Annotated in this window: 55 protein-coding genes, 1 riboswitch and 2 other annotated features (1 of these 58 running past the window's edge); of the genes, 45 read left to right on the top strand and 10 right to left on the bottom strand. The window is 28.9% G+C overall.

Annotated features, from left to right (window positions below):
- From L3B98_RS20900 to L3B98_RS20845, 12 genes are all read left to right on the top strand, one after another.
- Positions 1-896 carry the 3' portion of an aminopeptidase P family protein gene (locus tag L3B98_RS20900; RefSeq protein WP_238918107.1) on the top strand. It extends 880 nt beyond the left edge of the window, so only the last 896 of its 1,776 coding nucleotides appear in the window; the start codon falls outside the window, past its left edge; it ends in the stop codon at positions 894-896.
- Between the two features lie 245 nt (positions 897-1,141).
- Positions 1,142-1,383: a binding site (T-box leader), on the top strand.
- Positions 1,384-1,496: 113 nt separating this feature from the next.
- Complete coding sequence (metG, locus tag L3B98_RS20895; RefSeq protein WP_015390237.1) at positions 1,497-3,434, top strand: methionine--tRNA ligase; 1,938 nt, start codon at positions 1,497-1,499, stop codon at positions 3,432-3,434.
- Positions 3,435-3,888: 454 nt separating this feature from the next.
- Positions 3,889-4,674: a TatD family hydrolase gene (locus L3B98_RS20890; RefSeq protein ID WP_238918106.1), complete on the top strand. Its 786-nt coding sequence runs from the start codon at positions 3,889-3,891 to the stop codon at positions 4,672-4,674.
- Positions 4,675-4,934: 260 nt separating this feature from the next.
- Positions 4,935-5,987: a ubiquitin-like domain-containing protein gene (locus L3B98_RS20885; RefSeq protein ID WP_015390239.1), complete on the top strand. Its 1,053-nt coding sequence runs from the start codon at positions 4,935-4,937 to the stop codon at positions 5,985-5,987.
- Positions 5,988-6,126: 139 nt separating this feature from the next.
- On the top strand, positions 6,127-6,684 hold the full coding sequence (gene rnmV, locus L3B98_RS20880; RefSeq protein ID WP_015390240.1) for a ribonuclease M5: 558 nt from the start codon (positions 6,127-6,129) through the stop codon (positions 6,682-6,684).
- Positions 6,685-7,530, top strand: coding sequence for a 16S rRNA (adenine(1518)-N(6)/adenine(1519)-N(6))-dimethyltransferase RsmA (gene rsmA / locus L3B98_RS20875; protein ID WP_015390241.1), 846 nt, complete (start codon positions 6,685-6,687; stop codon positions 7,528-7,530).
- Positions 7,531-7,642: 112 nt separating this feature from the next.
- Positions 7,643-9,442 carry a hypothetical protein gene (locus L3B98_RS20870; RefSeq protein WP_238918105.1) on the top strand — a complete coding sequence of 600 codons (1,800 nt, stop codon included), beginning with the start codon at positions 7,643-7,645 and terminating at the stop codon, positions 9,440-9,442.
- A 12-nt stretch (positions 9,443-9,454) separates the two neighbouring features.
- Positions 9,455-10,021 (top strand): hypothetical protein, encoded by a 567-nt coding sequence (locus tag L3B98_RS20865; protein WP_238918104.1) that lies wholly within the window; start codon positions 9,455-9,457, stop codon positions 10,019-10,021.
- Positions 10,022-10,213: 192 nt separating this feature from the next.
- Positions 10,214-10,987, top strand: coding sequence for a prolipoprotein diacylglyceryl transferase (locus L3B98_RS20860; protein ID WP_238918103.1), 774 nt, complete (start codon positions 10,214-10,216; stop codon positions 10,985-10,987).
- Positions 10,974-11,807, top strand: a complete 834-nt coding sequence (locus L3B98_RS20855; RefSeq protein WP_238918102.1) for a hypothetical protein — start codon at positions 10,974-10,976, stop codon at positions 11,805-11,807. The genes L3B98_RS20860 and L3B98_RS20855 overlap by 14 nt, the downstream gene beginning before the upstream one ends.
- A 12-nt stretch (positions 11,808-11,819) precedes the next feature.
- Positions 11,820-12,662, top strand: coding sequence for an Mrp/NBP35 family ATP-binding protein (locus L3B98_RS20850; protein ID WP_173696517.1), 843 nt, complete (start codon positions 11,820-11,822; stop codon positions 12,660-12,662).
- Between the two features lie 111 nt (positions 12,663-12,773).
- Complete coding sequence (locus L3B98_RS20845; protein WP_077359720.1) at positions 12,774-12,965, top strand: ferredoxin; 192 nt, start codon at positions 12,774-12,776, stop codon at positions 12,963-12,965.
- Positions 12,966-13,052: 87 nt separating this feature from the next.
- On the opposite strand, the gene thiT is transcribed toward L3B98_RS20845, so the two are convergent.
- Positions 13,053-13,730: an energy-coupled thiamine transporter ThiT gene (gene thiT / locus L3B98_RS20840; protein ID WP_015390248.1), complete on the bottom strand. Its 678-nt coding sequence runs from the start codon at positions 13,728-13,730 to the stop codon at positions 13,053-13,055.
- A 55-nt stretch (positions 13,731-13,785) separates the two neighbouring features.
- Positions 13,786-13,886: riboswitch (TPP riboswitch) on the bottom strand.
- Between the two features lie 22 nt (positions 13,887-13,908).
- On the bottom strand, positions 13,909-14,115 hold the full coding sequence (locus L3B98_RS20835) for a hypothetical protein (protein ID WP_015390249.1): 207 nt from the start codon (positions 14,113-14,115) through the stop codon (positions 13,909-13,911).
- Between the two features lie 369 nt (positions 14,116-14,484).
- Here L3B98_RS20835 and L3B98_RS20830 point away from each other — a divergent pair, with 369 nt between their 5' ends.
- The 7 genes from L3B98_RS20830 to L3B98_RS20800 all read left to right on the top strand — a co-directional run bounded on the left by L3B98_RS20830 (position 14,485) and on the right by L3B98_RS20800 (position 24,295).
- Positions 14,485-16,599 (top strand): anaerobic ribonucleoside triphosphate reductase, encoded by a 2,115-nt coding sequence (locus L3B98_RS20830; RefSeq protein WP_238918101.1) that lies wholly within the window; start codon positions 14,485-14,487, stop codon positions 16,597-16,599.
- A gap of 486 nt (positions 16,600-17,085) precedes the next feature.
- Positions 17,086-18,252 (top strand): homocitrate synthase, encoded by a 1,167-nt coding sequence (gene nifV / locus L3B98_RS20825; protein WP_238918100.1) that lies wholly within the window; start codon positions 17,086-17,088, stop codon positions 18,250-18,252.
- Between the two features lie 18 nt (positions 18,253-18,270).
- Entirely contained in the window at positions 18,271-20,193 is a 1,923-nt protein-coding gene (locus tag L3B98_RS20820; protein WP_238918099.1) for an aconitate hydratase, read from the top strand.
- 128 nt (positions 20,194-20,321) lie between these two features.
- Positions 20,322-20,587, top strand: a binding site (T-box leader).
- 158 nt (positions 20,588-20,745) lie between these two features.
- Positions 20,746-21,951: a tyrosine--tRNA ligase gene (tyrS, locus tag L3B98_RS20815; RefSeq protein WP_238918098.1), complete on the top strand. Its 1,206-nt coding sequence runs from the start codon at positions 20,746-20,748 to the stop codon at positions 21,949-21,951.
- 100 nt (positions 21,952-22,051) lie between these two features.
- Complete coding sequence (gene nrdG, locus L3B98_RS20810; protein WP_077359732.1) at positions 22,052-22,561, top strand: anaerobic ribonucleoside-triphosphate reductase activating protein; 510 nt, start codon at positions 22,052-22,054, stop codon at positions 22,559-22,561.
- An 86-nt stretch (positions 22,562-22,647) separates the two neighbouring features.
- The gene (locus tag L3B98_RS20805) at positions 22,648-23,523 is read left to right on the top strand and encodes an aldose 1-epimerase family protein (protein ID WP_238918097.1); all 876 of its coding nucleotides are present in this window, start codon (positions 22,648-22,650) and stop codon (positions 23,521-23,523) included.
- Positions 23,524-23,683: 160 nt separating this feature from the next.
- The gene (locus L3B98_RS20800; protein WP_238918096.1) at positions 23,684-24,295 is read left to right on the top strand and encodes a DNA-3-methyladenine glycosylase; all 612 of its coding nucleotides are present in this window, start codon (positions 23,684-23,686) and stop codon (positions 24,293-24,295) included.
- Between the two features lie 102 nt (positions 24,296-24,397).
- Here the strand turns inward: L3B98_RS20800 and L3B98_RS20795 are convergent, their stop codons facing one another.
- The 3 genes from L3B98_RS20795 to L3B98_RS20785 form a co-directional block, all read right to left on the bottom strand.
- A complete protein-coding gene (locus tag L3B98_RS20795) occupies positions 24,398-24,805 on the bottom strand; it encodes a GtrA family protein (RefSeq protein WP_238918095.1) in 408 nt (135 codons plus the stop codon).
- An 11-nt stretch (positions 24,806-24,816) separates the two neighbouring features.
- Positions 24,817-25,782, bottom strand: a complete 966-nt coding sequence (locus tag L3B98_RS20790; protein WP_238918094.1) for a glycosyltransferase family 2 protein — start codon at positions 25,780-25,782, stop codon at positions 24,817-24,819.
- 76 nt (positions 25,783-25,858) lie between these two features.
- Positions 25,859-26,944, bottom strand: a complete 1,086-nt coding sequence (locus L3B98_RS20785) for an HD-GYP domain-containing protein (protein WP_015390259.1) — start codon at positions 26,942-26,944, stop codon at positions 25,859-25,861.
- Positions 26,945-27,307: 363 nt separating this feature from the next.
- Between L3B98_RS20785 and serC the strand changes: the two genes are divergently transcribed.
- On the top strand, positions 27,308-28,390 hold the full coding sequence (serC, locus tag L3B98_RS20780; protein ID WP_238918093.1) for a 3-phosphoserine/phosphohydroxythreonine transaminase: 1,083 nt from the start codon (positions 27,308-27,310) through the stop codon (positions 28,388-28,390).
- A gap of 183 nt (positions 28,391-28,573) precedes the next feature.
- Here serC and L3B98_RS20775 read toward each other — a convergent pair whose 3' ends face one another.
- Complete coding sequence (locus L3B98_RS20775) at positions 28,574-29,038, bottom strand: helix-turn-helix transcriptional regulator (RefSeq protein WP_238918092.1); 465 nt, start codon at positions 29,036-29,038, stop codon at positions 28,574-28,576.
- Positions 29,039-29,277: 239 nt separating this feature from the next.
- Here L3B98_RS20775 and L3B98_RS20770 point away from each other — a divergent pair, with 239 nt between their 5' ends.
- The 3 genes from L3B98_RS20770 (at position 29,278) to L3B98_RS20760 (ending at position 30,898) form a co-directional block, all read left to right on the top strand.
- Complete coding sequence (locus L3B98_RS20770) at positions 29,278-29,490, top strand: helix-turn-helix domain-containing protein (protein ID WP_015390262.1); 213 nt, start codon at positions 29,278-29,280, stop codon at positions 29,488-29,490.
- Positions 29,491-29,895: 405 nt separating this feature from the next.
- Entirely contained in the window at positions 29,896-30,279 is a 384-nt protein-coding gene (locus L3B98_RS20765) for a response regulator (RefSeq protein ID WP_238918091.1), read from the top strand.
- A 124-nt stretch (positions 30,280-30,403) separates the two neighbouring features.
- Positions 30,404-30,898, top strand: a complete 495-nt coding sequence (locus L3B98_RS20760; RefSeq protein ID WP_238918090.1) for a hypothetical protein — start codon at positions 30,404-30,406, stop codon at positions 30,896-30,898.
- 94 nt (positions 30,899-30,992) lie between these two features.
- Here L3B98_RS20760 and L3B98_RS20755 read toward each other — a convergent pair whose 3' ends face one another.
- Positions 30,993-31,718, bottom strand: coding sequence for a class I SAM-dependent methyltransferase (locus L3B98_RS20755; protein WP_238918089.1), 726 nt, complete (start codon positions 31,716-31,718; stop codon positions 30,993-30,995).
- A 282-nt stretch (positions 31,719-32,000) separates the two neighbouring features.
- Between L3B98_RS20755 and L3B98_RS20750 the strand changes: the two genes are divergently transcribed.
- The 4 genes from L3B98_RS20750 to L3B98_RS20735 all read left to right on the top strand — a co-directional run bounded on the left by L3B98_RS20750 (position 32,001) and on the right by L3B98_RS20735 (position 35,253).
- A complete protein-coding gene (locus L3B98_RS20750) occupies positions 32,001-32,660 on the top strand; it encodes an accessory gene regulator B family protein (RefSeq protein ID WP_238918088.1) in 660 nt (219 codons plus the stop codon).
- Between the two features lie 5 nt (positions 32,661-32,665).
- A complete protein-coding gene (locus tag L3B98_RS20745) occupies positions 32,666-32,800 on the top strand; it encodes a cyclic lactone autoinducer peptide (RefSeq protein WP_015390268.1) in 135 nt (44 codons plus the stop codon).
- A 114-nt stretch (positions 32,801-32,914) separates the two neighbouring features.
- Positions 32,915-34,774 carry a PAS domain-containing sensor histidine kinase gene (locus tag L3B98_RS20740; protein ID WP_015390269.1) on the top strand — a complete coding sequence of 620 codons (1,860 nt, stop codon included), beginning with the start codon at positions 32,915-32,917 and terminating at the stop codon, positions 34,772-34,774.
- 275 nt (positions 34,775-35,049) lie between these two features.
- The gene (locus L3B98_RS20735; RefSeq protein ID WP_238918087.1) at positions 35,050-35,253 is read left to right on the top strand and encodes a hypothetical protein; all 204 of its coding nucleotides are present in this window, start codon (positions 35,050-35,052) and stop codon (positions 35,251-35,253) included.
- 78 nt (positions 35,254-35,331) lie between these two features.
- Here L3B98_RS20735 and asnS read toward each other — a convergent pair whose 3' ends face one another.
- From asnS to murC, 3 genes are all read right to left on the bottom strand, one after another.
- The gene (gene asnS / locus L3B98_RS20730) at positions 35,332-36,726 is read right to left on the bottom strand and encodes an asparagine--tRNA ligase (protein ID WP_077359744.1); all 1,395 of its coding nucleotides are present in this window, start codon (positions 36,724-36,726) and stop codon (positions 35,332-35,334) included.
- A 168-nt stretch (positions 36,727-36,894) separates the two neighbouring features.
- Positions 36,895-37,593, bottom strand: coding sequence for a metallophosphoesterase family protein (locus L3B98_RS20725; protein ID WP_238918086.1), 699 nt, complete (start codon positions 37,591-37,593; stop codon positions 36,895-36,897).
- A gap of 45 nt (positions 37,594-37,638) precedes the next feature.
- On the bottom strand, positions 37,639-39,018 hold the full coding sequence (gene murC / locus L3B98_RS20720) for a UDP-N-acetylmuramate--L-alanine ligase (RefSeq protein WP_238918085.1): 1,380 nt from the start codon (positions 39,016-39,018) through the stop codon (positions 37,639-37,641).
- A gap of 290 nt (positions 39,019-39,308) precedes the next feature.
- On the opposite strand from murC, the gene purR reads away from it, so the two are divergent.
- From purR to L3B98_RS20630, 18 genes are all read left to right on the top strand, one after another.
- On the top strand, positions 39,309-40,124 hold the full coding sequence (gene purR, locus L3B98_RS20715) for a pur operon repressor (RefSeq protein ID WP_015390273.1): 816 nt from the start codon (positions 39,309-39,311) through the stop codon (positions 40,122-40,124).
- Between the two features lie 275 nt (positions 40,125-40,399).
- Complete coding sequence (gene spoVG, locus L3B98_RS20710) at positions 40,400-40,675, top strand: septation regulator SpoVG (protein ID WP_015390274.1); 276 nt, start codon at positions 40,400-40,402, stop codon at positions 40,673-40,675.
- Between the two features lie 238 nt (positions 40,676-40,913).
- On the top strand, positions 40,914-42,284 hold the full coding sequence (gene glmU / locus L3B98_RS20705) for a bifunctional UDP-N-acetylglucosamine diphosphorylase/glucosamine-1-phosphate N-acetyltransferase GlmU (RefSeq protein WP_015390275.1): 1,371 nt from the start codon (positions 40,914-40,916) through the stop codon (positions 42,282-42,284).
- Between the two features lie 49 nt (positions 42,285-42,333).
- On the top strand, positions 42,334-43,299 hold the full coding sequence (locus tag L3B98_RS20700; RefSeq protein WP_015390276.1) for a ribose-phosphate diphosphokinase: 966 nt from the start codon (positions 42,334-42,336) through the stop codon (positions 43,297-43,299).
- 145 nt (positions 43,300-43,444) lie between these two features.
- Positions 43,445-44,131, top strand: a complete 687-nt coding sequence (locus L3B98_RS20695) for a response regulator transcription factor (protein WP_238918084.1) — start codon at positions 43,445-43,447, stop codon at positions 44,129-44,131.
- Positions 44,132-45,559: a HAMP domain-containing sensor histidine kinase gene (locus L3B98_RS20690; RefSeq protein WP_238918083.1), complete on the top strand. Its 1,428-nt coding sequence runs from the start codon at positions 44,132-44,134 to the stop codon at positions 45,557-45,559. It abuts the gene before it with no gap.
- Positions 45,560-45,571: 12 nt separating this feature from the next.
- Positions 45,572-46,147 (top strand): aminoacyl-tRNA hydrolase, encoded by a 576-nt coding sequence (pth, locus tag L3B98_RS20685; protein WP_015390279.1) that lies wholly within the window; start codon positions 45,572-45,574, stop codon positions 46,145-46,147.
- 14 nt (positions 46,148-46,161) lie between these two features.
- Positions 46,162-49,662 (top strand): transcription-repair coupling factor, encoded by a 3,501-nt coding sequence (mfd, locus tag L3B98_RS20680; RefSeq protein ID WP_077359752.1) that lies wholly within the window; start codon positions 46,162-46,164, stop codon positions 49,660-49,662.
- A gap of 195 nt (positions 49,663-49,857) precedes the next feature.
- Positions 49,858-50,883 (top strand): peptidylprolyl isomerase, encoded by a 1,026-nt coding sequence (locus L3B98_RS20675; protein ID WP_015390281.1) that lies wholly within the window; start codon positions 49,858-49,860, stop codon positions 50,881-50,883.
- Positions 50,884-51,136: 253 nt separating this feature from the next.
- Entirely contained in the window at positions 51,137-51,688 is a 552-nt protein-coding gene (spoVT, locus tag L3B98_RS20670) for a stage V sporulation protein T (RefSeq protein ID WP_015390282.1), read from the top strand.
- Between the two features lie 97 nt (positions 51,689-51,785).
- Positions 51,786-53,321 carry a polysaccharide biosynthesis protein gene (locus L3B98_RS20665; RefSeq protein WP_238918082.1) on the top strand — a complete coding sequence of 512 codons (1,536 nt, stop codon included), beginning with the start codon at positions 51,786-51,788 and terminating at the stop codon, positions 53,319-53,321.
- 15 nt (positions 53,322-53,336) lie between these two features.
- Positions 53,337-54,788: a nucleoside triphosphate pyrophosphohydrolase gene (gene mazG / locus L3B98_RS20660; RefSeq protein ID WP_015390284.1), complete on the top strand. Its 1,452-nt coding sequence runs from the start codon at positions 53,337-53,339 to the stop codon at positions 54,786-54,788.
- A 220-nt stretch (positions 54,789-55,008) separates the two neighbouring features.
- The gene (locus L3B98_RS20655; RefSeq protein ID WP_015390285.1) at positions 55,009-55,284 is read left to right on the top strand and encodes an HU family DNA-binding protein; all 276 of its coding nucleotides are present in this window, start codon (positions 55,009-55,011) and stop codon (positions 55,282-55,284) included.
- 70 nt (positions 55,285-55,354) lie between these two features.
- Complete coding sequence (locus tag L3B98_RS20650) at positions 55,355-55,615, top strand: RNA-binding S4 domain-containing protein (protein ID WP_015390286.1); 261 nt, start codon at positions 55,355-55,357, stop codon at positions 55,613-55,615.
- A 131-nt stretch (positions 55,616-55,746) separates the two neighbouring features.
- Positions 55,747-56,040 (top strand): sporulation protein YabP, encoded by a 294-nt coding sequence (yabP, locus tag L3B98_RS20645; RefSeq protein ID WP_077359756.1) that lies wholly within the window; start codon positions 55,747-55,749, stop codon positions 56,038-56,040.
- A gap of 8 nt (positions 56,041-56,048) precedes the next feature.
- Positions 56,049-56,441, top strand: coding sequence for a spore cortex biosynthesis protein YabQ (gene yabQ, locus L3B98_RS20640; RefSeq protein WP_077359758.1), 393 nt, complete (start codon positions 56,049-56,051; stop codon positions 56,439-56,441).
- A 76-nt stretch (positions 56,442-56,517) separates the two neighbouring features.
- A complete protein-coding gene (locus L3B98_RS20635) occupies positions 56,518-56,811 on the top strand; it encodes a septum formation initiator family protein (RefSeq protein WP_015390289.1) in 294 nt (97 codons plus the stop codon).
- A gap of 140 nt (positions 56,812-56,951) precedes the next feature.
- A complete protein-coding gene (locus L3B98_RS20630; RefSeq protein WP_015390290.1) occupies positions 56,952-57,362 on the top strand; it encodes a S1 domain-containing RNA-binding protein in 411 nt (136 codons plus the stop codon).
- Positions 57,363-57,671: the final 309 nt, after the last annotated feature.

The raw sequence follows: 57,671 nt of genomic DNA, 5'->3' as shown, positions 1-57,671 counted from the left end.
CTACAAAATTAAAAGCAATAAAGAATGAAACAGAAATAAATAGCCTTAAAAATTGCCAGCTTAAGGATGGAGTTGCAATGGTAAGGTTTATAAAATGGATTAAGGATAACGTAGGAAAAGAAGTTATTACAGAACTTTCATTAGCTGACAAGTTGTGTGAAATAAGAAGTAAAGGTGAATTATTTATAGAAGAAAGCTTTGCTACAATTGCAGGGTACAAGGAACATGCAGCAATGATGCATTATTCAGCAACAGAAGAAAGTGCATATGAGTTAAAAAAAGAAGGGATATTGCTAGTTGATAGTGGGGGACAATACTTCGATGGAACTACAGATATTACTCGTAGCATTATTTTGGGAAAATTGACTGAAGAAGAAAAAAGAGATTTTACATTAGTATTAAAGGCGCATATTGGCCTTATGAAGGCTGTATTCTTAAAGGGAACAACAGGTTCTAATGTAGATATATTAAGTAGAAGGGTTTTATGGGAAGAAGGGCTAGATTATAAATGTGGAACAGGACATGGAGTAGGTTTCTGCTTAAGTGTTCATGAAGGACCACAAACAATAAGGCCAATTCCAAATACAGTAGAGTTAGAACCAGGAATGATATTAACTAATGAACCAGGAATATATAGAGAAGGAAAACATGGAATCAGAACAGAGAATATAATGCTAGTTGTTCCAGATAAAAAGGATGAAGAATTTGGAGAATTTTATAAATTTGAAACAATGTCATATTGTCCAATAGATTTAGAAGGAATTGATGTGAATTTACTAACAGATTATGAAAAAGAATGGTTGAATGATTACCATAAAGAAACTTATGAAAAATTAAGCCCATTTTTAAATGATGATGAAAAGCAATTCCTTAAAGAAGAAACTAAAGCAATATAATACATTTAAAGTTATTATTCTTAATATAGAAATTAAAAATAATTTCACTAATCAATTATAAATATATTATTGCACTTAATTCTAACAAATAGTATAATGTAAATAATTTGAGAATTAACAGGAAGTATTGTAATTTAGTTTAACTGCGTAAAATTATATTAAAAAATTCTGAAAGAATTTTACTTCAACTGTAAACTGTTAATTGTCCACAGGATACCCTGAAGGGCATAAATTTTTAATTGTATAAGATTGCGATGATGAGAAGAGTAGTAAAAGAATCATTCTATAAGAGAGCTAATACATGCTGAAAGTTAGCGTTTGTGAATTTTATGAAGATGGTCTTAGAGCATGTTTTTTGAGCCAAGATATTGGTTAGGGAAATACGGGCGCAACCGTTATATTGCAGGGTGATGATGGTCACCTAATAAGTTATTCATTGTGAAGTGAGTAAGAAATAGAGTGGTAACACGTATAATGCGTCTCTATATAGGTTTTAATATCCTATATAGAGGCTTTTTTATTATAAATGTAAAATCGCAGTGAAGTATTTTTTTAGATATATAAATACTCATTGGCTTAAAATAAGGAGGAACACAAATAATGTGTACAGATTGTAAAAAAACATATTATATTACTACACCAATTTATTATCCATCAACAAAGCTACATATAGGAAATACTTATACTACTGTAGCTGCGGATGCACTTGCAAGATTCAAAAGATTAACAGGCTATGATGTAATGTTTTTAACAGGAACAGATGAACATGGTCAAAAGATTCAAAGAATAGCTGAAGAAAAGGGAATTACACCAAAAGAGCATGTAGATGAAGTTGTTGCTGGTATTAAGGATCTTTGGAGCATGATGAATATAAGTTATGATAAGTTCATTAGAACTACTGATGATTATCATATTAAAGCTGTTCAAGATATATTTAAGAAATTATATGATCAAGGAGATATCTATAAGAGTTCTTATGAAGGGTGGTATTGTACACCTTGTGAATCATTTTGGACTGATACTCAATTGGTAGATGGAAACTGTCCTGATTGTGGAAGACCAGTTGAAAAATCAAAGGAAGAAGCTTATTTCTTTAAAATGAGTAAATATGCAGATAGATTAATAAAATATATTGAAGATCATCCGGATTTCATTCAACCAGAATCAAGAAAGAATGAAATGTTAAATAACTTCTTAAGACCAGGTCTTCAAGATCTTTGCGTATCAAGAACAAGCTTTAACTGGGGAGTTCCTGTAACTTTTGATGAAAGTCATGTTGTGTATGTTTGGATAGATGCATTATCAAACTATATAACTGCTCTTGGATATGGTCAAGATAACAAAGAATTATACGATAAATTCTGGCCAGCAGATGTGCATTTAATAGGAAAAGATATTTTAAGATTCCATACTATTTATTGGCCAATTATGTTAATGGCATTAGATTTACCACTTCCAAAGCAAGTATTTGGGCATGGATGGCTTCTTGTTGATGGTGGAAAGATGTCAAAATCTAAAGGAAATGTAGTTGATCCGGTTGTTCTTGTAAATGAATTTGGAGTAGATCCTGTAAGATATTATTTATTAAAGGAAATTCCATTTGGAGCAGATGGATTATTTAATAATGAGATATTTATAAAGAAGATAAATTCTGACCTTTGTAATGACTTAGGTAATCTTTTATCAAGAACAGTTGCAATGGTTGAAAAATATTTTGCTGGAGAAATGCCTGCACAAGTTGAAAAAGAAGCTATTGATGATGAATTAATAAGTTTAGCTTTAGCAGCGCCAGGAAAAATTGAAGCAGCAGTTAATGAATTAAATATACCACAAGCTTTAGAATATGTATTTGAATTAATAGGAAGAGCAAATAAGTATATAGATGAAACAACTCCATGGATATTAGCTAAGGATGAGGCTAAAAAAGCTAGACTTGGAACAGTTCTTTATAATTTAGCTGAAAGTCTTAGATTTGCATCAGTAATGATTTCAGCCTTCTTACCAGATACAGCTAAAAAGATCAATGAACAAATAAATACTTCAGAAATAGCATGGGAATCACTAAAAGCATTTGATGGAACAAAGGCTGGAACAAAAGTTGTTAAAACTGAAAACTTATTCCCAAGAATAGATGTTGATAAAAAGCTTGCAGAATTAGAAGCTTTAAGAGCGGCATCTCAACCAGCTAAGAGAGAAATAACTCCAATTAAAGAAGAAATCACGATTGAAGATTTTGAAAAAATTGATTTAAGAGTTGTTAAAGTATTAGCTTGTGAACAAATAAAAGGAGCTAAGAAATTATTAAAATTAAAAGTGGATTTAGGTGGAGAAGAAAGACAAGTGGTTTCAGGAATAGCAGTCCACTATAAACCAGAAGAATTAGTTGGAAAAAATGTTGTGCTAGTAGCTAATTTAAAACCTGTAAAACTTAGAGGTGAATTATCACAGGGAATGATTTTATGTGCTGCAACGGATGATGATAGCGTGTTAAAGGCTGTAGATCCAGGAGATCTAGAATCAGGAAGCATAGTAAGATAAGCAGGTAAGTGAAAGTACAAAAGTGATGATCCAAATCTTGTATTTGGCTATAAGTGAAAGGTTCTTGGTTGCAGCATAGCTGCTTCTTTATAAGTGCAGAACTTTCTCTGTGAGCATCTATGATTTAGATTCTTGAACTTAGTTAATTCATTTGTGAGTTGATCGCATATAAAAATAATTTTATATGATCACTTACTTTGTGTGGATTGATAATATGTTAGGAATGGAAGTTTCATATTTAATAAATGTAAAACAATAAAAGAACGTCTCACTTAGGGGAGTGAGACGTTCTATAACCATATATTAATGGTTAAAGGGGTAAATAATAATGCTTTAACTACTTTACAATTCATATTTTAAGATATGAATATGGCAATTAGGTGTCAAAAAAATTAATATTATATTAACTTAATTATTGAATTGAGGTATACAATATAAAGAAAGGATTTTATTTATGGAAGGAAAATATAAAATAATAGATAGTCATGCTCATTATGATGATGAAGCTTTTAATGAAGATAGGGAAGTAGTATTTGATGAGATTAGGAAAAATGGTGTTATTGGAGTTCTAAATTGTGCTGCATCATATGATAGCTTGAAAAGTACAGATAAATTGACTAGAGAGTATGATTTCATAATTGGTGCATTAGGAATACATCCAGAAAATGCAAATGATATGAAAGAAAATACGTTAGAAGAAATTAAAGAATACATTAGTAAAAATGATAAAATTGTAGCTATTGGGGAAATAGGATTAGATTATTATTGGGAAGAAAATCCATCAAAAGAAATTCAAAAAGAAGTATTTAGAAGACAAATGAATTTAGCAAGAGAATTAGATTTACCAGTTATTATTCATGATAGAGAGGCTCATCAAGATACATTAGAAATAATGAAAGAATTTCCTGAAGTTACAGGGGTAGTACATTGCTTTTCGGGAAGTGTAGAATTTGCAAAGGAATGCATAAAACTTGGATATTATATAGGTTTTACTGGAGTAGTTACTTTTAAGAACGCTAAAAAAGTAGTTAGTGTAGTAAAGGAGATACCAATAGATAAAATTCTTGTTGAAACGGATTGTCCGTATATGGCGCCTGAACCAAATAGAGGTAAAAGGAATAAATCGGACTATATCGAATATATAATAACTAGAATTGCAGAAATCAAAGAAATTGACCCATATGAAGCGAATTTAAAGTTTAACGAGAATTTTTATAGGTTGATTAAAAAGGAAAAATAAGGTAAAATATAACTTGTATACTTATTAATTTATACTAACAAAGTTTTAGTAAAGATAACATAATAAATCATAATTTAATATTGTTAAATTTTTAACTTTATAATGGAGTAATATAAAATCCGCTATCATTTGTATTTATAATTTTTATGCACAGAGTGCATTATTACTACGCTTCATTATAATGCAAGAGGGTGTTAATTTGACAACTTTGGAATATTAATATATAATCAAAAGACACTCTTGCCAAAGGAGGGAATTTAATGATAGAAAAATTTAAACAATTTGTTAAACAAAGTTTTTCTAACGGTCCGAAGGCAAAAAAAATAGTTGGAGCAATTGCAATTATAGTTGTAGTTGTTACAATAGTGACGATATTGAGCATGAGAAAAACGCTCGTATTAAGTGTAGACGGTAAAGAAGAGACTTTTGTCACTTACAAGGGGACTGTTAAAGATGTGTTGCAAGAAAGAGGCATACAATTAGCTGAAAAAGACAAAGTGCAACCATCCTTGGAATCCAAAGTATCTGCGAAAGAAACTATTAAATTAAAGAGAGCTATTCCAGTAGAAATTAAAGCAAATGGAATACAATTAAAGGTACAAACAGCAGAAGATACAGTTAAAGATATGCTAGAAGCAGAACAAGATACATTAAAAGATCAAGGTATAAGCTTTGATGAAGATGTAGATGAAGTATCACCTTCATTAGATTCTAAGGTAGAAGAAAACTCAAATGTACAACTTGTTAAAGTTGATACCAAAGATCTTGTAGAGAAACAACCAATTAACTTCGATACAATAGTTGAAAATGATGAAAACTTGGACACTAGTGTTCAAAAGGTAAAGAGTGATGGAGTTAATGGTCAAAAGGAAATTACCTATCAAGTAGTATATAAAGATGGAGTAGAAGTTTCTCGGAATGTAAAAAGCGCAAAGACTATTGTAGAGCCACAGAATAAAGTGGTGATAAAAGGAACTGGTCAAGTTTATGCAAGCAGAGGTGGAGAACAAATAAAATATAAGAAAAAAATGAATTGTACAGCAACTGCCTATAGTGGTCATTCGACTACTGCTACAGGAAGAAGACCTGTTAGGAATGAAGGCGGATTAAGTACGATTGCAGTTGATCCATCTGTAGTACCATTAGGAAGCAAAGTTTTTGTAGATGGTTATGGATATGCTATTGCAGCTGATACAGGAGGTGCTATAAGAGGCAACAAAATTGATTTATTTCTTGATTCATCAAGTGAATGTGATAGTTGGGGAAGAAGATCAGTGAATTTATTGTTGGTTGCTTATCCGGGAGAATGGTAAATTATTTTAAGAGATAACATTTGTTATCTCTATTTTTTTCTTTAAATTATAGATATTTTACATTATTATTAAAAGAGATGCGAATGAGATAATAATTTAGAAACTAAATATTTCAGCATAAATGAAAGGAAGTAGAGTTTTGATAAAAGAAGTAATAGTTGTTGAGGGTAGAGACGATGTCGATGCCGTAAAGAAAGCCATAGATGCGGAAATAATAGCCGTTGGGGGCTTTGGAATAAATGCAAAGGTAATAGCACGAATACAGGAAGCTCAAAAGAGAAAAGGTGTAATTGTATTAACTGATCCAGATTTTGCAGGTGAAAAGATAAGAAGAATAATATCTAAAAGAGTTAAGGGAATAAAGCATGCTTATATTTCAAAGGAAGACGGATTAAAGAATGGAGATATCGGAGTAGAAAATGCAAATCCTGAAGTTATTTTAAGAGCACTTGAAATGGCTAAAATAACTCAAGAAGAAAAACATGAATTTTTTACTATGCAGGATATGTTTTATTTCAAGCTTACAGGAGATAATACATCAAAGATTAGAAGAAATATGCTTGGTAAAATATTAGGTATAGGTTATGGGAATGCAGCACAAATGGTTTCTAGGTTAAATAATTACGGAATAACTAAAGAAGAATTTACTAATGCTATAGAAGAAATAGAAAAACAATTGGAAGTAGGTAATAAATAAATGGATTTGAAAGATATAAAAACACAAGAGTTAGTTAAGAAATATAATTTTAAGTTTTCAAAAAGCCTTGGTCAAAATTTTTTAGTTGATGATTCAGTGCTTAATGACATTGTAAGTGGTGCAGAAGTAAATGATGAAGATTTTATAATAGAAATTGGACCAGGAGTTGGAACACTGACTGCACAACTTTTAATGAAAGCTAAAAAAGTGACTTCTATTGAATTGGATAATGACCTAATTCCTATATTGCAACAGGAATTAGGAGATCATAAGAATTTTGATTTAGTACATAAAGATGCACTTAAAGTAGATTTTAACGAACTTATAGGTGATGAGAAGAGTGTAAAATTGGTGGCAAATCTTCCGTATTATGTTACAACTCCTATAATTGTTAAACTTCTTAAGGAAGGATATAATTTCAAATCCTTAACTATTATGATTCAAAAAGAGGTTGCTGAGAGGATTAATGCCGAACCAAATACTAAGGAGTATGGATCATTATCTGTTTTAGTGCAATATTATTGTGATACTAAAATACTTAGAAAGGTACCTCCAACATGTTTTATTCCAAGGCCAAAGGTAGAATCTATAGTAATAAGGTTAGACAAGTTAGATGAACCAAGAGTAAAAGCTAAAAGTATTGCTTTGATGTTTGAACTTGTAAGAGCTGGTTTTAATATGAGACGAAAAACCTTATGGAATGCAGCAAAATCACTTAAAGTTAATGTAGACGCATTAGAAAAGGCATTTGAAAAATCAGGAATAGACCCTAAGCGAAGAGCAGAGACATTAACATTAGAAGAATTTGCATTATTATCAGATTGTATTTTTGAATTTAGGAACTAAATTATAAATATTTTAGCAGTGTATGAAACTATGAAAAAATACAAGTTAAATCATAATTGTATTTTCTCCACATATAATATATGGAATAAATATATGTGGAGGGAAAGTAGGGTTGGCACATAATAAGTTGTATAGAAATTTTATAATATTACAAGAAGATGAAAGAGGATATTCTCACTCAAGTGATAAAACTTTATCTGGATATGCTAAGATTGAAGCAAAAGGGGATAAATGTAAAATATCATTTTATGCTCAGAATCTTAGGCCAGAAGATGATTATTCTATGGTACTTATCTGTTCCAAAAGAGATTTGAAACAATTAATTGATATTGGGCCTTTAGCAATAAACAATGTTGGAAAGGCTGATACTAGTAGAGAATATTATGTTAATAACATAGCTGGACTTGGAATATCATATGAAAAAATATCAGGAGCAGCAGTTTGTAAGACAAAAGACAATGAAAGTGAATTCATAATGCATGGATTTATGAATGGGGAAGATTCTTCAGAGAATTGGAGAAAATATAAAATTGTTAAAGTTGATTCTAGAAATGATATTAATAAATTAAATTTAGAAGCTAAGAAAAAAGAGTTCTTTAGTTCAAGCACAGCTAATAACTCAGAAAAATCCAATGATATGGAAATTAAAATATCTAATGTAAATAGCTCCAAAACTGAATTAGGAGAAAACAAAAAAGCTGAAAATAATTTTAAGATTAAAGAGAACATAGAATTAGGAAATTTAAGCACTAATAGTTTTAAAATGGAGGATAAGCAAAATAGAATCCCAGAAAAATCTCCTAATGCAGCGGAAAACATAGAGTCTTTTGATGATGATAGATGTAAAGGCAAAGAAGAGAAAGGATCTCATAAATGTCATAAGTGTGATAAACATGATGATGTTGAAAATGAGAAGGAAGATTTAGAAGACGTTATAAGCAAATTAGCTAAAAACTTGGATGAAGATAATGGAATAATAGATATAAACATAGATTATCATATGCATGAGGACGTTATAGTATATGGTTTTATAAAGGATAAGAAACACGGATGTAAGTGGAAAAAATTCAAATTAGAAAAGAAATGTAAAGACAACAATAAAGATTTTAGTAACTATTATTGTAGTGCAAAAAGAGTTGAGGAGAATTTTCAATTAGATAGATTAAATCAAGGTTATAATGATGACAGGTCAGACTTAATAGATTTTGACAAGTATGAGAAAAGCATTCAACCAACAAATACAAATTATTCGAACCAAGGAGCAATGACTCAACCAATTGCAGAAATGGCAAAGTTTAATAAAACGCCTACGGAATCAGGTCAATGTGGAGTAGCTACAAACCAATCAATGGGAGGAACAGGTCAGAAAACTATAGAGAATTCAATGACAAACAATATGGAGAAAACAAATGTAGGGATGCAAAACATTGATTTAACTGAGAGTGGGCCAGCAAAATTAACTAAGCATGAACAAGAAAAACCAGTTGAAGGATTTAATTTAGTTGGAACTATAGGAAAGTTCTTTGAAAAACTTGCAGAAGACTTTAGACCTCATGATGCAAATTTAAGTGATATAAATTATTGTAAATGGTATAAAGTAAATGTTAATAGTATTGATGATTTAGCGGATGAATCAAACTATAATAAATACACTTTAGCATTATACCCAATGTTAAATTATTACCCTTACATTAGTAAAATGGGTCATTTCCTATTAGGGTATAAATGTAATAACATTGGAGAATTGAAGTATATAATATATGCTATTCCGGGAAGTAAAGCGAAAAATGATCAGCCATATGGTGGTAGGACTGGCTTTGTAACATGGACTAATGATAATAAAAATGATTTGGGGTATTGGTTAATGTTTTATGACTTTAAAAATTCGTCAATTGTCATCCCAACAAGATAGAGCTAAATCATTATGAATAAAAGGCAATTAATAGTTATATCGATATTATTATCATTAATGTTGATATTAGTCATGATACAAGGGGTATTTAAGGAAAACTTTGAGCAGATAGCTCTTATAAGTCAAGGTATAAGTGAATTTAAAGAATATACTTTTGATGAGAATAAGTACAATATATTTCTACCAAGTGAGTGGATTGTAGAAGAAAAAGAAAGTAAGGGTAAATATGTTAGCTCCACCTTAAATTTTAAAGGTAAGGATAATAAGATAAAAGGTTTATTGCAAGTAATAAATACTAGAGAAGATGTAAATGTATTTGCAGAAAATGATTTAAATAATCAGTATTTAGAGTACTATAATTCAGAATTAGTACCTTTTAAGAATTCTAATAGTTCAGGAGTATTAGTTAAATATGAGACAAGCATAAAGGGCGGATATGAGTATAAGAATGAATGTTATTATTTAAATGTTGGAGAAGGGAAGATAATAAAAGTATCATTTAATCTTATAGGAAAGGATTATGAAGAAAATATGAATACTATAGTTAATGCTATTATTTCTAGCATTAAAGCAGTTTGAAGAATAAAAATTAATTTTTTGATTTAAGCTTTAAAGTATTTCAATTTAAGTGTGAATTGTAAGCTTTAATATAGTCATTTTATGTATGATAAATAAGATTTGCCAATAAACATGATAAGTATTATAATCTAAGTATCAAGGAGAGGCGAAAATAGCTTCTCCTTGATACTTATTTATGTTTGGAGGGAAGTAATGAGGATAATATTATTTGAGATATTTGGAATACAAATAAAGAGCTACGGATTAATGATTGCAATTGGGATTATAGTTGCAGCAGCTTTATTTATAAATAAGGGAAAAAAGAAGGGATTTAATGAAGATCATTTATTAAATCTAATAATTTTTGCAGTTATAGGTGGAATAATTGGAGGTAAGGGATTATTTATAATAACAGAAATTGCTGATATTATAAAAGACCCTAAAGTATTATTGGATTTTGGATATGGTTTTGTAATTTATGGAGCAATAGGTGGTGGTGCACTAGCTATATATTTATATTGCAGAAAAAAGAGTTGGGATATAATTGAAATGCTAGATATGACGGTTCCAGGGCTTGCAATTGCACAAGGATTTGGAAGAATTGGATGCTTTTTGGCAGGATGCTGCTATGGAGCTAAAACTACACTGCCAATAGGCGTTGAATTTCCAGAAGGATCACTTGCTCCTGCAGGAGTACATTTACATCCTACACAAATATATTCATCCATCTTTGATTTTGCAATGGGATTATTTCTTTTATATTATAGTAAGAAGACAAAACAACGTGGTAAAACAATGGGTATGTATTTAATAATATACAGCATAGGAAGATTTATAGTGGAATTTTTAAGAAATGATCCTAGAGGAAATGTGGGTATTTTATCTACATCACAATTTATTGCAATATTTACTTTAGTATTTGGGATTATTGTTTTTTATAACAGCAGAATTTTTAAAGGAGCGAAAAAAAGCATTGAAGAAAAATAAATTTTCAATTATGATGTTAGCTATGTTACTGAGTATAAGTGTAATGCTTTCAGGGTGCAATGTTATTAATGATTTGCAAGTTAAAATGAATTTAAAAAATAATGAATTTGAGTATATAAAGCAAAATAAAGTTGATAAAATCATAATACAGAGCGTTAGAGATAGTGGATTTAGATTTGTGGTTAGAGATGACAAGGCAATAAGTGATATTTATAACATTTTATCAAAAGGTAGTAAAGTTTCACAAAAGAGTTCTTATGATCCAGATTACGTTTTTGAAGTGTATACTGGCACTGATGTAAAAAAATACAACTATGTAGTTGGAGATAATGGACATGATATTGGAAATTTTTATGACGATAATACAGAATTTTCAGTTCCTAAAAATTTAGAGAATACTATAATGCAAAATCTTTCATTTATAAGGAAACCAAGAGAGTTTAATTATATATATTATGAAGCAATTTTAAAAGTTATCGAGAGCAAAAAGGATTCCTTATCTAATGGAAATAAAGTTGGAGTGGATATACAGTCTGATACAGATTGCTTAAAATATATATTTTCTGTAGATTTAGAGGAGTTTAAGAAAAAGTTAGCTAAGACATTACCTAATGTTAGTTTAGTAAATAGTGACCAGAATTTTGATACAATAATTAAAGTAAAAAATAGAGGATATAATACTACAACTTTCAAAACATTAATAACAATAGAAAATAGTAAGGATAAGTCTACTGAAAACTATTATGTAGTTGCAGAATATGATTATAAGGATTGGAATATTAAGGTAAGTGAACCTAATAAGGTACCTCAGAACTGGTAGGGAGGAATAGACATAATGAGTTGTGAAAATTGTAAAAGTAAAGATACATGTCAAACAAAGGAAACAGGATGTAAAGAAGAGAATCCCAAATTAATGCCTAGATATGGGAAGATTAAAAATATTATAGGAATTATAAGTGGAAAAGGTGGAGTTGGAAAATCAACTGTTACTGGAATTATAGCAACTATGTTAGCAAAGAATGGGTATAAAGTAGGAGTATTAGATGCAGATATAACAGGACCATCTATGCCAAGATTTTTTGGAGTTAATGATAAAAGGGCAACCATAATTCCTTTAGAAAATGATATGGTGAAATTTGAACCAGTTGAAACAGATAGTGAAATAAAAGTAATTTCGATGAACCTTCTAACTGCCGTAGAAGATGAACCTGTAATTTGGAGAGGACCTGTAATTACTGGAGTATTAAAGCAAATGTTTGTAGAAACTAATTGGGGAGAACTTGATTATTTACTTATTGATATGCCACCGGGAACAGGGGATATTGCATTAACTGTAATGCAAGAGCTGCCAATAGATGAAATAGTGGTAGTTTCTACACCTCAGGATATGGTATCTATGATTGTTAAGAAAGTTGTTATAATGGCACAAAAAATAGGTATTAAGATTAAAGGTGTAGTAGAAAATATGGCCTATATAAATTGCCCAGATTGTGATAAAAAGATAAGAGTATTTAGTAAAAAATCTTCAGAAGAAAATGCTGACTATTTAGGAATTCCTTTAATTGGAGAACTACCAATTAATATTGAACTTACAGAAGCATTAGAAAGTGGGAAAGCTGAGGAATATGTGAGAGAAAATTCATTATATTCATTAATATTTGAAGGATTATATTAGAAATATAGTGGTTTTATAATTGAAAATTATATAATTATATTAATACATAACTTAATATTTCTTAGGAAATAATAAGTTATGTAATTTTATATTGAGGAGATGAATTAAATTATGAAACCAAAGGTAGATAAAGATACGTGCATAGCATGTGGATTATGTCCATCTATATGTCCAGAATGCTTTGATATGCAAGATGATGGAAAAGCAGGGGCTATAGTGGATGAAGTACCATCAGATGCTGAGGATTCAGCTAAAGAGGCTGAAGAAAGCTGTCCAGTAAATGCAATTGAAGTAGAAGAATAGAAGTATATGTGTAAATAAGTTTATGCATATAAATAAAAATAGGATTGATTATTGTTAATACAAAATCAATCCTATTTTATTAAAAGCTTAATTAGTTATGGCATTTGTTGAAGATGCATGTACTATCCTTTCCATAGGAAGTACAGCAAAAATTACTAAGCATATGATAGCTTCTATTCCAACCATAGGACCATTAACTATTACTGAATATACAACTGGAGACATTCCGTCAGGAGCATATGACCCAAAGAATGCCACACCTGAAATGAAATGACATATGAACCGAACAAAGGCTGCTATACCTACTCCGAGTAATTTCTTGTTTTTAAAGAATCCAACAACACCTAGTGCTGTAAAAGGTAATGGATAATCAAATAATACTTGTATTGGACTTAAGATATATGGATCTAAGATTAATGTTATTATGCCATATAGGAACCCAGTTAGGAAACCTATTTCTGGACCATACATAAGAGCTATAAGCATAATTGGAACCATACTACCTAATGTAATACTTCCGCCTTGTGGAAAGTGATATATTCTAAGCATTTTTAATACAGTTGCCAATGCTAAGGCTATACCAATACGAGCAATTAATTGTGGAGTGAATTGAATTTTTTTTGCTTTGACTAATACCACAAGTAACAATATACATCCTATTAGTGTAGCAATTGACATTGGACTTGCAGCTATGTCCTGAATATTTTGTGGAAATTTTTGGATTAGTTCGGAAAATTGTACAGACCAATCGTTAAAAATTGACATAAAAAAAACCTCCTTTATTGTGCTTGGAGATTATGAACCAAATAAATATGAAAATATTTTTATAAGGTTGCATTCCCTACGCTAGAATTAACTAGATCAGGTTTTAAGGGTTTATGAATATCAAATCTCAGCACGATGGCTCCCCTAGCACATTATCATATACAGTTTATACCAATAATTATAAATAGTCAATTATGCTATAATTATTTAATCTACTATTTTTATTATAATCAATAGCATGATTTATAGCGGTTTCACTTATATGTACATAATTATGAGGAATGGAATTGAGGCGTAAAGAACTTAAGGGAACGATACTTATATCATCATTGCTATTAATAATAGTAACATCTTTATAAGTTGAATCTAATATAAAATTTTTCATATAAAAATAATTTCCTTTCATATTTATATAGATTATTACGATAATATTATTTACTAATTAGTAAATAAGTATTCAAGGAAAAGTCTTTTGAAAAAATAATTTATTGTATAAACTTACAGAATAAATTTAATGAAAAGTATTATACTATTTATGAACGTAGTAAAATAGAGTGAATATAAAATTTCTCAATTAGTCAAATACTTAAAAATCATAAAAAATAGGAAAAATAAAAGATAATCGGATGTAAATCACGATAATTAAATTCTAAAGCCTAAAAAATAAAAAAATAGTAGCATTGCTAATGAATACCTAATACAGTATAATAATACGGTAGTTAAATACTATATATTGTGTGTGGAGGGAATAAAAATGCTATATGTTGTGAAAAGGGATGGGAGAGAAGTTAAATTTAATTCGGATAAAATAGCTCAAGCGATTAAAGGATCAGCTAGTGAAATCGGTTTATTATTAAAGGAAAGTCAAGTGTTAGACACTGTACATAAAGTAATAAAATATATTGAAGTTGAGTCAGAATACAAAAGAACTGTTACGGTAGAGCAAATACAAAATCTTGTAGAAAAAGCTCTGAAGGATGAAGGTCACAAAGATATAGCAATTGCTTATTCATCATATAGAAGTGAAAGAACTAAGGTTAGAGAAATAAAATCAGATCTAATGAGAGCAATAAGGCAAATTGGAGTTGAGACTGATAGGGATAATGCTAATGTTGGGAATAATTTTAGTTCAAAATTATTAAGAATAGCATCTGAATCTAACAAATGGAATACCTTAGCAACAATGCCTAAGAATTTAGCAAAGGCTCACGAAACAGGAGATTTGTATTACCATGATTTAGATAGCTACAATTTAACTGTAAATTGTCTTCATATTCCAACTAGAGAAATTTTAGAAAATGGATTCAATACAGGATATGGAACAATTAATGCTCCTAAAAGAATAGAGACAGCTGCTGAATTGTCATGTATATTATTGCAATCCACTCAAAATGATATGTTTGGAGGACAATCGCATCCAGACTTTGATAATGATATGGGGATATTTGTAGATCCTACTAGAGATGAAATAAGAAAAGAATTAGAAGAATTAGAAATACCAGAGGAAAAGATAGAGGCCTTACTTGAAGGCAAGGTAAGAAAAAAAATACATCAAGCTATGCAAGGTGTTGTTTATAATCTTAATACAATGCACTCAAGAGCTGGTTCACAGGTTCCTTTTAGTTCAATTAATATTGGATTACCAACTAGTAAGGATGCTGCGCTAGTGTGTGAAATATTTCTTTTAGAATATGAAAAAGGATTAGGAAAAGGAGAACAACCTATTTTTCCAAACATAATCTTCAGAGTTAAGTCTGGCGTTAATAGGGAAGAGAGTGATCCTTATTTCCACTTATTTAAGTTAGCTTGTAGAGTAGCTGCAAAGAGGATGAATCCAACATTCATGAATATTGATGCAGACTTTAATAAAGAGTATTATGATAAAGGATATGTTCCAGCTACAATGGGATGTAGAACTTATCTAATGAAGAATGTTAATGGTGAACCAGGTTGTAAAGGAAGAGGAAATATAGCACCTACAACATTGAACTTACCAAGAATAGGACTACAAGCTAAAGGTGATATAGATAAATTTTTTGAAATATTAGATTCAAGACTAGAATTAGCAAAAGACTCATTGATGAATAGATATGAAGTTCTTAAAAAACTAAGAGTGAAAGATTTGCCTTTTGTTGCAGGTCAAGGTCTTATGAAGGGGGCAGAAGGATTAACTCCTGATGATTCTATAGAACCTATTTTAAAGCAAGGAACTTGGGGAATTGGATTTATTGGTTTAGCAGAAACATTGACAGCATTGATAGGAAAACATCATGGTGAAGATGAAGAAGCTCGAGAGTTAGGGGTAAAAATCATTGAGTATATAAGAGAATACTGTGATAAGCTTTCAGAAGAATACAAATTAAATTGGAGTTGTTATGCAACTCCAGCAGAAGGGCTTTCAGGTAAATTTATAAAACAAGACCAAAAGATCTTTGGAAAAATACAAGGGGTAACTGATAAGGACTATTACACAAATAGTTATCATGTTCCAGTAGGATATTCAATATCAATTAAGGACAAAATTAATATTGAAGCACCATACCATAAACTTTGTAATGGTGGGCACATAAGTTATCTTGAAGTAGATGATACACCAGATGCTGAAACAGTAATGAATATAATAAATTATGCATATAAAAATACTAATATCAGCTATGTTGGAATCAATTTTCATATAAGATATTGTAAGGAATGTGGAACTTATCTTCATAATAATGAAAATAACTGTACAAATTGTGGAAGTCAAGACATACAAGGAGTATCTAGAGTTACAGGATATTTAAGTTTAGATGAAAGATTCGGACCAGGAAAATACCATGAAAGAAAAGATAGAATATCTCATGTAGGAGATCATAAGCATAATTATTAGAATTTAAAATTATTTATTATTAAATAATTTAGTGTTAATAAGTAAATAAATTTTAAAATAAGAATCTCAATTTAATAAGCTATGTTAGAGTATATATTTAAATTTGAATGAAATTTAGAATTATGCTTTAGCATAGTTTTTTTATAAGTTTAAATATGTGACAGATAAAGATTGTATTGTAATTAACTATGGAGTAATTTGGTATAAATACATAATGAAATGATTAAAATTACTATAAGAGTAAATGATTGAAAAATTTAATGTATTGCAATATTTGAAAAAAAACTTGCAATAATAAGTAAAAATAACCTTGTAATTGCAAAGAAAATAAAATTACTTGAAGGAGTGGCGAAATTATATTGCAAAAAATAGAAAAAAACAGTATACCAATTTACTAAAGTATGATATTATAAATATACATGAAAAATGTTAATTTATAAGAATAAGAATAAGCTATAAGTAAATTATTTAAATGGGGGGATTGCAATGGCACTTAGTAATTTGGACAAGAATAAAAAAGTTACTATAGTAGATACTACTCTTAGAGATGGTGAACAAACCGCAGGGGTAGTTTTTGCTAATGAAGAAAAAATAGAAATAGCACAGATGCTTAGCGATTTAGGAGTTGACCAGTTAGAGGTAGGAATTCCTACAATGGGTGGAGATGAAAAAGCGGCTATAAAGGAAATTGTAAAAAGAAATTTAAAGCCTAGTATAATGGCTTGGAATAGAGCTGTAATTGGTGACATAGAACAATCAATAGATTGTGGAGTTGATGCAGTTGCTATATCAATATCAGTATCAGATATACACATTGAGCACAAACTTAAAACATCCAGAGAATGGGTATTAGAAAGCATGGTTAAATCTGTAGAATTTGCAAAGAAAAATGGTCTTTATGTATCTGTTAATGGGGAAGATGCATCTAGAGCGGATAAAGACTTTTTAGTTGAATATATTAATGCAGCTAAACAAGCAGGGGCAGATAGATTTAGATATTGTGATACTGTAGGAATTATGGAACCATTTAAAATTAAAGATGATATTAAATATATATATGATAAAACAGGCTTTGATATAGAAATGCATACTCATGATGATTTTGGAATGGCAACGGCAAATGCTGTAGCAGGTATTAAAGGTGGAGCATCACATGTTGGAGTAACTGTAAATGGACTTGGAGAAAGAGCGGGTAATGCAGCATTAGAAGAAGTTATAATGGCATTAATGCTTGTTTATGGATATAGCGGTGAAGGAATAGATACAAAAATGTTCCGTGAAGTATCTGAATATGTATCAAGGGCATCGGGAAGGGAACTTCCAATTTGGAAAGCAATTGTTGGAACTAATATGTTTGCTCATGAATCAGGGATTCATGCAGATGGAGCTATAAAAGATCCTAAGAATTATGAAGCTTTTGATCCAGCGATAGTTGGTCTTGAAAGACAAATTGTTATAGGAAAGCATTCGGGAAGAGCTTCAATAATAAATAAGTTTAGAGAATATAATAGAGAACTTACAGATGATGAAGCAACTGGTATATTAGAACTTGTAAGATCTACAGCCGTTAGATTAAAGAGAACTTTATTTGATAAAGAAGTAGTTCAGCTATATAATGCATATCATAGAAAATTAGAAGAAAATAAGCAATAGAAATAGGGGGAATATAAAATGGGAGATAATTTAGTTTATAAGATTTTAAAGAGCCATATTGTTGTGGGGGAGTTGAAAGCAGGAGAGCCAATTGCATTAAAAATTGATAAGACTTTAACTCAAGATTCAACTGGAACTATGGCGTATCTTCAATTAGAAGCAATGGGAATAGACAGAGTAAAAACTAAAAAGTCAGTAGCATTTATAGATCATAATATGTTACAACAAGGGTTTGAAAATGCAGATGATCATAAGTTTATTCAAACAGTAGCATCTAAGTATGGAGTATATTTTTCAAAGCCAGGTAATGGAATTTGCCATCAAATTTTCTTAGAAAGATTTGCAACACCAGGAGATACTTTAATAGGTTCAGATAGCCATACACCAACGGCAGGAGGTGTTGGTATGCTTGCTATGGGTGCAGGCGGGTTAGATGTTGCTCTTGCTATGGGCGGAGGAGCATACAATATTAATACTCCAAAGGTAGTTAAAATTGAGCTTACTGGAAAGCTAAATAAAATGGTAGCTGCAAAAGATGTTATATTAGAAGTTTTAAGATTGTTAACTGTAAAAGGTGGAGTAGGAAAAGTATTTGAATACGCAGGAGAAGGTGTAAAAACACTTTCTGTTCCAGAAAGAGCTACTATAACGAATATGGGAGCAGAACTTGGAGCTACAACTTCAATATTCCCGAGTGATGAAAGAACATTAGAATTCTTTAAAGCACAAGGAAGAGAAGAAGATTTTATAGAGTTTAAGCCAGATGCAGATGCTATATATGATGAGGTAGTAACAATTAATTTAAGTGAACTAGCTCCGCTTACAGCTAAACCACATAGCCCAGATAATGTAGCTAAGGTTAGTGAAGTGGGAAAGATTAAAGTTGACCAAGTATTCATAGGAAGCTGTACAAACTCTTCATATGAAGATTTAATGAAAGTGGCTAAGATATTGAAAGGTAATAAAGTGCATCCAGATGTAAGTTTAGTTATTGGGCCAGGGTCTAGACAAGTTATGGAAATGATAGCTAGAAATGGAGCATTAGCAGATATAATAAGTGCAGGTGCAAGAATACTAGAAAATGGATGTGGACCATGTATTGGTATGGGACAATCGCCTGGAACTGATGGAATTTCACTTAGAACAGTAAATAGAAATTTCTATGGAAGAAGTGGAACTTTGTCTGGGCAAATATATATAGTAAGTCCTGAAACAGCAGCAGTATCAGCAATCAGTGGTGTCTTAACTAATCCAACAGAAATAGATGTGGATTTAACAATAGATATGCCAAAGGAATTCTTGATAGATGACTCAATGATTTTAGCACCAGCACCTACTAATGCTGAGGTTGAAGTTGTTAGAGGACCAAATATTAAGCCATTCCCAGTAAGTAAACCATTAGCTGAAGGATTAGATGGAAAAGTATTGATAAAGGTTGAAGATAATATTACAACAGATCATATTATGCCTTCAAACTCAAAATTATTGCCATTTAGATCAAATATACCTTATCTTGCAGAATATTGTTTTAATACTGTAGATACAGAATTCCCTAAGAGAGCTAAAGAATATAATGGTGGGTTTATAATAGCAGGTGGAAACTATGGACAAGGTTCAAGTAGAGAGCATGCAGCGTTAGCACCACTATATTTAGGAGTTAAAGCTGTTATAGCTAAATCATTTGCAAGAATTCATAAAGCAAATTTAATTAACAATGGAATAATTCCAATGGAATTTAAAAATGAAGCTGATTATGATGGAATTGATTTAACAGATGATTTGAAGATGGAAGATATTAAGGTCGCTTTAGTATCAGGTGTAGTTAAAGTTAAGAACTTAACTAAAGGAACTGAATTTGAAGCAACAGTTGATTTAACAGAAAAAGAAATTGCTGTAGTTAAAGAAGGCGGAAGGCTTAATTACGTAAAAGCAAATAGCTAATATTTAGAAAAAGCACAAGAGTTCAATAATTGAATTTTGAATTCTTGTGTTTTTATTTAGACAAAATTAATTTTGTAAATGCTATTGACAAAAATAAACAATAGTTTTAGAATTACTTTAAATTAAAAAATAAAGCTTTGAAGAGAAAGAGTAAAGTTAATAGCGTTTTACAGAGAGTTCCCGGAAGGTGAGAGGGGCAAAACAAGTTGATTTGAATACATCTCTGAGCAGCACTCCGAAAGATAACAACCAGTAGGCAGATGTCGTATTCGCACACGTTATAGTGCTAGGGTATAACCAAGATATAATTATATTGGCGTACCTGAAGAGGTTATTATTGTGAGATAATGATAAATTAAGGTGGTAACACGTAAGTAATGCTTTCGTCCTTTTATTAAGGATGAGAGTTTTTTTGTCGTTCTTTTTACCAGTGATGAGATAATAAAAAATCATTTTATTTTAATTAAGTAATTGTTAGGCGCCAATAATTATTTAATTAATTTACCAATAATAACTTGAAAATATAATCATGAATTATGGAGGAATTAAAATATGATGAATATAGATGAACAAATTAAGATAATAATGAAAGGAGCAGATGAAATAATAGGATTAGATTTTCTAAAGGATAAATTGATGAAAGCTAATGCGAATAAACAGCCTTTAATTGTTAAACTTGGATTAGATCCAAGCGCACCAGATATACATTTAGGTCATACAGTTGTGCTTAGAAAGATGAAGCAAATTCAAGATTTAGGGCATAAGGTAGTTATTATAATAGGTGATTTTACTGGGAAAATAGGAGACCCTACAGGTAAGGCAAAAGGAAGAAAAGCACTTACAACAGAGCAAGTTTTAGAGAATGCAAAAACTTATGAGGAACAAATATTTAAAGTTCTAGATAGAGATAAGACAGAGGTAAGATTTAATAGTGAGTGGCTCTCAAAATTATCTTTTGAAGAAACAATTAAATTGGCATCAACAATGACTGTAGCAAGAATGCTTGAAAGAGAAGAATTTAAAAAGAGATTTGATAATCAAATTCCAATATCAGTGCATGAATTTTTTTATCCGTTAATGCAAGGATATGACTCGGTTTCAATACATGCAGACATAGAACTTGGAGGAACTGACCAAAGGTTTAATGTATTAATGGGGAGAATGCTCCAAAAGGAATATGGGCAAGAACCTCAAACCACAATATTTATGCCACTCCTTGAAGGTATTGATGGAAAAGAAAAAATGAGTAAAAGTCTTGGAAATTATATTGGGATAGATGAAAAAGCAGAAGCTATGTATGAAAAAGCAATGATGATACCTGATGAATTAATAATAAAATATTTTAACTTGGTAACTGATATTTATCCAGATGAAATTCAGAAATTAAAAAGTAATTTGGATAATAATAATATTAATCCAAGAGATGTAAAAATGAAACTAGCAAAAGAAATTGTGAAATTATATCATGGTGAGGATAAAGCAGAAAAAGCTGAGGAGAGATTCAAAAGTATATTTCAAAAAGGCCAGATACCTAAAGATATAGAAACGGTTATTGCTTCAAAAGAAAATTTTGATTTAGCTGAGATATTAGTGTCAAACAATATTGTAAAAAGCAAAAATGAAGTTAGGAGATTGGCAGCTCAAGGTGGAATTAAAATAAATAATAATACAGTTTATAGTATAATAAATGTTACAATAGATGAAGAGATGATTATACAAGTAGGTAAGAGAAAATTCATAAAAATTAAATTCAAATAATAAGTTTATGTTAGCATTCTGGGTAAAACTTATAGAGAAATAAAATTAATAATACTATATAATATTATTATAATGAAGCAATTAGAAAGAGGATGTTATTATGGAAAAGACTATAAGATTATCTGGAATAGCTTATGAGAGTTTAGTAAATGGACCAGGTATGAGAAGAGTATTTTTTGCTCAAGGCTGCACACATAACTGTAAAGGATGTTTTAATCCGGATACTCATGATTTTAGTGGTGGAGAAGAACGAGAGGTGGATTTTTTAATAAAGGATACATTAGATAATCCAATGCTAAGTGGAGTTACATTTAGTGGAGGAGATCCTTGGGAGCAGGCAGATAAGTTTGCAGATATGGCCAAGGCTTTTAGAAAGAAAGGCTTAAATATTTGGTGTTATACAGGTTATACTTATGAATACATTTTAGAAAATAAAGATAAACGTTTTGGATGGAATGATTTATTAAATAATATTGATGTTCTTGTTGATGGAAAGTTTGAAGAAGATAAGCAATTAGATGGACTTAAATTTAGAGGGTCAACTAATCAAAGAATAATAGATGTTGTGGAAAGTTTAAAAAACGATACTATAATAATTAAAGAGTATTAGACAAATAGTATATAACCTAATAATTTTTAAATGCTAAGTAATATAAAGTTTATAAGTATATATTACTAATTTTGGGAGGAAAGATTATGATTTATTCTTTAGAAAACTCAAGTATTAAAATTACAGCAAGTACTCATGGTGGAGAAATACATTCTATAACTAATAAAGAGGATGGGACTGAATATTTATGGAATGGAGACCCAGAGCATTGGAAATATCATGCACCAATATTATTCCCTATAGTTGGAAAGGTTGTTGATTCTAAATATAGAGTTAATGGACAAACATATGAATTACCACAACATGGTTTGGCCAGAACATCAGAATTTAATTTGATCTCACAAACAGATAATGAAATATCCTTTGAATTAACATATTCAGAAGAATCATTAAAAGTATATCCTTTTAAATTTTCATTAATCTCTACTTATAAATTAGAAGATAACTCTATAGATGTTACGTATAGCGTGAAAAATTTAGATGATAAACGAATATATTTTTCTATAGGAACTCATCCAGCATTCATGTGTCCTATTAATGGAGATGATAAGCTAGAAGATTGTTATCTTCAATTTAATGAAAAAGAGACAAGCAGTAGAAACCTTCTTACTTCAGAAGGATATCTTTCTCATCAAAAAGGTGAATGTTTAAATTCTACAGATGTTCTTATGTTATCAAAAGAGTTATTTAAAGATGATGCCTTAGTATTCGATGATTTAAAGTCTGATAAAATAACAATTAGATCAAAAAATAATGATAAAGCACTGATAGTTGATTTTGAAGATTTTCCTTACATGGGAATTTGGGCACCAAAAAGTGGAGCTCCATTTGTATGCATAGAACCTTGGTTTGGGCACGCAGATTATGAAGATTTCAGTGGTGAATTTAGTGAAAAAGAAGGTGTGATTTCACTAGAAGTAGATGAAAAATTTAGTTGTACATATAAAGTTACTATCATATAATCTAAAATTATATTTTTCATTATAATATTTGCTAGAATAAAAAATAATTCACAGAAAATATGGATTAGTTCTATTTTTTGTGGATTATTTTTATTGTTATGTGGATAATATTTAGTGGATATTGAGAATTGTATTAAATATATAGAAGGGGTGTTGAAAGATGATTCTAAATAAAGAATTTTATAAGCAAGGAGCATTAATTTTAGCGAAAGAATTATTAGGAAAAGTCGTTGTAAGGACTGTTGATAATCTTACCTTAAAAGCAAAGATTGTTGAAACAGAAGCTTATGTAGGAGAAATAGATAAAGCATCACACGCCTATAATGGTAGACGGACAGATAGAACAGAACCTTTATTTAGAGAAGGCGGAATAGCATATGTTTACTTTATTTATGGTAAATACTATTGTTTTAATGTTATAAGTGGAATTGAAGATAAAGGTGAAGGAGTTTTAGTCAGAGCTTTAGAACCACTAAATGAATTTGATTATCTTGCAAGGAAAAGATTTGGAAAAAGTTTTGATGAATTATCAGAAGCAAATAAAAAAGCACTTACAAATGGTCCTTCAAAATTATGTATAGCTTTTTCAATAGATAAATCAGAAAATTATAAGAAACTATATGAAGAAGGAGATTTTTATATAGAAGATAGTAATGATGAAAAATTTGATATAGTCGAAACTACTAGGATAGGTATTGATTATGCCGAAGAAGCTATAGATTTTCCATGGAGATTTTATATAGAGGACAATAAATATATATCTAAGAAATAATTAATAATAAAGTTATAGACTTATAATGATAAATTTAATAATAAAAAATTCAAATGATAACATATAAATGCAATAAAAAATAATACATTATCATTTGATTTTTTATTTATTACTTCTATTTCTGAAAGTAAAGAATTTCATTAATATAAAAGTAACTGGTACACCTATGATTGCTGCTAACATATAAGCAAAAAGCTTATGCAATCCAATAGTAGTACAAATTATTACAACAATATACTGAATGAAAAAATTAGGCATAGATGATATTGTAAACTTAGTTAATTTTTCAAGGCTAAGTTTTTCTTTAAAGGTTATAAAGCTATTTAATATATAGGATATTAATAAACCAGAAATATAACCTGGTATAAAAGCAATATTAGCACTTAAAAAGCTGGAAAATATATAGGAAAAAACAGTTCCATTAAAAGTATTTACTATTCCTATTAATACGAAAATAATAAATTGTTTGGTAAAAAAAGTATTCCTGAATTTTTTAATAAAATTATCCATAAAATAAATACCTAGTTATCCTTCTTATTAATATCAATTAGTTTATCAGAAATAATAAAGCGAGGCCTTTGTTTAGTTTCATTGTATATCTTACCAATATATTCACCTATAACACCAAGAGATAAAAGTTGTATGCCACCAAGCATCCAAATTGATAAGGTTAATGAAGTCCATCCAGTTACTGTGCTTCCAAAAAATTTAACAACTATAGAATAAATTAATGCTATAACACTAACAAAAAATATAGTAAAACCGAGCATTGTAATTATTCTTATAGGTTTTATACTTAGAGAAGTGATTCCATCTAAGGCAAAAGCTATCATTTTTTTTAGCGGATATTTAGATTCACCAGCAAATCTTTCATGACGTTCATATTCAACAATTGAATATCTATATCCTATTAAAGGAATCATTCCTCGAAGAAACAAATTAACTTCTTTATATTGACTCAATCCTTCTAGGGCACGCTTGCTCATAAGACGATAATCAGCGTGATTAAAGATTGCATCAACACCGAGAATATTCATTAATTTGTAAAAGGCTAAGGCTGAGGTTCTTTTAAAGAAAGTATCAGTTTGGCGGGAAGATCTTACACCATAAACAATATCACTGCCATTATAGTATTGTTCCACAAACTTATCTATTACACCTACATCGTCTTGCAAATCAGCATCTAAGGATATGGTCATATCTGCATATTCTTTAGCAGTCATTAATCCTGCAAGTAGGGCATTTTGATGGCCTCTATTTCTTGATAAATTAATGCCGGAAAATATAGAGTTCTTTGAATAAAGTTGTTCAATTATATCCCAAGTTTTATCCTTTGAACCGTCATTAACAAAAAGTATTTTGCTTTCACAAGAAATAAGCTCATTTGAAATCATGGTATTAATTTTTTCTAACAATCGTTTAGAAGTTTCATGCAAAACCTGCTCTTCATTATAGCAAGGTATTACAAGATATAGTATATCTTTCATAAAGTCACCTCCAGTAGATTATTATATCAAATTTAATTCTAAAAATACCAATCTTAATGATTTATTAAGAGTTTCTTTATAAATCATATACTACTTTTGTTATAACAATTGAAGTTTCATCTATTAAATTAATTTCTTTATTAATTATATTATCATTAGAACTCTTAATAATTTTTACAATTGGACGTAACGGAAAGTTAGGCAAAGTTTCTTGAACAACGGCGACATCAGCATTGCTAAGTTCAACTAAAGTTCCTTTAGAAAATGGAATTACAATTTTACAAAAAGTATTAACCATATCATAATCAAACATTCTTCCAGCATTAGACATTAAATATTCTAAAACGTCACTTGGAAACATAGCCTTTTTATTAGGTCTACCTGAAGATAAGGTGTCATAAGCATCTGCAATGCTTACTATTTTACTTAAATTATTGATTTTATCATCAGTTAATTTATCAGGATATCCTAATCCATCAGGCCTTTCATGGTGTTGTAATACTATCATTTTGCTATGAGAACTTAAATTATAAGCATCTGAAAGGTATCTATATCCAAGAGTTGGATGCTGTTGAAGTATTAAGAGTTCCTCTAAACCTAGTTCTGAGTCCTTCATTAAAATTTCATTATGAATAAAAGTTTCTCCAACATCATGAAGCAAAGCTCCGATACAAAGATATTGAAGCTGTCTTTTCGGAAGTTTTAATGCAATACCTAGAACGAGAGATATAACAGCAACATTTACTGAATGAGAATAAAGATAATTATTCATACTTCGGATATCTACTAAAGAAAGAAGTACATTTTTATTGTTCAATATATTTTCGATTAAATTTTCAGCCATATCTTGAATGTTGTTAAAGTACTTTTCATCCTTTTTTGAAAATTTATCAGCAACAGTAATTCTATTTATGTTTGAAAAACTTTCTTTTATAGTTGAAATTGCTTCTTGTCGTAGTTCAGGTTTGATAATATCATCAATTTCTTCAGAACTATATTCATCAATTATATATATTGCTGGAATTTGTATATCTTTCATTTTAGAAATAATTGGCTGGGTTAGAACAAGACCTGATTTAGCTAATATTCTACCTTCAGAATCATATAATGTTTTTCCAATGATTGTATTGGTTTTTACACATTCAAGTGGGACTAATCTCATATTTATTCTCTCCTAAAATTTAGATTATAGTACAATATAGAACATAATTCGAAATAATATTTAAATATAATAGTAGTATAGCAATAAATTTGATGCATTTATAGTATATAAGGAAAAAAATAAAATTATAATTTATATGGTATAAAACTATAATTTATTTTATGGATAAATTTATGAATTAAATTAAAAAAGGGAAAATAAGAATTTGAGAAGATTGCAAGAGGAATTTTAAATAAATAGTATATAAATTTTGTATAAATATTCTGATTTTTTATACTAATGTATGATAAATTTGTTTCTTGGAATTTAAATTGTGATATAATATTATAGATAAAAATAAAATATCACAAGGGGGCTTTTTTAATGTCAAGAGTTTATAATTTTTCAGCGGGACCTGCTGTATTACCAGAGGAGGTTCTCAAAGAAGCGGCAGAAGAAATGTTGGATTATCAAGGAACTGGAATGTCAGTTATGGAAATGAGTCATCGTTCAAAGGCGTTTGAAGGCATTATTACAGATGCTGAAAAAACACTGCGAGAACTTATGGGGATTCCGGATAATTACAAGGTATTATTCCTTCAAGGTGGGGCATCACAGCAATTTGCAATGATTCCAATGAATTTAATGAAAAATAAAGTTGTGGATCATATTATTACTGGGCAATGGGCAAAGAAAGCAGCAACAGAAGCGAAAATATTTGGGAAAGTTAATATTTTAGCTTCATCAGAAGACAAAACCTACACATATATACCAGATCTAAAAAATTTAAAAGTATCTGATGATGCAGATTATGTGTATATATGTCACAACAATACAATATATGGAACTAAGTATAATGAGCTACCTGAAGTTGGGGATAAACTGTTAGTAGCAGATATGTCATCAGATTTCTTATCAGAACCGGTTGATGTATCAAAATATGGATTGATTTTTGCAGGTGCACAAAAAAATGTTGGACCAGCAGGAGTTGTTGTTGTAATAGTTCGTGAAGACCTAATTACAGATGATGTACTACCAGGAACTCCTACTATGTTAAAATACAAGGTTCATGCAGATAATAATTCATTGTATAATACACCACCAGCATATGGAATATACATATGTGGAAAGGTCTTTAAGTGGCTTAAAGATAAAGGTGGACTAGAAGCCATGAAAAAGATAAATGAAGAAAAAGCAGCTATACTATATAATTATTTAGATTCAAGCAGTATGTTTAAGGGAACTGTTGTGAAGAAGGATCGTTCTTTAATGAATGTGCCATTTGTAACGGGTTCAGATGAACTAGATGCTAAATTTGTAAAGGAAGCAAAGGCAAAAGGATTTGAAAATATAAAGGGACACAGAACTGTAGGCGGTATGAGAGCAAGTATATATAATGCTATGCCAATAGAAGGTGTTAAGGCTTTAGTTGAATTTATGAAGAAATTTGAAGAAGAAAATAAATAGATAATAACAATTAGAGAATCATATTTTTGATTCTCTAATTAATTTTGAAATAGATAATTCTAGAATACATCTAAAATTTACATAAAAGTTATAGAATTCAAATCATAGAAAAAAGTGAATTTTCATAGTTTGAATTTATGTTTAAAGAAAGTGATAAGAAATCGTATCAAATTAAGTAAAAAATTATCCTACATTTTTATTTTCTCCTCCATTCTGACAAGTATATGACTCCGCATGGGGGGTTACGGTAGATTCCGTTTCAGTAGCTTTAAATTCCATTATTCCCTCAATCTTAATTTTATCGTGGTCTGTCAATTTTCTATAAAGTCTGACTATATTAATTTCATCTTCAGTAAGGGAACCTAATGAAGAAATATCCTTACTGATTTCAGTACTGATTGAATTTTTACTACTTATGTTATAAGTATCATTAATAAACATGTCTCCAGTGCCATTAATTAGCCAGTTTTGTGAAACTTTATATATATTTTCTATGTTAACTAATGCCTTGCTAGATGGTTTATAGCGACCTTTAATCCAATCTGTAATATTACCAGGAGAATAACTTATTGATTCAGCAAATTGTTTTTTTGTAAGTTTATAATGTTTTAATATTAAATCCAATCTATCACCAATATTGGTATCCATTTCAAACAAACCTCCTAAATTTTACTGAAATAAGTAAAAAAATACTTTACAAGTACTGATTTCAGTAATATAATTAGTACGTGATAAGAAAACACTTCAAAAATATTTTATCATAAATGATTATTAATAAAACTAATATATTTCATTTCTTGAATTTAACTAATGAAAAAGGTATCCTACCACTTACCCAGAATATTGACAAATGAATTAATTTGTGATTTTTTAAGGAGTTGATTCAAATGAAAAATGACATTTCTGATTTTGGAAAGGAAATTAAAATTAGGCTTATTCAATTGAATATGACACAAAGAGCATTAGCTAAAAAGATTGGTGTTAGTGAAAATTATTTAACAGATATAGTTAATGGAAGACGTTCTGGGATAAAGTATAGAGCAGCTATTACTTCAGTTCTTTATAAAGAAAATATTGAAGATAGAATAAGAATAGTTTAATTATTATATAAAGTACACTAGATAAAATGCAATCTCAAATTGCTGTAAATAAATATAAAAGATATAATTAATATCCCACAAGTAAGAGTAGGTACTATATATAACAATGAGGTATACCATTTTGAATGATTAGATAAATAACTTCATTAGGTAGTGTTTAAACCATCAGTTATTTAATTGCTGGTTTTTTTATGGGTAAAAATATTTATGAAATTATATACTGAAAATATGAAATCAGAGAAGGGGACATATTATGAAGTGGTTTGGAAGTTTGAAAACAATGCAGAAATTAATATCTGGATTTATTTTTGTTGCATTATTTATTGCATTAACTGGAATTAATGGAGTTTTTAACTGATAGTATTTTGAATTGATTTTTTAAAATAGAAAAGAAGGTTGAAAGTGATGAAGAAAAATGAGAAAAATATATTGGTAGTTGATGATATGACAAGTATTAGGAAATTCATTAGAGGAACTTTAGAGGATTATAATTATAATGTATTTGAAGCTAGCAATGGAGAAGAGGGAATCAAGGTATTTGAAAAATATGGAGATATTGATTTGATAATTACAGATATATATATGCCAATAAAAAGTGGATTAGAACTTGTAGTTGATTTGAGAGAGAAGTACAAAGATTTGAAAACTATTGTTCTTTCGGATGGTGGTAAAAATAATTTTTCTAATGAACTTGGGGTTGTTGAAGCTCTAGGAGCAACATATTTTATAAAGAAAGATTTTATAAAAGATAAATTGATAGGATTAGTAAAAGATATACTGAATGAGTAAACTATATTTACTGTTTGGTAAAAAAATCTATAAAAAGAAGGAATTATAAATATAGTATCGAATTATACATTTTATAAAGGAATATATAATTTTATTAAATATTTTAAGGAAGGGAAGTTATAATATGTTGAGACTTACCTGGATGGAATTTTTTTTGAGAACTCTTCCGGAAGTATTCGTTATGGTATGGGGCATACATGTGATTTCTAGAGAATCTATAGATAAATTTAAGTATATACTTTCTAGTATAATATTAGCTATATTAACTTTTCTTGTAAGATGGCTTCCTATATATTTTGGTGTACATATGATAATTAATATGATTCTGATTATAAGTATTATGGTTATTATTAATATACCAATAATAAAATCAATATATAGTACTTTATTAGCATTTTTTATACTTGCGCTAGGTGAATTTTTAAATATGGTACTATTAGACTTATTAGACATAAATATAAACATTGAATCCTTAAATATTTATAATAAATGTTTATATTGGTATCCATCTTTAATATTTTTCTTATTATTTATAATATTAATGAATTATTTATTTAAAATGAGAGAAAAAATAAAAAAGGTATCTAAATTGAAGGATGATAATTTAAATAGAGAGTAATGAGAGATTATTTTTAAGTATAAAAAATAAAACAATAAGTAATTACAATAATCCTATATATTGAGAACATAATATATAGGATTATTTTCATAGATTAACTAATTTTTTTTAATAAAACATGGTTGAAATAAGATATATTTATATATTCATCTATATTTGAAACCTTCATTTCAATATCAAACATTTTTTCTTCCCAATCTTGCTGATTCTTTAATTCATGATTTTGTTGTAAAGCCCAAAAGGTTTTAATTCCAAGTACTTTTTCAATAGTAATATTCATATCTTTTACTAAATCTATAATATCATTTATATTGTAATAATTTACTTCACCAAATGGTGGAATATTAATAGTTCCGCCATTAAGTAAATAGATTGCCTCATCTACGTTATTTTCATAAACAACCTTCTCCATAATCTTTCCTAGAGGATTATGTTTTACAATTGATATAATTCCATTGGGTTTAAGAATTCGATAAAATTCTTGAAATATATCTTTTCGTTCCTTTATATATTCTAAAACATTATGACATAATACAACATCAAATGAATTAGCTTCTAGTTTTTTTAATTGATCTATTTCACCAACAATTTGTTTATAATTATTTTTGCAGAATCTTTTTTCTACTGTCTCAACATCCGGCTCTATTGCGAGGACATCATTATTTTTTGCAAAATGACTTGCTGTGATTCCAAATCCGCTTCCATAGTCAAGGACTTTTAAATTGTTTATATGAGACAGTTGTTCCCAAACTACTCGATAGAAAAGTATACTCCATTTGCTATTTAGATTCTCTAAATATGTATTTAAATCATCAATCATTATGTTCCTCCTTTTATAGGATTACTTATATATATATCAAATTATACTTTTATTATAACATTATGTTACACAAATTGATATTTTTGGAGTAAATTTTATTAATTTTATATTTATTTTTTGTTTTTTGAAAAATAAAAAGGAAAAATATAACCAATGTAGAATTATACAAATATATAATTAAATAGAGAATATATACAAATTTTTTAAATTTTTTTTGATAACATTGTAGATAATAAAAAATCATAATGGGTAATTAATAAAGAATGAAGAAAGGAATAAAATATGTCTCTAGCTGAAAAAATAGCAATTAGAATTGGAAATAATGCAAAATTATTTTTGAAGGTTGATGAAGATCAAGAACAAGTAATTGTATATGGAGCAATAAATTTATTTCAAGTCATATTTGCTTTCCTATGGGTTATAATTGCTGGAGTGTTTTTTGGTGTTCTTTATGAGGCCTTAGTATTTACCGCTACAGTTGGTATTTTAAGAAAATATTCAGGAGGTGCACATGCTTCTTCGTCAAGTCGGTGTATTATAATAGGAACAATTTTGGCGGTGTTAGCTGGAATAATTATTAATAATGTATTATATATTGCTAATAATTATATAGTATTGTTAATAAGTGTAGCTTTTATGATTTTTTCATTTATGATAGTGGCAAAAAATGCACCAGTTGATAGCATTAAGAAACCTATTAACAATATCGAAATGAGAAAGCAATTTAGAAAGAAATCTATCACTGTACTATCTATTTATTCAATTATAATAATAATTTTATTTATATTAAATAAAAAATATTTGGAATTACATTACATAAAGTTGATGGAGATTATTAGTCTTGGTGTTTTATGGCAGACTATTACGCTTACTAAAAATGGAATAAGATTTTTAAACAAAGTTGACTTTGTTTTAAAATACATTACAGATAGAAAGGGGTGAATGATATGAAAAATTCCATTAATAAAGTAATTGTTACAATTGCAGCTAATATTTGTACAAAAATGGCATTATCAACTTCAGCATCAGCTTGCTCTATAAGTACATTCCAACCAGAAGAACCAAAGTGTTTAAGAAAATAGTAAGTAATAAAATTTAGTTGGAACAATGTTTAAAATAAAAATTGTTGATTTAATTATCAACAATTTTTATTTTAAATTTATGCATTTTTACCTATGATATTAGGGGGGAACAGTATGAAAGCTTTTATAGATAAAGATGAAAATAATTTAGCTATAATGTTATCAATTATTAAAATTGCAATAATAGCATTTATTAGCATAATCATATATATAAATTTGCCTAAGTATTGGGGTGATTTGAATATAAAAGATAATGGCCAATACAATTTATATACTATGGGATTTCTTTTATGTATTACTGGACTGTGCTATTTTTTGTGGTTGATAATTAGCCGTAAAATGTTACAATCGTCAAATGTATTTAAGGTTTCATGGTTATTGGAAAATATTTTCTTTATAGCGATAATTTCTTTACCTATGTATTTATCTACGGTATATGAAAGCGAAAATAAATATTTATTTCTATTATTAATAATATCATCTGTCATTCAATATGGTTCACGTTATGGAATTATAACGTCACTTTTTTCTTCTATATTTATACTGGGGACAGATTTATTATATGCTCCGATAAAAGATGGAATAAATTTATACTTGCAAAAGGATTTAACAATGGTGGGAGTATTTATTTTTGTTGCGTGGATTCTTGGATATTATGTTGATATGGAAGTATCAAATAATAAAAAAAAGGATAGAACGCTTGAAATATTAAGTTCAGAGTTGAAGGAAAAAAATAAGGAAAGACTAGACATAGAATCATTATTACTGAAAAATAAAACTTGTTATGATATGTTATTTGAAAATTCCTCGAATGCTATCATTGTGCATGAAAATGGAGTAATTATATATGCAAATGAAAGTTCAGCTAAGTTATTAGGATATGAAAATCCGATTGAATTAAATGGTAAGGATTTTTATAAACACTATCCTCAAAATATAAAATTAAATGTTGAGGAAAGGTATTTAAATATCATAAGCAATGAAGATTTAAAAGTTATGGAAGAAGAAAACATACTCAATTGCAATGGTGGTCTTATACCAGTGAGAAATACTTCAGCTTTCTTTACATACAAAGGAAAATCTTCAATACTAACACTTTTACTAGATATAACTTCAGAAAAAAAATTGGAAACCTTAGAAGAGGATGTGGAAAAAAGTTTAAAATTACTTAATGAAACTAGAGAATTTAACAACCTCATAACCGATTTTTTTACTAACATGTCTCACGAACTTAAAACACCTGTTAATGTTATTTTTGCTGCAATTCAAACTATATATGTGTACTTAGATGATTGCAAATTAGATAATATAGATAAATGTAAATCTTATTTAAAAACAATGAAACAAAATTGTTTAAGAATGATTAAGTTAATAAATAATCTTTTAGATATAACAAAATTAGATTCAGGATTTATTAAAATTAATAAAAGAAATGGCAATATTGTAAGCGTTATTGAAGATATTGTTCAATCAATAGCGTCATATGTAAAAAGTAAGGATATAGAACTTATATTTGATACTGATACGGAAGAAAAAATTATGGGGTTTGATCATGATATGATGGAACGGATATTATTGAATTTAATATCGAATGCCCTTAAATATAGTAATCCTAATGGACATATATATGTTAGTTTGGTAGATGAACAATCAAGTCTTGTTATAAAAGTTAAAGATGAAGGTAAAGGAATTCCACCGAATAAGCTTGATGTTATATTTGAACGATTTGGACAAGTTAATAATTCACTATCTAGGCAATGTGAAGGAACTGGGATAGGATTATATCTTGTGAAATCATTCATTGAGATCCATGGTGGGAAAATAACTGTTACAAGTACTGAAGGAGAAGGTAGCGAATTTATTATAGTATTGCCAGCAAAATTAGTTGAAAATGAGAGCTATGAAGATAAGGCTTTTTTTGAGACTCACGTAGAGAGAATTGAAATAGAATTTTCGGATATATATTCAATATAGACATAATATAGATATCCAAAGCGAGAATTAGAATTATGCAACAATTATCGAAATCAGATACATTTATCTTCCACAGGACTAGTGGAATTTTCGCTAGAAGGTTCTAAATGGGGCTTGTCGTCATTTCAGCGTGTTCCAGATGTAAAATCTGGACAAGCTATAAATGAAACAAGCCCCCATTAAGAACCTTCATCAGCTTAATTTCACATGCCTGCTTCCAGAAAAATGTATCTAATTTCTAGTGTAGTGTTATGACTATAATTTCTCAATGATGCATGTATACTCCACTTATAAGTTTGATTCTTAAATTGGATATCTATAAGAGCTTCAAAAAATATAAGATAGATAAAATAATAAAGCCTTTGGCTAGGAATCTTTTAAGTCATGGATTAATAGAAATAACAGCTGATATTTACACTCACGTTATTGATAGTGAAAAAATATCAGCTGTGAAAAAACTTACTAATTTATTTAAATAATAACTAAAATTCAAATATTACTAATCATTATTCAAATCTTAAAATCAAGTAAATAAGCTATTTCTATTCTAAATAATATTAAAATTCTGATGTTCCAGGAGTTCTTGGGAATGGTATTACGTCTCTAATGTTTGTCATACCTGTTATATACATAATTAATCTTTCAAAACCTAAACCAAAACCTGCATGTTTAGTTTCTCCATATTTTCTTAATTCTAAATACCACCAGTAATCTTCTTCTTTAAGACCTAATTCACTCATTCTATCTTTTAAGACATCTAATCTTTCTTCTCTTTGGCTACCACCTATAATTTCACCAATTCCTGGTACTAAAAGGTCTGTAGCGGCAACTGTTTTTCCATCTTCATTAAGTCTCATATAGAAGGCCTTAATGTCTTTAGGATAATCTGTTACAAAAAGAGGTTTCTTAAAATGTTCTTCTGTAAGATATCTTTCATGTTCAGTTTGTAAATCAATACCCCAAGATACAGGATAGCTAAATTCTTTTCCGCATTTTTCTAGAATTTCAACAGCTTCAGTATATGTTACTCTGGCAAAATCTGATGAAACTACGTGATTTAATCTTTCTAACAACTCTTTATCAACAAATTGATTAAAGAATTGTAATTCTTCAGGACATTCATCCATAACATATTTAATTACATATTTAAGCATATTTTCAGCTAGTTCCATATCATCTTGTAGATCTGCAAAAGCTATTTCAGGTTCGATCATCCAAAATTCAGCAGCATGTCTTGTAGTATTAGAATTTTCAGCTCTGAATGTTGGTCCAAAGGTATATATATTTCTAAAAGCTAAGGCAAAGCATTCTGCATTTAATTGCCCTGATACTGTAAGATTAGTTTCTTTACCAAAGAAATCTTTTGTAAAGTCTACAGTTCCATTATCATTTAATTCTGGAGTTTTAGGATCAAGAGTAGTTACTCTAAACATTTCTCCAGCACCTTCACAGTCACTACCAGTTATTATTGGTGTATGTGTATATACGAAATCTTGATCTTGAAAGAACTTGTGTATTGCATAAGCTGCAACGGAACGTACTCTGAAAGTTGCTGAAAATGCATTACTTCTAGGTCTTAAATGAGCTATTGTTCTCAAATATTCAAAAGTATGTCTTTTCTTTTGAAGAGGATAATCTGAATTTGACATTCCTTCAATAACAATTTCTTGTGCTTGAATTTCAAAAGGCTGTTTCGCATCAGGTGTAGCAACTAATGTACCAACAACTGTAATTGAAGAACTTATAGGTAATTTTGATATTTCTTTAAAATTGTTTAATTTATCATCAAAAACTATTTGGATAGTTTTAAAGAAAGAACCATCATTAACTTCTATAAATCCAAATGCATTAGAAGCTCTTAAAGTTCTTATCCATCCTGATATAGTTACTTGTTGTGATAAAAAATCATTAGTATTTCTATAAATACTTTTAATTAGTGTTGATTTTGCCATATTACATGACCTCCATTTATATAATTAACTTTGAGATTAAAATAAATGTTATATTAATAAATATTTTCATTAAGCTAAAATACTATTAAATAGCCTATTGTGTATAGGCTAAATAGATTTTACAATAATTTCTTAATGAATGCAACTTGTAGGATATTCTATGCTTGTCTATTCTACTCCAGTTTCAAAACTGTGTATTAATTCATTAGGGAAATTTAACATAGTTACATCTTTAACTGTTCTTTTGTATGAATAGGGAACTTCTTTAATTTGTGCTTTTATTCCACTTTCCTTTGTTATATCTAGTATGCAGTAGGTGCTGTTTGGACGTCCAATTTTAGGTTTTCCTATACTACCGCAATTTACATATAGTTTATCACCAAATTCTTTTATTCCAGGTATATGGGTGTGAGCACAAACTAAAACATCTTCAGTAATAGTATTCATTATTTCATTAGTATTATCCCCATCTTCTAAAAGATATTCATTTATTGCATTTGGGCTTCCGTGAACAAACAGAATATTTTTACCTTCAATATTTAATGTCAATTTTAAAGGTGAATTTTCAAGAAATATTCTGTTTTCTTCACGCAATTCATTAACAGTCCAAGGAAGAGAAAAGGCATTAATAGGGGTTTCTCTAATATAGGAATATTTATTGTCAACAACGGAACTATCATAATTACCTTTGATACAAAGGATGTGTCGGCGTCTAATCATTGAAATAACTTCATTGGGGTGCGGACCATAACCAACTAAATCTCCCAAGCAAATTATTGTATCAACCTTTTCGTCATCAATGTTTTCTAAAATGTTAATGAGAGCATATATATTAGCATGAATATCGGAAATCACTGCTATTTTCATAAGTATTCCTCCAAAGTTATATAATAAAGTTATTATTTCTGAAAATTATGATTCTAAATATTTTTCTCCCACAATAACTACATCACCAGCACCAACTGTTAATAATAAATCACCATCTGTAAGTTTAGATTTAACATAATTTAATGCTTCATCATGAGAATGAACATTTGTACATTTTATTCCTTTTTTTCTTAAGGCATCTCCAAGTTCATCTGATGATACTAACCCAGTATTTTTTTCACGGGCAGCATAAATATCCATTAGTATAAGTTCATCTACATCATTAAAGCATTCAGTAAATTCAGTGAATAAGGCTTTTGTCCTAGTATAAGTATGTGGCTGGAAAATACAGTATGTTTTATTATGATCAATTTGTTTTGCAGTACTTAAAGTTGCTTGAATTTCTGTAGGATGGTGAGCGTAATCATCTATTACAGTAACACCATTTAATTCACCTTTATATTCAAATCTTTTATGAGCACCTTTGCATTTGGATAATCCATCAATTATGCTATCAGCAGATATATCAAATATAAGAGAAACACAAGTCGAAGCAAGTGCATTTAATATGTTATGCTTACCTGGTACATTTAAAGTAAGGGTAAATAAATTTTTATTTCCTTTATATACATCAAAAGTTGCACAACCATTTTTATTAAATAGTATATTTTTAGCAGTAACATCTGCATCATCACTAAATCCATAGCTTAAAGTGTTGCAACTTGCTTTTGATAAAATTTCCTTTACTCTAAAATCATCTATGCATCCTACAAGATGACCATCATCTGGAATTAATTTAGAAAATTTTAAAAATGTATCAGCAATTTCATCTATATCTTTATAACAATCTAAATGATCTGCATCAATATTCAAAATTATTCCTACATAAGGGAAGAATTTTAAAAATGAACGTTTATATTCACAAGCTTCAACTAAGAAATAATCGCTTTTTCCGATTCTAAAATTTCCACCTATTGCATCTAATTCGCCTCCAACTAGAATTGTTGGATCTAAATCATCAGCAAGAGTTACATGAGAAAGCATAGATGTACAAGTGGTTTTACCATGTGTACCTGTTATTGCTACATTATACTTATGACCTTTCATAATTTGTCCTAAGAATTCAGCTCTATCCATCAATGTAATATTTTTTTCCTGTGCTTCTAAAAGCTCAAGGTTATCAGAGGGGATTGCAGCAGTATATACTACTAAATCTGCATCTTTAATATTTTCTCTTTTGTGGCCTATGTAAACTTCAGCACCTAAAGTTTTTAGCTTATCAAGCATTGGTGAATCCTTGAAATCTGAACCAGATACTTTAAAACCGTTATTTAGTAGTACAGCAGCAAGTCCGCTCATACTGATTCCACCGATACCAATGAAATGAATTTTTTTGTTTTTATCTTTTATAAAATTGAAAGACAAATTACCAACTCCTTTTTTAGATTTATGAAAATAAATTTTGTGTATAGTTCAAAATTTAGTTTAAAAATCATTAGTTTTATACATTAACTATAATTATATACATTTTTCTAAAAATCAACCATAGAAAAAAATAAATACATAACATTTTATGCATATTAAATAGAATTGTGAACAAGTTATAATATATAGATAAACTTTATAGGCAAATATTATTGCTATTAATTTAAATATAGCATAAAATATGAATATTAAAGCGATTTAATATCAAAAAAATTCGTGTAGGTGATTTTATGGAGAAGTTTACAAGGAATAAAAGGGTAGTTGTTATTACAAAGATATTATTAGAAAATCCTAATAAAATATTAGGATTAAACAAATTTTCAGAGCTATTGAATGCAGCTAAATCTACAATAAGTGAAGATATAGTTGTTGTTCGTGAAGTATTGGAAAGACTTGAAATGGGTAAAGTTGAAACAATAGCTGGTGTGGCTGGAGGAATAAAATATATACCTCAAAGTGGTGAAGATGAAAATAAGACTTTTGCACTAGAATTATGCAAACAATTAAGTGATGATGGGAGAGTTATACCAGGGAATATAATATATATGACAGACTTAATGTATAACCCTAGCATAATAAGTAAAGCGGGAGTAATGCTTTCATCATGTTTCCAAGGAAAAGATGTTAACTATGTAATAACTGTTGAAACTAAAGGGATTCCACTAGCTTATGAAGTGGCTAGAAATTTAGGAGTACAATTAGTTATTGCAAGAAGAGATAGTCAAGTAACAGAAGGACCAACAGTTACTATAAATTATGTATCAGGTAGTAATGGAAGATTGCAACAGATGTCTTTATCAAAGAAATCAATGAAACCAGCAAGTAAATGTATTTTTATTGATGATTTTATGAAGGGTGGAGGAACTGCAATTGGAATCAAGGACTTATTAAAAGAATTTGACAGTGAATTAGTAGGAATAGGTGTTTTGGTTGACAATAAGCAAATTGATAAAATTTTAGACGATGAATATGTGTCTGTTGTGGAACTAAAAGCAGTTGATAAATCAACAATTATAGGAATACAGCCTTCAAAGACATTTTCTTAATCAGAAATTTTGAATTGAAATTGATTAGAATTAAATTCTTTTTAAAAATAATTAATATAATTTAATCACTTTTGATGATTTGAGTTCTAATATATATGTGGATGTTATAAATATAAAATAGGACAACCCTTTTGAAAAAGTACACTATATGTAAATCTACATAAAAAAATAAATTTTATCAGGATTTATCAAATATAAAAAAGGAATTTAGAAATTTGTGGAGAAATATATAGTAAATATTAAATTTTTTAAGCAACTGGGAGGGGTGGAGTAAAATGCAAATAACAGACGTTAGAATTAGAAAAATTACATCAGAAGGTAAAATGAAAGGAATAGTTTCTGTAACATTTGATAATGAGTTTGTAATTCATGATATTAAGGTTATAGAAGGACAAATGGGTTTATTTATTGCTATGCCTAGTAGGAAAACGCCAGATGGAGAATTTAAGGATATAGCTCACCCAATTAATACAGAAGCAAGGGAAAGAATTCAAACTGCAATTTTAGAAGCTTATGAAAAAGCTGTTTCAGAAGAAGTTGTAGAGGGGTAATGGGTTTTTGAGAACAAAAGGAAGTTTTTATAACTTCCTTTTGTTCTTGTAAGATTTAAATATAAAATGAAATATTAAACTTTGTAATAGCTTGAATTATATATATGATTCAAATATAATTAATTTGGTATAATTAAATAATTATATAAATTTAAAAAAATAGTTTTAAGATAAAATAATAAGTTAAGTATGGTAGTTTGATTTGTTATTTTAAATTATAAATGAGGTGTGATATATAATGTATAAATGTGCACTAGTTTTAGCTGCTGGTCAAGGTAAAAGGATAAAATCAGATTTACCTAAGGTATTACATAAAGTATGTGGTAAGGAAATGCTAAAACATGTTATAGATTCAATAAGAAGTGCTGATATTGATGATATAGATGTAATTATAGGAAAAGGTGCTGACCTTGTTAAAGAAAGAATAGAGGATAAGAAGGTATCGTATTCATTACAAGCTGAGCAATTGGGGACTGGGCATGCGGTTAAGTGTGCTCTAGAATTTTTGAAAGGAAAAAAAGGGGTAGTAGGAATTTTTGCAGGTGATACTCCTTTAATAAAGCAATCAACAATTGAAAAATTGTTTAATGAACATATTGAAAATCAAAATTCAGCTACAATATTAAGTGCGATTGTTGATGATCCAACTGGATATGGCAGAATTGTAAGAGGAAAAAGTAATGAAGTATTAAAAATTGTTGAGCATAAAGATTGTAATGAAGAAGAACTAAAAATCAATGAAATGAATTCAGCTATATATTGTTTTGATATTGAGTTATTAGTGGATGCTTTGGGAAAAATAAATAATAATAATAATCAAGGAGAGTACTATCTTACTGATGTTATAGAAATATTAAAATCTAATAATAAAAAAGTTGGTGCTGTTATAACTGATTTTGAAGAAACTATAGGAGTAAATTCTAGAGTTCAGTTAGCACAAGCAGAAGAAATTCTTAGAAATAGAATAAATCTTATGCATATGGAAAATGGTGTTACCTTAATAGATCCTAAAACAACATATATAGAAAGTGATGTTGAAATAGGAAAGGATACAATAATTTATCCGAATAATATATTAGAAGGCAATACTAAGATAGGAAGTAATTGTTTAATTTATCAAAATTCAAGAATTGTTAATAGTGTAATTGGAGAAGAAGTAGATATTCAAGCTTCAGTTATATTAGACAGTAATATTGGAGATAATACAACAGTTGGACCTTTTGCATATATAAGACCTGAAACTACAATAGGTAAACATGCTAGAATTGGAGATTTCGTAGAAATAAAGAAATCAACTATAGGTGATGGCACTAAAGTTTCACATTTAACTTATATAGGAGATGCAGAAGTTGGAGCTGAATGTAATTTCGGGTGCGGGACAGTAGTTGTAAATTATGATGGTAAAAACAAAAATAAGACAATTATAGGAGATCATAGCTTTGTAGGTTGTAATGCTAATTTAGTGTCACCTGTTACAATACACGATAATACTTATATTGCAGCAGGATCAACTATTACTTCTGAAGTTAAGGAAGGTGAACTTGCAGTTGCTAGAGCTAAACAAAGAAATATTAGTGGATGGGTAGAAAAAAAAGGACTAAAAAAGTAAAAGCCTAATTTTTATAACTAGCTAAAATTTTAAGGAGGTCTTCTTAATTATGATAACACATGGTAGAAATATAAAAATATTCACTGGAAATTCGCATTGTAGGCTTGCACAAGATATAGCTGATATTTTAAAAATTCCAGTAGGACAGTCTAGGGTTTCAACTTTTAGTGATGGAGAAATATCTGTTGATATAAATGAAACTGTTAGAGGAAATGATGTGTTCATAGTTCAGTCAACTTCATCTCCTGTTAACAATAACTTGATGGAATTGTTAATTATGATTGATGCATTTAAGAGAGCATCAGCAGGGAGAATAACAGCAGTTATTCCATACTATGGGTATGCAAGACAGGATAGAAAAGTTAAGGCTAGAGATCCCATAACAGCAAAGTTAGTTGCAGATTTATTGACAGCAGCTGGTGCAAATAGAGTTCTAACTATGGATTTACATGCGCCTCAGATTCAAGGGTATTTTAATATTCCAGTTGATCATTTACTTGGAGCTCCAATATTGGCTCAACACTTTATATCTAAAGGATTAATTGATAGGGAAGATCTTGTAGTTGTTTCGCCAGATTTAGGAAGTGTGACTAGGGCTAGAAAGTTTGCGGATAATTTACATGCGCCAATAGCTATTATAGATAAAAGAAGGCCGAAAGCTAATGTTTGTGAAATAATGAATATTATAGGTGATATTGAGGGTAGAACATGCATATTGATTGATGATATGATAGATACTGCTGGAACTATTACTAATGCAGCAAATGCACTTAAAAATTTAGGGGCAAAGAATATTTATGCATGTTGTACTCATGGCGTGTTATCAGGACCAGCAATGGATAGGATAAATAATTCATCAATTGAAGAATTGGTAATGTTAAATACAATTCCATTGAATGAGGAAAATGATAACCATAAAATAAGGTCAATTTCTGTTGCACCTTTATTTGCAGAAGCAATAAAAAGGATTTATGATGACGAACCAATAAGTAAATTGTTTGAGTATGAACAATAGAAAGCTTATCTTAAAATATTTCTAAAAATTAGTTTGAATAAGTGAGAATGTGTATTTGTCCTATGTATTAGGGCAAATATATATTCTATTTTTTATATATGTTATATATAGTGGTAAATAAAAGTTTAGTTAAGGAGGGAAATTTGTGGATGGATTTGCAACAAAGGTTTTGATTGTTGATGATGATGAGAATATTAGCGAAGTAATAGATATGTATTTAAAAAGTTCAGGTTATAGTACTAAAATTGCATTAAATGGTAAAGAGGCACAAGAACTATATTTGGATTATAATCCGGATATAGTATTACTTGATGTTATGATACCTTACATAGATGGAATTGATATTTTAAAATGGATAAGAAAGCAGAAAGAAACTCCTGTTATAATGATTACTGCAAAAGGAGATACTTTTGATAAGGTTTTAGCATTAGAAATTGGTGCAGATGATTATATAGTAAAGCCTTTTGAACCCAAGGAATTATTGGCTAGAGTTAAAGCTGTATTGAGGAGATACTCATCTGAAAACATGAAAGATGAGGTAATTAGGTTAAGTGATATATCAATTGATTCAATGTCCTATAAAGTAATTTATAATGGAGAAGAAGTAAAAATGCCACCAAAAGAATTTGAATTACTTTATTATTTAGCTAACAATAGAAATAAAGTTTTTACAAGAGATCAATTACTTTGCGAAGTTTGGGGATATGATTATCCAGGTGATTCTAGAACTGTGGATGTTCATATAAAAAGATTGAGAGAGAAACTAAGTGGTGGAGAACAATGGGAAATACAAACTGTATGGGGTGTTGGCTATAAATTTGAGGTGAACTAGATGAAAAATGGAAGTTTACTTCAAAAACTAATAATTACATTTACAATAATTTTAACTATAGTACTAGTATCATTAGCTTGGATTTTATCAATGTGGTTCAGAATATCTTATTTTTCAGAAAAAAGAATGCAATTTGAACGGGATGGGGAATATATAGCTAATGCAGTTAAGGAATATAATTTTGAAAAAAGCAGAGATCAATTAGATAAATTACAAACAATAGTAAATGTATCTAGCGTTGGAGCAAATTCAGTTATTACTGTTTCAGATGAGTTTAATTATGTATATATGAGATCTGTAACTGAAGAGAGTAATAATATAGAAGGAAGCATAAAGATACTAGATAAAGATAAGGAGCTACTTGTTAATGGAAAGCCTATAGAATATATTAACGAACATTATATGTATGTTTATCCAATAATTGATGATTCTGAATTTAAAGGATATATAGTAATGACAGCTCCTTTATCAACAATAAGTAAGCAATTACATAAAATTTATATTATTGTGTGGATATCTGCGCTAGGAGCTATGATATTTGCAGCTTTAGTGTTATCGTTAGTTTCAAAAAAAATATTAATTAATCCATTAGCAGAAATAAATAAAGCTGCTAAAAGATTTGCAAATGGAGAAGTAAATAGAAGAGTTAGTATATACTCTAAAGATGAAATTGGTCAGTTAGCTAATTCATTTAATATAATGGCTGAATCATTAGAAAAAGTCGAAAATAATAGAAGAGATTTTATATCAAATGTTTCACATGAATTGAGGTCTCCAATGACATCTATAAAGGGATTTATTGCTGGAATAATTGATGGTGTAATTCCTAAAGAAAAAGAAGGGTATTATTTAGATATAGTTTATACTGAGATAAAAAGACTCACAAGATTAATTAGCGATTTACTAGACTTATCAGCAATAGATTCTGGCAAATTAAAATTTAATATGAAAAAAATTAATATAAATGAGTTAGTCAGACTATGTGTTATAAATAATGAGCAAAGTATAAAAGAAAAGAATATAATGCTTAACGTAGAGTTACAAGACGAAAATTGTTATGTGAAAGCAGATGAAGATAAGACAATGCAAGTAATAACGAATCTCTTAGATAATGCTATTAAGTACTGTGGGAATAATGGAATTATAAAAATTAGTACATATCGTAAGGGTGCAAAAGTGTTTGTACAAATATATAATAATGGACCTAAAATTCCAGATGATGAAATGATATATATATGGAGTAGATTCTATAAATCAGATAAATCTAGAACCAATAAGGTTAGTAGTGGACTTGGTTTATCAATAGTAAGAATGATACTTATTCAACAAGGGGAAGAGATATGGGCTGAAAATAATTGCGATGAGGGAGTTACTTTTACATTTTCACTTACGAAATATAAAAATAACAGATTAGATAAACAAAACTAGGGAGGAAAAGATATGTTTTTAATTGTAGGCCTTGGAAATCCTGGTAAGGAATACGAAGATACAAGGCATAATATAGGGTTTAAAGTTGTTGATAATATAGCTAAAGAGTATAATATTCAAATAAATAGGCAAAAATTTAAAGGTATATATGGGGAAGGTTTTATTAATGGTCAGAAAGTAATACTATTAAAACCAACAACATATATGAATTTGAGTGGTGAAAGTGTAAGGGAAGTAGTAAACTTCTATAATATAGAGAATGATGAAATATTAATTATATATGATGATATAAGTTTAGATGTAGGTAAATTAAGAATAAGAGAAAAGGGAAGTGCAGGCGGTCATAATGGTATAAAGAGTATTATAGCACACCTAGGAAGTGAAGTTTTTTCAAGGATAAAAATAGGCGTAGGACAACCTAACTCAGATTTAGTTAAACACGTTTTAGGTAAATTTTCAAAAGAAGAAATGGTTACTCTAGATGAGAGTATAGAGGCAGCAACAAATGCAACTGCCGAAATTATAAAAAATGATGTTAAAACAGCTATGAATCAATTTAATGGGTTTAAAGCAAGTACAATAAGTTAAGGATGGTGCATAGAATGAGATTAAAAGGGTTAATAGAGCCCTTAGAAAATAGTATAGAGTTTCAAAATATTATAGGCAGCTTTGAGAATAAGAAATTTCCTGTTGGTATATATGGTGCATCTGAATCTGGAAGAGGATATATTATAAGTGGGATATTTGAAAATATAGATAAATCCATGATAATTATAACTCAAAGTGATATGGAAGCAAAAAACCTTTATGAAGATTTGATTTTTTATACTAACGAAGTATATTATTTCCCAATAAGAGAAATGGTTTTTTATAATATTGATGCTATTTCTGGGGATTTAAGATGGGCAAGATTAAAAGTAATAAATGAAATTTTGAATAAGCAAAAGAAAATAATAGTAACTTCAGTAGAAGCTTTCTCAGCTAAGTATACGCCTCATAATTTATTTTTAGATTATAGTATGCAGTTAAAAGTAGGCAAGGAAATTGATATTACTGAAGTATCTGGAAAATTAATTCAATCTGGTTATGAGAGAGTAGAAATGGTTGAAGGCAAAGGACAGTTTTCATTAAGAGGTGGAATATTAGATGTTTTTCCAACATGTTCAACTTATGCATATAGAGTTGAGCTTTTTGGTGATGAGATTGAATCTATTAGAACTTTCAACACAGAATCTCAAAGGAGTATTGAAAAAGTAAAGAAAGTAGATATTTTTCCTGCAAAAGAAGTTATTATCTTAGATGAAGCATTAAAATCAGGAAGTGCTAAACTTAAAGATGAATTTAATGATATTGCTTCAAAAGATAAAGATGATGAAAGAATAGAGAAATTAAGAAAAATATTAAATAGAAATTTAGAGTCGTTAGAGGAAACGGGATCATTTGAAGCTATAGATAGTTACTTACCATACTTTGTAGAAGAGCCAGAAAGTCTTTTTGATTATTTTAAAGACTATTTTTTTGTTATGGATAATGTTCAAAGATGTAAAGGAAAGTTAGATTCTACATACTTGGAATTTGAAGAAAATTTTACGGCTTTTTCACAAAGAGGAGATATATTTCCAGGACAAGGAAATTTATTAATTAATAAAGAAGAGATATTAGAAGTATTTGAAGATAAAAATCTTGCTTTTTTTGAAGCATTAACTAAAACAACAGATTGGTTAAAACCAAGAGTGTCAGTAAATACTGTTCAAGTAACTTTGAATAATTATCAAGGTCAATTAGATTTGTTAATTGATGATATTTTAAGTAAGAAAAACTTAGGATATAAAACATTAATATTATCAGGAACAAGAGCTAGGGGAGAACGTTTAGTTGGAACTCTAAGGGATAGAGGAATAGAAAGCGTTTATAGGGATGATGTTGATAAAATTGAATATGGTGAAGTTGTAATAACGTTTGGAAATCAATTAAAAGGATTTGAATATCCAGAATATAAAATTTGTGTAATATCAGACAGAGAAGTTTTTGGGGAAGCTAAAAGAAAATTAAAAGCTAGTAAATCAAAAAGAAAGGGTATTTCTAAAATAAGCAGCTTTGCAGAATTAAAGCCTGGAGATTATGTAGTTCATGCTAGTCATGGTGTTGGTGTTTACAAGGGAATTAAACAAATTGATGTTGCAGGTCATAAAAGAGACTATCTGGATATTGTATATGATAAAGGAGATAAATTATATGTTCCTGTAGATCAACTGGATTTAATTCAAAAATATATTGGAAGTGAAGGTAAAGCTCCAAAGGTAAATAAACTTGGAAGTGCTGAGTGGCAGAAGGCTAAGGCAAAAGCCAGAAAATCAATTAATGAAATAGCTGAAGATTTGGTCAAACTTTATGCTATGAGGAGCACTGTAAAAGGGCATAAGTTTTCTAAGGATACTGAATGGCAGAAACAATTTGAAGATGAGTTTCCATTTGAAGAAACACCAGATCAATTAACATCTATAGAAGAAATTAAATTAGATATGGAATCAGAAAAACCAATGGACAGACTTGTATGTGGAGATGTTGGTTATGGTAAAACAGAAGTGGCTCTAAGAGCTGCATTTAAAGCTGTTATGGATGGAAAGCAAGTTGCAATTTTAGTTCCAACAACTATTTTGGCTGAACAGCATTATAAGAATATCAAAAATAGATTTTCTGATTTTCCTATAAAAATAGATATGATTAGTAGATTTAAGACAACTAAACAACAGAAGGAAACTTTACAAAAGGTTAAAGAAGGGAATTTGGATATTTTAATAGGAACTCATAGATTAGTTTCTAAGGATATCCAATTTAAAGATTTAGGGTTACTAATTGTAGATGAAGAACAAAGATTTGGTGTAAAACAAAAGGAAAAAATTAAAGGAATAAAGAAAAATGTTGATGTTTTAACTTTAAGTGCAACACCGATTCCAAGAACTCTTCATATGTCATTAAGTGGTGTTAGAGATATTTCTGTAATAGAAACACCGCCAGAAGAACGATATCCTATTCAAACTTATGTTGTTGAACAGAATGATCAGCTTATAAGAGATGCTATACTTAGGGAAATTGGAAGAAATGGGCAAGTGTATTTTGTATACAATAGGGTTGAAGATATTGAAAGAATGGCAAAGTATGTTCAAGCTTTAGTTCCTGAAAGTAAAGTTGGAGTTGCACATGGACAAATGGCAGAGAGACAACTTGAAAATGTAATGATTGATTTTATGTCAGGAGAATATAATGTACTAGTTTGTACAACAATAATAGAAACTGGAATGGATATTCAAAATGTTAATACAATAATAATTTATGATGCTGATAAAATGGGACTTTCTCAACTATATCAATTAAGAGGTAGAGTTGGTAGATCTAATAGAATTGCATATGCTTATCTTTTATATACAAAGGATAAAGTATTGACAGAAGTTGCGGAGAAGCGTCTTAAAGCACTGAAAGATTTTACAGAATTAGGTTCTGGCTTCAAAATAGCAATGAGAGATTTAGAAATTAGAGGTGCTGGAAATATGATGGGATCATCGCAACATGGTCATATGGCATCTATAGGGTATGATTTATATTGTAGAATGCTTGAAGATACAGTTAAACTCATAAAAGGAGAAATTCAAAAGGAACCAATAGAAACAACTTTAGACATAAAGGTTGATGCATTTATACCTGAAAGTTATATAGAAGATGAAATTCAAAAAATTGAAATTTATAAAAAAATAGCTGTAATTGAAGGGTTAGAAGATTACAACGATATAAAGGAAGAATTAGAAGATAGGTATTCTAAAATACCAGAACCAGTATATAATTTAATGGATATTGCATATATAAAAAGCCGAGCTAAGTCTATTTTTATAGAAGAAATAAAAGAGACTCCAAAAGAAATGCTGTTTAAGTTTGCTGAAAATGAGAGTGATTATAAGAATATATTCAAAATTTTAATGGAAAAATATAAAAATAGTGTGGTGTTAAAATTTGGCTCTAATCCATATTTTGCATTTAAAATAAAATGCGTAAAGAAAGAAAATGTGTTAGAATTTTTAAAAGAAGTTTTTAATGACATAATATTGTAACAAAAGTTTGATATAAAGGAATAGTAAAGTAAATAAAATAGTGTAAAAAATTGAATTATAAAAATAATATTGATATACTAATGTTATGACTCTTTATAATAACATAGGGGATAATATTGTCTTATACAAAATTTATAATTCGTTTTGACAAATTATTTTCTAATGTTTAAATCTAGAATAAGTGAGGGGAAAATTTTGAAAAGAATAAAAAAAATTATAGCAACAATAGCTATGTTAACAATTGCGGTATCTGCTATGGGGTGCAAAATGGTTGAAAAGACTCCAGAAGCAATACAAAACACAGTACTTGCAACAGTTGGAAATGAAAAAATAACAAAAGGTGATTTGGACAAACAAGTTGGTCCACAATTAAAGCAACAATTTGGTGATGATTATGCAACTAATGACAAAGCTAAAGATCAAGTAAAGCAAGCAAAACAACAAGGATTAACTAGCTTAGTAAATCAAAAAATACTATTGCAAGAAGCCGATAAGTTGGGTTTAAAACCATCAGATGATGATTTAAATAAGCAAGTTGATGATCAAATTAATCAATATAAGGCTCAATATTCTGGGGAAGGTCAATTTGAAGGACTTTTACAGCAAAATGGGTTAACAGAAGATCAATTAAGGAAACTTATGAGAGATAATTTCATAATTCAAGCTGTTCAAGACAATCTTATGAAAGATATAACAGTTACAGATGATGATGTTCAAACATATTACAATGAAAATAAAGACAGTCAGTTTACAGTTGGAGCTGGTGCAACAGTATCGCACATATTAATTGCTGAAAAAGCTGGTGATGGATCAGTAGATTTTGACGCATCGTTAACAAAAGCAAATGCTTTAAAAGCTAAATTAGATGCTGGGGCTGATTTTGCAACACTGGCAAAAGAAAATTCAGCAGATCCAGGAAGCAAGGATAAAGGTGGGGACTTAGGGTTCCAAGCATATAATACTACACAATTAGTTAAAGAATTTGTTGATGGATTTAAGAACTTAAAAGAAGGTGAAATCTCAGCGCCAGTAAAGAGCCAATATGGATATCATATAATTAAGGCTACTGGGTTAAAGCAAGCACAAGTTACACCATTAGATCAAGTTAAGGATCAAATTAAATCTACATTATTACAACAAAATCAAAATAAAGCTTTTACTGATAAGCTTGCAGAATGGAAGACAGATTTAAAAGTTCAAACTTATGAAGATAGATTATAGTATTAGTAAATATTTAACTTAGTAATTAAGCCGTTTTGAAGTAATTGGAATTATTTCAAAATGGCTTAATTTATTGTATGGTTATATTAAAGAAAGATGTGTTGAAGAAATTAGATGAGCATATAATTAATTAACATATTATTAGTGAAAAATAATTAACATAAAATTTGTCTATAAGTGTATAAAATTTCTAGAAATTCAAATAATAATAGTGCAACCAATTAATAGAGTTTCAAAGGAGGTTATACAACCAATGAAGGCAACAGGAATTGTTAGAAGAATTGATGACTTAGGAAGAGTGGTAATACCAAAAGAAATAAGAAGGACTCTAAGAATTAGAGAAGGAGATCCACTAGAAATTTTTACAGATAGAGATGGTGGTGTAATTCTAAAAAAATATTCACCAATTGAAGAGCTTACTAATTTTTCTAAAGAATATTGCGAAAGTTTACAACAAGTTATTGGAAATGTTGTATTAATCGCTGATAAAGATGCTTTTGTTTCAATAAGCGGAGCACCGAAAAAAGATTATTTAGAGAGAAAAGTAAGCAGTGAATTAGAACAAATAATGACTGGAAGAAAGACTGTATTATTAAGCAAAGCGAACAATTCAGTAATCCCATTACATAATGATGATGATGAAAAAGCATATTCTAGTCAAGTTATATCACCAATTATAGCAGAAGGTGATGAAATTGGAGCTGTAATTATTTTATCAAAAGAAGATGATGCAGAACTTGGTGAGGTTGAAACTAAACTAGTTGAAACAGCAGCATCATTTTTAGGAAAACAAATGGAACAATAATATTTATAATTTAATTGCAATATGAAAAATAACAGGAATAATACCTCTAAACTTACAATAATAATTAATTAGTAATATGTAAGTTTGGAGGTGTTTTATGAATAAACAATCGCTAATTAAGGGAAGTGTAATTCTTGGTGTTGCAGGAATACTAACAAAATTTTTAGGACTATTTTTTAGATGGCCATTGATAATGTTGATTGGAGATGAAGGAATAGGATATTATCAAATGTCATACCCAATGTATATGTTTTTTATAGCTATGGCTTCTGGTGTGCCAGTTGCAATTTCTAAAATTATATCTGAAAAAAATGCTATACATGATATATCAGGAAGCTTTGAGGTAATAAAGGAATCAGCTATTTTAATGACAATAATAGGGACAGGCACTACGTTAGTGCTATTCTTTTTTGCCAAGCCAATAATAACGTTTTTGAAATGGGATCAGAAAGCATATTATTCATTAATAGGTATATCCTTTGCGCCTATGATTATATCTTTTGTGACTATATTTAGAGGCTTTTTTCAAGGATTGCAGAATATGACGCCCTCGGCTATATCACAGGTTTTAGAGCAAATTGGGAGAGTTGTTTTTGGAGTTGGACTGGCAATATTTTTCTTGCCGAGGGGAATAGAATATTCAGCGGGTGGAGCAGCATTTGGAGCTACAGCAGGGGCAGTTATTGGTGGAACATATTTATATTCAAGGTACAGAAAAATTAAAAAAAATTATAAAATAAGAAATATAAAAAGTAATCCCGAAATATTAACTAATATATTAAGAATTGCAATTCCTATATCATTAGGTACAACCGTTGGAAGTGTTATGAATTTAATTGATTCTATTTTGGTGCCACAGAAGTTGTTGGAAGCTGGTTTTACTAGTACACAAGCTACTGTATTATATGCTCAATTAACAGGTAAAGCATCTGTAATTATAAATATTCCACTAACTATTTCTATGGCGATATGTACATCATTAATTCCTATTATAGCTGAAAATTATATACTAAAAAGACAAGCAGATGTTAGAAGTAAAGTGGATATATCTATGAAAATGGCATCTGTAATTGCAATACCTTGTACCTTTGGTCTTTTCTTCTTGGCAGAACAAGTAATGAAACTAATTTTTCCAAAAATGTTTGATGGGATAGAAATATTAAGATATCTATCTTTGTCAATCCCATTTATAATAATTACTCAAACCACAACTGCTATATTGCAAGGCACTGGAAATTATATAAAACCAGTTCTTAATCTCCTAGCTGGATGTATAATCAAGATTGTATTAACCTGTATGTTAGTATCTACAGAAAGATTTAATATATATGGAGCAGTCATAGCTAGCTGCAGTGCATATATAATAGTGAGTATATTAAACATAATAACAATGAAGTTTACATTAAAAGTTAAACTGAATTTTTACGAAATATTAATAAAACCAACGTATGCAGCTGCAATTATGATGTTGCTTGTATTAATAAGTTATAATATTATATATAAAAATACAATAAGTAATGGCATAGCTTGCTTAATATCAATATTTTTAGGTATGATAATATATATTATATTAATAATTGTATTTAAAGTATTTGATGTTAGTGAAATAAAGAATAGATTTAAAAGAAGATAAAAGGAGAGTAATCTGATGATTAAAATAGTGGGATTAGGACCAGGAGATAAAGATGCATTAACTATAGGAACTGTATATGAATTTGAAAATACTAAAAATATTTTCTTAAGAACAGAAAAGCATCCAACAGTTGACTACTTAATTGAAAAAGGAATTAAGTTTGAAACATATGATAATGTTTATGAAAATACAGAAAATTTTGATGAAGTGTATTTAAACATAGCTAATGATTTGCTTGTGAAGCATAATAGTTTAGGAGATTTAATATATGGGGTGCCAGGACATCCATTAGTAGCAGAAAAATCAGTATTTAATTTAATAGAATTATGTAAAGAGAACAACGTGGAATATAAGATAATACCAGCTGTGAGTTTTATTGATGCTATGATTGAAAGCATAAAAATAGATCCAATTGAAGGATTGAAAGTTATAGATGCATTTGATATTGGAAATCAAATATTAGATAAGCGTATAGGAACGATTATAACACAGGTATATAATCAATTAATAGCCTCAGAAGTTAAGTTGAAATTGCTTGATCAATATAATGATGAAACAGATATTTATTATGTAAGAGCAGCAGGTATAAAGGGTCAAGAAAGCATAAGAAAAATTCCTTTGTTTGAATTAGATATGCAAGAAGATATAGATTATTTAACATCAGTATACATTCCAAAAGATATGAATAATAAAAAAGATTTTAATGATCTTTTAGATATAATAGAGATATTAAGGGGAGAAAATGGTTGTCCATGGGATAGAGAACAAACTCACGAATCTCTTAAGAAATCTTTAGTAGAAGAAAGTTATGAGGTTATAGATGCAATAGATCAAGCTGATGATGATTCATTAATTGAAGAATTAGGAGATGTATTACTGCAAGTTGTTTTTCATGCATCTATAGGCAAAGAGGATGGATATTTTGATATAAATGACGTTATAGGAGCAATTTGTGATAAGATGATAAGCAGACATCCGCATGTTTTTAAAAGATCTAGTGAATTGAACTCTTCAGAAGAAGTATTAGTAAAGTGGGATGATTTAAAGAAAAAAGAAAAAGGGTATAATACTATTACAGAAGAAATGAATGGAATAACAAAAGGGTTGCCAGCACTTTTAAGAGCTCACAAAGTTCAAGAAAAAGCAAAAAAAGTTGGATTTGATTTTGAAGATATAAGTTTTGCAATAAATAAGGTAAAAGAAGAACTTAAAGAGGTAATTGATGTATATAATACAGAAAATGTGGAGAAAATAACAGAAGAAGTTGGAGATTTACTATTTTCATGTGTTAATGTTGCTAGATTTTTAAAGGTTGATGAAGAAGTGGCATTAAATTATACTATAGACAAGTTTATAAAAAGATTTGCTTATATTGAAAGCGTTGCAAAGGAAAAAAACATTGAATTAACTAACACAAGTTTGGATGAAATGGATAAACTTTGGGAAATTTCAAAAAAAATAGATTAATATTTCAATTTAATAAAGGAATTTTCTAATTTATGCAGAATAATACTTTATAAAAGAACTATATTGTAACGATTTATTGGATTATTTAGTTATATGTAGCAAAAGAAAGCGTTTTTCTATAGACGGTTAGCTAAAGAGGTTATATAATAAAGAGGTGCAATTTAGTACATAAAGAAAACAGTTAAAAATATAAAACTGGATTTTTAAGGAGGATGTTATTGTGAATAAAGCAGAATTAATTACTAGCATGGCAGAAAAAAGTAAATTAACAAAAAAAGATGCAGAATTAGCGCTAAAGGCTTTAATTGAAAGTGTTGAAGAAGCACTAGAAAAGGGTGAAAAAGTTCAATTAGTTGGATTTGGAACTTTTGAAACAAGAGAAAGAGCTGCTAGAGAAGGAAGAAATCCTAGAACTAAGGAAGTTATAAAAATTCCTGCAACTACAGTTCCAGTATTCAAAGCTGGTAAAGAATTTAAAGATAAAGTAAATAAGTAATAAAATTAAATTTACACAGCGTAAATGTGAGCCCGAGTTTTCTCGGGTTCTTTTAATAAAGGAGAAAAGTATGAGGCTAGATAAATATTTAAAAGTATCGCGTATCATAAAGAGAAGAACTGTTGCTAAGGAAGTATGTGAAAGCGGGAGAATATTGATAAATGATAAGCAGGCAAAACCTTCTACATCAGTAAAAGAAGGAGATATTATTCAAATAACATTTGCAAATAGGATTTTAAAAGCTGAGATAATTAACATAGCTGAACATGTTAAAAAAGAAGATGCAAAAGAAATGTATGTGATTATTGAAGGGGAAGAAGATAAGGAGTAGAAAAAGTGAAATGCTTATCTACTCTTTTTACGTAAGAAATAAAAAATACTTAACTTATTAAAGGTTCTGAATTCTAAATTGAAATAGACAAACATATATTATATAAGAAAAAATAAATGGAGGAATCTTTAATGGAGAAAAAAGTGGAAAATAAAGTTGAAGATAATAGATGTAATTTATTTTTAGAGAATAGAAAAAAATTAACTTTAAGTGGTGTAATTGAAGTTATAAGTTTTGATGAATTAAAAATTGATTTAACCACTAGTTTAGGTAATTTAACTATTAAGGGAGAAGATCTAAAAATGAATAAGTTAGATGTGCAGAATGGTGACGTTATAATAGCTGGAAATATTGGATCTGTAGTTTATAATGGGAAGGTATCTAAAAAAAGTAATGAAACTATAATAAGTAAATTATTTAAGTAGGTAGTAGTATGCCATTAGAATTAAATATGCAGATCAATCTTGTTATTTATAGTGTAATTGGAGGTATTATAACGGGAATATTATTTGATATATATAGAGTGATACGAGGACTAAATTCTTTTAAAATATTGAATGTGATAGAAGATATGCTTTTTTGTGTACTTATTGCGTTGATAGTATTTTCTTTTCTCTTATATATTAATTATGCTTTTTTAACTCCGTATGTATATATGTTTATAGTGATTTCTACTTTATTATACTTTAGACTTCTAAGTAAATATTTTTATAAAAGTGAAATAATAATAGCTAAGTTATTTTATAAATTAATTAGAATACTATTAAAAAATATAAGGTATCCATTAAAAATGATTGCGTATAAAATTGCTGATAGAAAGAAATAAGAAAAAATTACTTGAATAATAGCAATATAGTGATTACAATAGATTTAAGAGAATTTACAAAATAGAGGTTCTATAGATGAAAAAAAAGTTAATATTAAAAAGAGTAATAATTGTTGGATTTATTGTGTTCTTTGCGTTTAGTTACATTAGGCAAAGTATAACAATAAGTAGGATTCAAAAAGAAATAGATAGTAAGCAACTGCAATTAGATGAGATTAATCAAAAAAACCAAAGACTTCAGGATGAGGCTGAAAAAATCAATTCCGATTCTCCTGATTATCTTGAAAAATTGGCAAGGGAGAGGCTTGGGATGATTAAACCTGGCGAAAAAGTTGTTAATAGTGAGACAACAAATAAAAATTCTAATTAGCTTTTAGTATATAGAAAGATGTGTAAAGCTCGATAATTATAGTAACTATTAAATTGCATTTCTAATTAAAGAACATACTTATAATTTAGTTTGTTCTTATAATTTATATATTTTAAAATTTAAGGAGGAGTCTTTTAAACATGACCTTATTGGCAGGAAACATAGTAGAGGGCACAGTGATAAACATTACGAATTTTGGAGCTTTTATTGAAGTTGAAGGCAAAACTGGATTAGTTCATATTTCAGAAGTTGCAGATTCTTACGTAAAGGATATTAGGGAGCATCTTAACGAGCAAGATAAAGTGAAGGTAAAAGTTATCTCAATAGATGACAATGGGAAAATTAGTCTTTCAATAAAACAAGCAAATGTTCAAAGGAAATCAGTTAAACCAGCAGAAATTGATTGGAAGGCAACTGATAAGAAGAAACCTTCTAATTCAGGGAACTTTGAAGATATTATGTCTAAATTCTTAAAGGATAGTGAAGAAAGAATGCAGGATGTAAAGAAGCATCAAGAATTTAAGGGAAAAGGTGGAAAGAAAGGTTATTAGATTTTTTAGTTGCAATAAATATTTATAGATGGAATTATTTTGAATTTGATGTGCAGAATATAGTTTGTAAGTGTATGCTTTAAAACTTGTTCTGCACTAATTAATTTGTTTGATTTATTATAAATTTTGATTTGAATTACATCATATATTTTTTATAATAAAAAGATGTTGACAGTATAATAATTATATATTATAATTAGCTTTGTTGTTGACACTTAGTTGATAGCAAATTGTGCCGAAGTGGCGGAACTGGCAGACGCACAGGACTTAAAATCCTGCGGTGGTTAAACACCGTACCGGTTCGATTCC

The organism is Clostridium sp. YIM B02555 (genome assembly GCF_022320955.1).
Taxonomy (GTDB): Bacteria; Bacillota; Clostridia; order Clostridiales; family Clostridiaceae; genus Clostridium; species Clostridium saccharoperbutylacetonicum.
This window is presented reverse-complemented; position numbering and strand designations above follow the sequence as displayed.

Coding starts and splice junctions, on each gene's coding strand:
- L3B98_RS20665 (WP_238918082.1), top strand. CDS start 51,786: ATGAATAAACAATCGCTAATTAAGGGAAGTGTAATTCTTGGTGTTGCA.
- L3B98_RS20725 (WP_238918086.1), bottom strand. CDS start 37,593: ATGAAAATAGCAGTGATTTCCGATATTCATGCTAATATATATGCTCTC.
- L3B98_RS20785 (WP_015390259.1), bottom strand. CDS start 26,944: ATGAGATTAGTCCCACTTGAATGTGTAAAAACCAATACAATCATTGGA.
- thiT (WP_015390248.1), bottom strand. CDS start 13,730: ATGTCAATTTTTAACGATTGGTCTGTACAATTTTCCGAACTAATCCAA.
- L3B98_RS20635 (WP_015390289.1), top strand. CDS start 56,518: ATGAAAAAAAAGTTAATATTAAAAAGAGTAATAATTGTTGGATTTATT.
- L3B98_RS20750 (WP_238918088.1), top strand. CDS start 32,001: ATGTCTCTAGCTGAAAAAATAGCAATTAGAATTGGAAATAATGCAAAA.
- L3B98_RS20745 (WP_015390268.1), top strand. CDS start 32,666: ATGAAAAATTCCATTAATAAAGTAATTGTTACAATTGCAGCTAATATT.
- L3B98_RS20765 (WP_238918091.1), top strand. CDS start 29,896: ATGAAGAAAAATGAGAAAAATATATTGGTAGTTGATGATATGACAAGT.
- asnS (WP_077359744.1), bottom strand. CDS start 36,726: ATGGCAAAATCAACACTAATTAAAAGTATTTATAGAAATACTAATGAT.
- L3B98_RS20690 (WP_238918083.1), top strand. CDS start 44,132: ATGAAAAATGGAAGTTTACTTCAAAAACTAATAATTACATTTACAATA.
- L3B98_RS20860 (WP_238918103.1), top strand. CDS start 10,214: ATGAGGATAATATTATTTGAGATATTTGGAATACAAATAAAGAGCTAC.
- mazG (WP_015390284.1), top strand. CDS start 53,337: ATGATTAAAATAGTGGGATTAGGACCAGGAGATAAAGATGCATTAACT.
- yabQ (WP_077359758.1), top strand. CDS start 56,049: ATGCCATTAGAATTAAATATGCAGATCAATCTTGTTATTTATAGTGTA.
- L3B98_RS20735 (WP_238918087.1), top strand. CDS start 35,050: ATGTATACTCCACTTATAAGTTTGATTCTTAAATTGGATATCTATAAG.
- L3B98_RS20770 (WP_015390262.1), top strand. CDS start 29,278: ATGAAAAATGACATTTCTGATTTTGGAAAGGAAATTAAAATTAGGCTT.
- L3B98_RS20795 (WP_238918095.1), bottom strand. CDS start 24,805: ATGGATAATTTTATTAAAAAATTCAGGAATACTTTTTTTACCAAACAA.
- mfd (WP_077359752.1), top strand. CDS start 46,162: ATGAGATTAAAAGGGTTAATAGAGCCCTTAGAAAATAGTATAGAGTTT.
- nrdG (WP_077359732.1), top strand. CDS start 22,052: ATGGAAAAGACTATAAGATTATCTGGAATAGCTTATGAGAGTTTAGTA.
- L3B98_RS20740 (WP_015390269.1), top strand. CDS start 32,915: ATGAAAGCTTTTATAGATAAAGATGAAAATAATTTAGCTATAATGTTA.
- rsmA (WP_015390241.1), top strand. CDS start 6,685: ATGGATTTGAAAGATATAAAAACACAAGAGTTAGTTAAGAAATATAAT.
- spoVG (WP_015390274.1), top strand. CDS start 40,400: ATGCAAATAACAGACGTTAGAATTAGAAAAATTACATCAGAAGGTAAA.
- pth (WP_015390279.1), top strand. CDS start 45,572: ATGTTTTTAATTGTAGGCCTTGGAAATCCTGGTAAGGAATACGAAGAT.
- L3B98_RS20805 (WP_238918097.1), top strand. CDS start 22,648: ATGATTTATTCTTTAGAAAACTCAAGTATTAAAATTACAGCAAGTACT.
- L3B98_RS20700 (WP_015390276.1), top strand. CDS start 42,334: ATGATAACACATGGTAGAAATATAAAAATATTCACTGGAAATTCGCAT.
- metG (WP_015390237.1), top strand. CDS start 1,497: ATGTGTACAGATTGTAAAAAAACATATTATATTACTACACCAATTTAT.
- L3B98_RS20845 (WP_077359720.1), top strand. CDS start 12,774: ATGAAACCAAAGGTAGATAAAGATACGTGCATAGCATGTGGATTATGT.
- L3B98_RS20885 (WP_015390239.1), top strand. CDS start 4,935: ATGATAGAAAAATTTAAACAATTTGTTAAACAAAGTTTTTCTAACGGT.
- L3B98_RS20800 (WP_238918096.1), top strand. CDS start 23,684: ATGATTCTAAATAAAGAATTTTATAAGCAAGGAGCATTAATTTTAGCG.
- L3B98_RS20650 (WP_015390286.1), top strand. CDS start 55,355: ATGAGGCTAGATAAATATTTAAAAGTATCGCGTATCATAAAGAGAAGA.
- L3B98_RS20760 (WP_238918090.1), top strand. CDS start 30,404: ATGTTGAGACTTACCTGGATGGAATTTTTTTTGAGAACTCTTCCGGAA.
- L3B98_RS20830 (WP_238918101.1), top strand. CDS start 14,485: ATGCTATATGTTGTGAAAAGGGATGGGAGAGAAGTTAAATTTAATTCG.
- glmU (WP_015390275.1), top strand. CDS start 40,914: ATGTATAAATGTGCACTAGTTTTAGCTGCTGGTCAAGGTAAAAGGATA.
- nifV (WP_238918100.1), top strand. CDS start 17,086: ATGGCACTTAGTAATTTGGACAAGAATAAAAAAGTTACTATAGTAGAT.
- L3B98_RS20790 (WP_238918094.1), bottom strand. CDS start 25,782: ATGAAAGATATACTATATCTTGTAATACCTTGCTATAATGAAGAGCAG.
- L3B98_RS20820 (WP_238918099.1), top strand. CDS start 18,271: ATGGGAGATAATTTAGTTTATAAGATTTTAAAGAGCCATATTGTTGTG.
- yabP (WP_077359756.1), top strand. CDS start 55,747: ATGGAGAAAAAAGTGGAAAATAAAGTTGAAGATAATAGATGTAATTTA.
- spoVT (WP_015390282.1), top strand. CDS start 51,137: ATGAAGGCAACAGGAATTGTTAGAAGAATTGATGACTTAGGAAGAGTG.
- tyrS (WP_238918098.1), top strand. CDS start 20,746: ATGATGAATATAGATGAACAAATTAAGATAATAATGAAAGGAGCAGAT.
- L3B98_RS20775 (WP_238918092.1), bottom strand. CDS start 29,038: ATGGATACCAATATTGGTGATAGATTGGATTTAATATTAAAACATTAT.
- L3B98_RS20630 (WP_015390290.1), top strand. CDS start 56,952: ATGACCTTATTGGCAGGAAACATAGTAGAGGGCACAGTGATAAACATT.
- L3B98_RS20835 (WP_015390249.1), bottom strand. CDS start 14,115: ATGAAAAATTTTATATTAGATTCAACTTATAAAGATGTTACTATTATT.
- L3B98_RS20755 (WP_238918089.1), bottom strand. CDS start 31,718: ATGATTGATGATTTAAATACATATTTAGAGAATCTAAATAGCAAATGG.
- L3B98_RS20890 (WP_238918106.1), top strand. CDS start 3,889: ATGGAAGGAAAATATAAAATAATAGATAGTCATGCTCATTATGATGAT.
- serC (WP_238918093.1), top strand. CDS start 27,308: ATGTCAAGAGTTTATAATTTTTCAGCGGGACCTGCTGTATTACCAGAG.
- L3B98_RS20865 (WP_238918104.1), top strand. CDS start 9,455: ATGAATAAAAGGCAATTAATAGTTATATCGATATTATTATCATTAATG.
- purR (WP_015390273.1), top strand. CDS start 39,309: ATGGAGAAGTTTACAAGGAATAAAAGGGTAGTTGTTATTACAAAGATA.